Origin of the sequence: Pantoea sp. F_5, from assembly GCF_008631595.1 — a bacterium.
Lineage (GTDB): Bacteria > Pseudomonadota > Gammaproteobacteria > Enterobacterales > Enterobacteriaceae > Pantoea > Pantoea gossypiicola.
Genome location: NZ_VWUO01000026.1, coordinates 1 through 41538, shown reverse-complemented (window position 1 = coordinate 41538; position 41538 = coordinate 1). Strand labels below are relative to the sequence as shown.

The 41538-nt window shown below is 51.0% G+C and carries 36 protein-coding genes; 16 read left to right on the top strand and 20 right to left on the bottom strand.

The features are described 5' to 3' along the window. Positions 1-159: 159 nt before the first annotated feature. Positions 160-666: a molybdopterin-guanine dinucleotide biosynthesis protein MobB gene (gene mobB / locus F3I44_RS22160; protein WP_150013861.1), complete on the bottom strand. Its 507-nt coding sequence runs from the start codon at positions 664-666 to the stop codon at positions 160-162. Positions 667-676: 10 nt separating this feature from the next. After that, positions 677-1234 carry a molybdenum cofactor guanylyltransferase MobA gene (gene mobA / locus F3I44_RS22155; protein ID WP_150013863.1) on the bottom strand — a complete coding sequence of 186 codons (558 nt, stop codon included), beginning with the start codon at positions 1232-1234 and terminating at the stop codon, positions 677-679. A 47-nt stretch (positions 1235-1281) separates the two neighbouring features. On the opposite strand from mobA, the gene F3I44_RS22150 reads away from it, so the two are divergent. The 4 genes from F3I44_RS22150 to polA all read left to right on the top strand — a co-directional run bounded on the left by F3I44_RS22150 (position 1282) and on the right by polA (position 6409). Then, a complete protein-coding gene (locus F3I44_RS22150; protein ID WP_150013865.1) occupies positions 1282-1557 on the top strand; it encodes a YihD family protein in 276 nt (91 codons plus the stop codon). Between the two features lie 45 nt (positions 1558-1602). Then, positions 1603-2589, top strand: a complete 987-nt coding sequence (locus F3I44_RS22145) for a serine/threonine protein kinase (RefSeq protein ID WP_150014052.1) — start codon at positions 1603-1605, stop codon at positions 2587-2589. 26 nt (positions 2590-2615) lie between these two features. Then, entirely contained in the window at positions 2616-3245 is a 630-nt protein-coding gene (gene dsbA / locus F3I44_RS22140) for a thiol:disulfide interchange protein DsbA (RefSeq protein WP_150013867.1), read from the top strand. 377 nt (positions 3246-3622) lie between these two features. Further along, a complete protein-coding gene (gene polA / locus F3I44_RS22130) occupies positions 3623-6409 on the top strand; it encodes a DNA polymerase I (protein ID WP_150013869.1) in 2787 nt (928 codons plus the stop codon). A gap of 417 nt (positions 6410-6826) precedes the next feature. Here the strand turns inward: polA and yihA are convergent, their stop codons facing one another. Then, the gene (gene yihA / locus F3I44_RS22125) at positions 6827-7462 is read right to left on the bottom strand and encodes a ribosome biogenesis GTP-binding protein YihA/YsxC (protein ID WP_013359537.1); all 636 of its coding nucleotides are present in this window, start codon (positions 7460-7462) and stop codon (positions 6827-6829) included. A 550-nt stretch (positions 7463-8012) separates the two neighbouring features. Here yihA and yihI point away from each other — a divergent pair. Next, positions 8013-8537, top strand: a complete 525-nt coding sequence (gene yihI, locus F3I44_RS22120) for a Der GTPase-activating protein YihI (protein ID WP_150013871.1) — start codon at positions 8013-8015, stop codon at positions 8535-8537. Between the two features lie 233 nt (positions 8538-8770). Next, entirely contained in the window at positions 8771-10144 is a 1374-nt protein-coding gene (hemN, locus tag F3I44_RS22115) for an oxygen-independent coproporphyrinogen III oxidase (protein WP_150013873.1), read from the top strand. 41 nt (positions 10145-10185) lie between these two features. On the opposite strand, the gene glnG is transcribed toward hemN, so the two are convergent. The 3 genes from glnG to glnA form a co-directional block, all read right to left on the bottom strand. Continuing rightward, on the bottom strand, positions 10186-11595 hold the full coding sequence (glnG, locus tag F3I44_RS22110; protein ID WP_010258440.1) for a nitrogen regulation protein NR(I): 1410 nt from the start codon (positions 11593-11595) through the stop codon (positions 10186-10188). Positions 11596-11602: 7 nt separating this feature from the next. After that, positions 11603-12652 (bottom strand): nitrogen regulation protein NR(II), encoded by a 1050-nt coding sequence (gene glnL, locus F3I44_RS22105; RefSeq protein ID WP_013359534.1) that lies wholly within the window; start codon positions 12650-12652, stop codon positions 11603-11605. 138 nt (positions 12653-12790) lie between these two features. Then, positions 12791-14200 (bottom strand): glutamate--ammonia ligase, encoded by a 1410-nt coding sequence (gene glnA / locus F3I44_RS22100; protein WP_013359533.1) that lies wholly within the window; start codon positions 14198-14200, stop codon positions 12791-12793. A gap of 437 nt (positions 14201-14637) precedes the next feature. Here glnA and typA point away from each other — a divergent pair, with 437 nt between their 5' ends. The 5 genes from typA to fabY all read left to right on the top strand — a co-directional run bounded on the left by typA (position 14638) and on the right by fabY (position 19568). Further along, positions 14638-16461 carry a ribosome-dependent GTPase TypA gene (gene typA, locus F3I44_RS22095; RefSeq protein ID WP_150013875.1) on the top strand — a complete coding sequence of 608 codons (1824 nt, stop codon included), beginning with the start codon at positions 14638-14640 and terminating at the stop codon, positions 16459-16461. A 199-nt stretch (positions 16462-16660) separates the two neighbouring features. Further along, positions 16661-17257 (top strand): glucose-1-phosphatase, encoded by a 597-nt coding sequence (gene yihX, locus F3I44_RS22090; RefSeq protein WP_013359531.1) that lies wholly within the window; start codon positions 16661-16663, stop codon positions 17255-17257. Positions 17258-17260: 3 nt separating this feature from the next. Further along, on the top strand, positions 17261-18130 hold the full coding sequence (locus F3I44_RS22085) for a virulence factor BrkB family protein (protein WP_033734547.1): 870 nt from the start codon (positions 17261-17263) through the stop codon (positions 18128-18130). After that, positions 18127-18564, top strand: coding sequence for a D-aminoacyl-tRNA deacylase (gene dtd / locus F3I44_RS22080; protein ID WP_150013877.1), 438 nt, complete (start codon positions 18127-18129; stop codon positions 18562-18564). The genes F3I44_RS22085 and dtd overlap by 4 nt, the downstream gene beginning before the upstream one ends. 56 nt (positions 18565-18620) lie before the next feature. Beyond that, entirely contained in the window at positions 18621-19568 is a 948-nt protein-coding gene (fabY, locus tag F3I44_RS22075) for a fatty acid biosynthesis protein FabY (RefSeq protein WP_150013879.1), read from the top strand. A gap of 32 nt (positions 19569-19600) precedes the next feature. On the opposite strand, the gene F3I44_RS22070 is transcribed toward fabY, so the two are convergent. From F3I44_RS22070 to gmk, 7 genes are all read right to left on the bottom strand, one after another. Then, positions 19601-21280, bottom strand: a complete 1680-nt coding sequence (locus F3I44_RS22070) for an AsmA family protein (RefSeq protein WP_150013881.1) — start codon at positions 21278-21280, stop codon at positions 19601-19603. 118 nt (positions 21281-21398) lie between these two features. Beyond that, the gene (locus tag F3I44_RS22065; RefSeq protein ID WP_150013883.1) at positions 21399-22772 is read right to left on the bottom strand and encodes an NCS2 family protein; all 1374 of its coding nucleotides are present in this window, start codon (positions 22770-22772) and stop codon (positions 21399-21401) included. Positions 22773-22878: 106 nt separating this feature from the next. Then, positions 22879-24957: an ATP-dependent DNA helicase RecG gene (gene recG, locus F3I44_RS22060; RefSeq protein WP_150013885.1), complete on the bottom strand. Its 2079-nt coding sequence runs from the start codon at positions 24955-24957 to the stop codon at positions 22879-22881. Next, positions 24954-25652: a tRNA (guanosine(18)-2'-O)-methyltransferase TrmH gene (trmH, locus tag F3I44_RS22055; RefSeq protein WP_150013887.1), complete on the bottom strand. Its 699-nt coding sequence runs from the start codon at positions 25650-25652 to the stop codon at positions 24954-24956. Before trmH ends, recG begins: the two co-directional genes overlap by 4 nt. Positions 25653-25654: 2 nt before the next feature. After that, the gene (spoT, locus tag F3I44_RS22050) at positions 25655-27760 is read right to left on the bottom strand and encodes a bifunctional GTP diphosphokinase/guanosine-3',5'-bis pyrophosphate 3'-pyrophosphohydrolase (RefSeq protein ID WP_150013889.1); all 2106 of its coding nucleotides are present in this window, start codon (positions 27758-27760) and stop codon (positions 25655-25657) included. A 20-nt stretch (positions 27761-27780) separates the two neighbouring features. Next, the gene (gene rpoZ / locus F3I44_RS22045; protein ID WP_003851346.1) at positions 27781-28056 is read right to left on the bottom strand and encodes a DNA-directed RNA polymerase subunit omega; all 276 of its coding nucleotides are present in this window, start codon (positions 28054-28056) and stop codon (positions 27781-27783) included. Between the two features lie 54 nt (positions 28057-28110). After that, positions 28111-28734: a guanylate kinase gene (gene gmk, locus F3I44_RS22040; protein ID WP_150013892.1), complete on the bottom strand. Its 624-nt coding sequence runs from the start codon at positions 28732-28734 to the stop codon at positions 28111-28113. Between the two features lie 239 nt (positions 28735-28973). Here gmk and ligB point away from each other — a divergent pair, with 239 nt between their 5' ends. Beyond that, a complete protein-coding gene (ligB, locus tag F3I44_RS22035) occupies positions 28974-30725 on the top strand; it encodes an NAD-dependent DNA ligase LigB (RefSeq protein WP_150019643.1) in 1752 nt (583 codons plus the stop codon). On the opposite strand, the gene F3I44_RS22030 is transcribed toward ligB, so the two are convergent. From F3I44_RS22030 to lpxP, 6 genes are all read right to left on the bottom strand, one after another. After that, positions 30663-31280: a trimeric intracellular cation channel family protein gene (locus F3I44_RS22030; protein WP_013359520.1), complete on the bottom strand. Its 618-nt coding sequence runs from the start codon at positions 31278-31280 to the stop codon at positions 30663-30665. The genes ligB and F3I44_RS22030 overlap by 63 nt on opposite strands. 417 nt (positions 31281-31697) lie before the next feature. Continuing rightward, complete coding sequence (locus tag F3I44_RS22025; protein ID WP_150013898.1) at positions 31698-32342, bottom strand: oligosaccharide flippase family protein; 645 nt, start codon at positions 32340-32342, stop codon at positions 31698-31700. Between the two features lie 161 nt (positions 32343-32503). Beyond that, positions 32504-32692 (bottom strand): hypothetical protein, encoded by a 189-nt coding sequence (locus F3I44_RS22020; RefSeq protein ID WP_223811732.1) that lies wholly within the window; start codon positions 32690-32692, stop codon positions 32504-32506. Positions 32693-33126: 434 nt separating this feature from the next. Further along, the gene (locus F3I44_RS22015) at positions 33127-33522 is read right to left on the bottom strand and encodes a polyketide cyclase (protein ID WP_150013901.1); all 396 of its coding nucleotides are present in this window, start codon (positions 33520-33522) and stop codon (positions 33127-33129) included. A 135-nt stretch (positions 33523-33657) separates the two neighbouring features. After that, positions 33658-34800: an alanine racemase gene (locus F3I44_RS22010; RefSeq protein ID WP_150013904.1), complete on the bottom strand. Its 1143-nt coding sequence runs from the start codon at positions 34798-34800 to the stop codon at positions 33658-33660. Positions 34801-35005: 205 nt separating this feature from the next. Beyond that, positions 35006-35929, bottom strand: a complete 924-nt coding sequence (lpxP, locus tag F3I44_RS22005) for a kdo(2)-lipid IV(A) palmitoleoyltransferase (protein ID WP_150013907.1) — start codon at positions 35927-35929, stop codon at positions 35006-35008. 894 nt (positions 35930-36823) lie between these two features. On the opposite strand from lpxP, the gene F3I44_RS22000 reads away from it, so the two are divergent. The 4 genes from F3I44_RS22000 (at position 36824) to F3I44_RS21985 (ending at position 40614) form a co-directional block, all read left to right on the top strand. After that, a complete protein-coding gene (locus tag F3I44_RS22000; RefSeq protein WP_150019642.1) occupies positions 36824-38359 on the top strand; it encodes a recombinase family protein in 1536 nt (511 codons plus the stop codon). Further along, positions 38360-39238, top strand: a complete 879-nt coding sequence (locus F3I44_RS21995; protein ID WP_150019641.1) for a ParB/RepB/Spo0J family partition protein — start codon at positions 38360-38362, stop codon at positions 39236-39238. 1 nt (position 39239) lies between these two features. After that, positions 39240-40112, top strand: coding sequence for a plasmid partitioning protein RepB C-terminal domain-containing protein (locus F3I44_RS21990; RefSeq protein WP_150019640.1), 873 nt, complete (start codon positions 39240-39242; stop codon positions 40110-40112). Positions 40113-40212: 100 nt separating this feature from the next. Continuing rightward, positions 40213-40614: an H-NS family nucleoid-associated regulatory protein gene (locus F3I44_RS21985; protein WP_150019639.1), complete on the top strand. Its 402-nt coding sequence runs from the start codon at positions 40213-40215 to the stop codon at positions 40612-40614. Between the two features lie 50 nt (positions 40615-40664). On the opposite strand, the gene F3I44_RS21980 is transcribed toward F3I44_RS21985, so the two are convergent. Continuing rightward, entirely contained in the window at positions 40665-41327 is a 663-nt protein-coding gene (locus F3I44_RS21980; RefSeq protein ID WP_150019638.1) for a hypothetical protein, read from the bottom strand. Positions 41328-41538 lie beyond the last annotated feature (211 nt).

The window sequence follows — 41538 nt, the reverse complement described above, 5'->3', positions numbered from 1 at the left end:
GAACTCAGAAGTGAAACGCCGTAGCGCCGATGGTAGTGTGGGGCCTCCCCATGCGAGAGTAGGGAACTGCCAGGCATCATATAAGTGAAGAAGCCCCGCACGAAAGTGCGGGGCTTTTTTACGTCTGCAGATCGTGAAAAACACGAAAACCTCTTTGCTTCAGCGCTTTTGCAGCCAGTCACCAATAAAATCTGCAACGTTGTCCGGACTATTTATATCCAGCACCGGCACATTTAGCGCTAATTTTTGGTCGCTGGCGACAGCGATCACTTGTTCATCAAGCAGTTCCTCGATCCCACCCTTGATCCCGGCACGCCAGAGAACAATTTTAGGCACCGATTCCTCTTTAAAGCCCTCAACCAGCACTATCTCCAGCACAGAGTGATCCATGCGGCTGAGCAGATAAGGCAGATCAATCGACTGCTTTTCCGGCGTCTCACACATCAAGGCCCATCGCTCTCTGTTAGCTACAATCACCTGACTGGCTCCTGCTTTTCTGAGCAGATAACTATCTTTGCCTGGCGTATCTACGTCCATCTCATGATGCGTGTGCTTAATGAGTCCGGCGCGAATCCCTTTATTAAGAAGAATCGGTATCACCTGCTGTAATAGTGTCGTTTTGCCGGTTCCACTCCAGCCGACAATCGCGAGTAAGGGTAATGACATATCAACCTCTCTAATTCAGGTCATCAGGTGTATTGATATTGCGGAAAGCAGATTCATCATCATCCAGTTGCACAGCATGGCCGCCGTGGTCGCGCAGGAAGTGCATCAGACGTCGTTCACCGGCGTGAAGATAGTCATGAAGAGGTGCTGCCATCTCCCGATGAATCAGCGCCAGCGTCGGATGGTCGCGTGATTGTGAGCGGACCCAGACTGCAGGGGCGTCTCCACGTTGTTCAGCCAGTTTTTCAACGAAGTTAAGAGGCACTGCAGGCGTATCACAGGAGCAAAAAGCGGCCCATTCACTATCGATGGCGACTAATGCACTGTAGATACCGGCCAGCGGACCCGGGTAGCCATCAAAAACATCCTGCACAACCCGACACCCGCTTAACTGATAGCGATCAATATTACGATTGGCATTAATCATGACAATGTCGACTTGTGGCCTGAGCCGTTCAAGAACATGCTGATAAAGCGGCCTGCCATCCAGTTGCACTAATCCTTTGTCCTGACCACCCATACGGCGGCCCTGACCTCCGGCCAGAATGATGCCGGTCAATATTGTCATGGCTGTGCCCTCGCTGATGACGCACTGTGAATAACGGAGAGACCTCAATGAAATGCCATCGTTTAAACGAGTTGATCGAACTGCTGCAACCCGCCTGGCAAAAAGAGCCTGACCTGAATCTGGTCACATTTTTGCAGAAACTGGCGCAGGAATCTGGTTTCAGTGGCCCGTTAAGTGAATTAACTGACGATGTATTAATTTACCATCTTAAAATGCGTGATTCCGCCAGCGATGATGCGATCCCAGGCCTGAAAAAAGATTATGAAGTTGATTTCAAAACCGCACTGCTCCGCGCACGGGGTATCATTAAACAGGACGAGTAGTGTTATCCTTGGCTGCTATTTGCAAGGGCAAACACAGGTAACATGATGAGCGACGCTGCTTTTAACTTCCAGACATTGAATCCCGATGTATTGCTTGATGCGCTCTGGGATACAGGAATTCGCGTCGAATCAGGTCTGACAGCCCTGAACAGCTATGAGAACCGGGTTTACCAATTCAGCGATGATGAAAAACGTCGCTATGTCGCGAAGTTTTATCGCCCACAGCGCTGGCGTGCTGAACAGATTGCTGAAGAGCATCAGTATGCGCTGGATCTGCTGGCTGATGAGGTGCCCATCGCCGCGCCACTGCGGTTAAAGGGTGAGACACTGCACAGCCACGCTGGCTTTTTCTTTGCCGTATTTCCCAGTCTCGGCGGACGGCAATATGAGACAGACAACGAAGATCAGATGGAATGGGTAGGCCGCTTTTTGGGTCGCATTCATCAGACCGGGCGCAAAGCGCTGTTCAGCCATCGTCCTGCCATCGGTCTTGATGAGTACCTGCATGAACCCCGGCAGGCGCTGGAGCACTCACAATTAGTGCCTGCCTCGCTTAAGGCCGGGCTGCTACAGGCGATCGATAAGCTGGGTAACACGCTGCAGCAACAGTGGCATACTACGTGGCAGCCGCTACGATTACATGGCGACTGCCATCCGGGGAATATCCTGTGGCGCGATGGACCGCTATTTGTCGATCTGGATGATGCGCGTAATGGCCCGGCAGTACAGGATCTGTGGATGCTCATCAGCGGCGATCGGCAGGAACAGCGTATACAGTGGGATATCCTGCTGGAGGCTTACAGTGAATTCAGTGATTTTGATATTAATGAATTGTCACTGATTGAACCTTTACGCGCTATGCGCATGGTTTATTATCTGGCCTGGGTTGTCCGACGCTGGCAGGATCCCGCTTTTCCGCGCGCTTTCCCCTGGATGACAGATGACGATTTCTGGCGCAGGCAAATTTCACTCTTTACCGAGCAGGAGAAGCTGTTGCAGGAACCTCCTCTGCAGCTGACACCGCAATATTAACGACGTAGTCAGGAGAAGTTTTCACGATGAAAAAAATTTGGTTTGCACTGATGGGTTTAGTGCTGGCATTCAGCGCGTCTGCTGCCCAGTTCACTGAAGGTAAACAGTATGTGAGTCTGCCAAAACCTGTGGCCAGTGAACCTCAGGTGATGGAGTTCTTCTCCTTCTTCTGCCCGCACTGCTATCAGTTTGAACGTATTTATCATGTTAATGACGCGGTAAAAAAGAATCTGCCTGCTGACACAAAGCTGGTGAAATACCACGTCGATTTCCTTGGTGGTGATCTGGGACCGGTTGTGACTCAGGCCTGGGCTGTCGCCATGGCGCTGGGCGTTGAAGATAAGGTGACAGCACCGATCTTTGATGGCATTCAGAAAACCCAGACCATTACCGATCCTGCCAGTCTGAAAGAGACTTTTGTCAAAGCGGCCGGTATCTCCGCTGCTGACTACGATGCTGCCTGGAACAGTTTTGCCGTAAAAGCGCTGGTTGCACAACAGCAGAAAGCGGCTGCGGATGTTGATCTGCGTGGCGTGCCAGCCATGTTCGTTAATGGCAAATATATGGTAAACAACGGCGGCCTCAATACCAGCTCTATGGACAATTTCGTTGCTGATTACGCGAACGTGGTTAAATTCCTCGTAAGCCAGAAGTAATCTGCTTTACCACCCCATCTGACGCCAGCGCTGCTGGCGTTTTTTTATGCCATTAAACAGAGACGTAAATTTTGTCCATCTCCAGGGCATAAATTTAATATCCACACAAGGGATCACGTAATTAAAAATGGCGATCGGGTCACGGAAATTAAATAAGCTAATGAAAATTATGCATTTTATTAATAGTTAAATCATTTAAGATCCTGAATAACAGCGCGTTATAATTTTTACGCACAAAGTTATCCACAGAACGATCGTTGCGATCTTTCCTCCAGAACCGTTAAAAACGCGACATATCCTGCGCCTTAGTTCACCATTTCCGCCAGCTTGTGGCATCCTTATAGACCAACCCATAGCAACGAAGACAACAAAGACTTATGGCGCAAATAGCAGAAAATCCCCTCATTCTGGTCGATGGCTCATCCTATCTTTATCGCGCGTATCACGCGTTTCCGCCGCTGACCAATAGTGCAGGTGAACCCACTGGCGCCATGTATGGCGTGCTCAACATGCTGAAAAGCCTGCTGGCGCAATATAATCCGAGTCACGTTGCAGTGGTATTCGATGCCAAAGGCAAAACCTTCAGGGACGAGCTGTTCGAGCATTATAAATCTCACCGTCCACCGATGCCCGACGAACTGCGGGCGCAAATCGAGCCGCTGCATGAGATGGTGCGGGCAATGGGTCTGCCGTTACTGGCTGTGAGCGGCGTAGAGGCCGACGATGTTATCGGTACGCTGGCACTTGAAGCCGAGAAAAAGGGTCTCTCGGTGTTAATCAGCACAGGCGACAAAGATATGGCGCAGCTGGTCACGCCAGCCATCACGCTGATTAACACCATGAGCAATACTATTCTGGGACCGGAAGAGGTTGAGCAGAAATATGGTGTGCCGCCAGCTTTGATCATCGATTTTCTGGCCATGATGGGCGACAGCTCAGATAACATCCCTGGCGTACCGGGTGTCGGTGAGAAAACCGCACAGGCTCTGCTGCAGGGTCTGGGCAGCATGCAGACCATCTATGACAATCTGGACAAGGTAGCCGATCTCGGCTTTCGTGGTGCCAAAACCATGGCGACCAAGCTTGAGCAGAATCGTGACGTAGCCTTTCTCTCTTACCAGCTGGCGACCATTAAGACCGACGTTGAGCTGGCGCTGCCCTGTGAAGAGCTTACGGTCACTGAACCCGATGTCGAAGCATTGCAGGCCCTGTTCAGCCGGTACGAATTCAAACGCTGGCTGAGTGACCTGCAGGATGGGAAATGGCTGCAGGGCAAGAAGAGCAATACTCAGGCACAGAAAGCGCTCTCCGATGAGCCGGTTCCTGTGCCTGAAACCAGCAGCGTATTACCGACCGAGAATTATGTCACCATTCTGGATCAGGATCTTTTCGACAGCTGGCTGGAGAAGCTGAAAAACAGCGAGGTTTTTGCCTTTGATCTGGAGACCGACGCGCTGGATACCCTGAGCGCTAACATCGTAGGCATCAGCTTCGCAATTGCGCCCGGTGAAGCCGCCTATCTTCCGGTTGCCCACGACTATCTCGATGCGCCTGATCAACTGGATCGCGCGGCCGTTCTGGCACAGCTCAAGCCCCTGCTGGAAGATGACAGCGCCTGGAAAGTGGGCCAGAACCTGAAATACGATCGTGGCGTACTGAAAAACTACGATATTGAACTGGCCGGTATCAAATTCGACACCATGCTTGAGTCCTATATTCTTAACAGCGTGGTGGGTAAACATGACATGGATAGCCTGGCTGCTCGCTGGCTTAACCACAAAACGGTCACCTTTCAGGAGATCGCCGGTAAAGGCAAAAATCAGCTGACGTTCAATCAAATCGCATTGGAGCAGGCATCCCATTATGCTGCCGAAGATGCTGATGTGACTCTGCAGTTGCATCTGAAGATGTGGCCAGAGCTGGAGAAAGAAGCGGGCCCGAGAAAAGTCTTCGAGCAGATTGAGATGCCGTTACTGACGGTAATTTCCAGGATTGAGCGCAATGGCGTGTTAATCGATCAGGCTATTCTGGCGCAACACTCGAAAGAGCTGACTGCCCGACTGGCTGAGCTTGAATTAAAAGCGCATGAGCTGGCGGGGGAACCCTTCAACCTTTCATCCACCAAACAGCTTCAGGTGATCCTGTTTGAAAAGCAGGGTATCAAACCCACTAAAAAAACACCGGGCGGCGCACCGTCAACCAGCGAAGAGGTGTTAGCAGAGCTGGCGCTCGACTATCCGCTGCCCAAAGTGATTCTGGAGCATCGCGGCTTATCCAAACTTAAGTCGACCTATACGGATAAATTACCGCTGATGATCAACCCACTGAGCGGGCGTGTGCACACCTCTTATCATCAGGCCGTTACCGCAACCGGTCGCTTATCCTCTGCCGACCCGAATCTGCAAAACATTCCTGTGCGTAATGACGAAGGACGCCGAATCCGTCAGGCCTTTGTGGCGGCCAAAGGCTACCGCATTGTGGCGGCAGACTATTCACAAATCGAACTGCGTATCATGGCGCATCTCTCTCAGGACAAAGGATTGCTGGACGCTTTTGCCCAGGGCGAAGATATTCACCGTGCTACGGCATCCGAAGTATTTGGTGTGGCGCTGGATAAGGTCAGCGGCGAACAACGCCGTAGTGCGAAAGCGATCAACTTCGGTCTGATCTATGGCATGAGCGCATTTGGTCTGTCGCGTCAGCTGAACATTGGCGCAGGCGAAGCGAAAAAGTATATGGATCTCTACTTTGAACGCTATCCGGGCGTAATGCGCTACATGGAGAACACTCGTCAGCTGGCGGCAAGTAAAGGCTATGTCGAAACAATTGAAGGCCGTCGACTGTGGTTGCCGGATATTAAATCCAGCAACGCCATTCGCCGGAAAGCTGCAGAACGCGCCGCGATCAATGCGCCAATGCAGGGAACGGCAGCAGATATTATCAAGCGGGCAATGATTGACGTGGATAAGTGGCTGGAACAGCAAAACGACAATGCCGTCCGAATGATCATGCAGGTTCACGATGAACTGGTGTTCGAAGTAAAAGCGGAGACCGTTGAAGCAGCCAGCCAGAAAATCCGTGCGCTGATGGAGGGTAGCGTGCAGCTCGATGTGCCTTTACTGGTTGAAGTCGGGGTAGGTGACAACTGGGATGAAGCCCACTGATTCACGGCTTCAGGTCGGTTCCACAGAACGGAATCGGCCCTTAATCAGGTATAAGTAAATCGTTTAATTATCGGGTTTAACCCGGCCAGCGCTGGTACTGAGATTACGCGCTTTTCTAACTGCTTATCGGCTAAACACTTTTTTCGTTATTTAACTACACCGCAACGCTATTTTTGTGATGTATATGGTAAAAAAAGCCCTGTTTGATGTAAGTAAGCAACAAAAAAGCCTTTGTCACGCACAGAAAATCAGGTAAAGTTCGTCGCGTAGGGTACAGAGGTAAGATGTTCTATCTTTCAGACCTTTTACTTCACGTAATCGGATTTGGCTGAATTTAGCCGCCCCAGTCATTCTGTGACTGGGGCGTTTTTTATTGGGCTTTTTGCACCGCCAGCTTCAGTGGTACAGCGTTGCCCCTTACTCTTCCCCGTCCTGATCCTCAACCGCCGGTTCAAGCGTATTAAACCAACTGTCCAGCTTCTGACGAACCTTATCCACGCCGATTTTCTTCAGCGAGGAGAAGAGTTCTACCTGCACATCACCCACAAATTCGAGTGCGGCTTCACGTACGACATTGAGCTGCGCTTTGCGAGCACCTGAGGCCAGTTTGTCTGCTTTAGTCAGAAGCAACAGCACCGGAATACCGCTTTCCACTGACCACTGAATCATCTGTCGGTCAAGGTCTTTCAGCGGGTGACGGATATCCATCAATACGACCAGTCCTTTCAGTGCCTGACGTTTTTGCAGGTATTCCCCTAACGCACGTTGCCACTTTAGCTTCATCTCTTCCGGTACTTCGGCATAACCGTAACCGGGCAGGTCGACCAGACGCTTACCCTCTTTCACTTCGAAAAGGTTGATCAGCTGCGTACGTCCCGGCGTTTTACTGGTACGTGCCAGACCCTTCTGATTGGTTAACGTATTCAGCGCACTCGATTTTCCCGCGTTCGAACGGCCAGCAAAAGCCACTTCAATTCCGGTATCGGCAGGCAGATGACGGATATCCGGCGCGCTCATGACAAAGTGGGTAACGTGATAATTCAATTCAGACAAGGTAACACTCCAGAAAACACATTAAGGCAATGGCGGCGATTATACGCGTTATGGCGCGAAAGTGCTCAATCACATCTCGATAACAACGTGTGTAAGTGATTGGCCATTAAGGTTGCGGGTTATCTCGTTTTTTACTTTAATTATTAAAAATAAAAAATATTAAAATTCAGTTAGTTGTATTTAATCGTTCTTTTTTTGAACTAACTATTTTTGACACCGACTTGAGGCTTTTACCAGTTGGTCTACATTATTGTGCAGTGAATGGCAGCACACATCAGGATGATGCGCTCAGGGATGTCAGGAAGACAACGAGCGGTGGAATGGAAACGGTCAGGGATACGGCCAGACAGGGATAAGGAAAAGCTCAGGAGTTGAGCAGGCGCGGGATTGACCGGGATGTTACGAGCCGAAAAGGACTTAAAACATGATTCCTTCTTATGAAGGTATGAAATAAGGCGACAGCTTAAGCTGTCGCCTTTTTTCTTTGTCTGGTTTCTGCTAGATTTCGCCGCAATTCTATACTGAATAAAAAAAGCCGGGACCGAATACTATGAAGCAACCTGCACGAGCTGCGAACGGCAAACCTGCCGCCAAAGCCAAACGCAAATCGCGTGACGATATCAACCATGAATCACGCGATCGTAAACGTGATAAAAAGCATCGCGGACACGCATCTGGCAGCCGTGCTAATCCGGCTGCGTCCGAAAGCAACGGCGGACGTCAGGAGAGCAACGTAAAAGATCCGCGTATCGGAAGTAAAAAACCGGTGGCCCTGATTGCTGAGGGGAAAACCGCAGCCGTTAAGCCAAAGAAAAGCGTGGCAAAATCAGCAGCTGAGAAGAAAGTGCGTCTGACGCCTGAAGAAGAGCTGGCGAAGCTGGAAAATGACGAGCGTCTGGACGCGCTGCTGGATCGTCTGGAAAATGGCGAAACGCTGTCGGCTGAAGATCAGGGCTGGCTGGATGCCTCGCTGGATCGTATCGACGAACTGATGGAGCAGTTAGGCATTGTGATGGATGACGCCGACGATGAGCAGGCTGAAGAAGATATGTACCGTCTGCTGAAGGGCAACTAAGCAGATTTGATCGGCATGCGGTTTCCGCATGCCGTACTTATCAGGTAAACAACAATGTTTTGGCCTGGATCAATTTTCGCGCTGCTGGCGACATGTTATCTGCTGTGGTTATTGTTTAAACTACGACGCCTGTCGCGGCTGAAGCAACGTTTACGTCGGGTCTCAACCCGCTCACCTTTCATCTCCTCTTCTTCGCGACCTTCTCTCAGACGACGTCACCGGAAGGAGTGAGCATGCCATCGCAGCAGATTGAGTGGGATCAGGCGTTAATTGAAAAGTATAATTATGCCGGCCCGCGTTACACCTCTTATCCCACCGCTCTGGAGTTCAGCGAGCACTACGCGGAAAGCGATTTTCAGCGAGCCGTGGTGCGTTACCCTCATCGTCCGCTGTCACTCTACGTCCATATTCCTTTCTGCCATCGTCTCTGCTACTTCTGCGGCTGTAATAAGATTGTGACCCGTCAACGCCACAAAGCGGACCGTTATCTGGATGTGCTTGAGCAGGAGATTATTCAGCGTGCGCCGCTGTTTCGTCAGCGTCAGGTCACGCAGCTTCACTGGGGCGGCGGCACGCCAACCTTTCTCGACAATGCGCAGATTTCACGGCTGGTGGGTTTACTGAAGCAGCACTTCAGCGTGGCTGATGATGCTGAAATGTCGATCGAGGTTGATCCCCGTGAAATTGCGCTGGATATGATCGATCATTTGCGATCGCTGGGATTCAATCGTCTCAGTATGGGGGTGCAGGATTTCAATAAATCGGTGCAGGAACGGGTTAACCGGGTACAGGACGAAGAGGTGATATTCGGCCTGATGGCGCGTGCCCGTGACCAGGGCTTCAGTTCTGTCAGCATCGACCTGATCTATGGCTTGCCCCTGCAGACACCCGCCAGCTTTGCCTGGACGCTGGAACGGGTACTGGCACTCAATCCCGATCGCCTTAGTGTGTTTAATTATGCGCATCTGCCGGCCATGTTCGCGGCACAGCGTAAAATTAAAGAGGATGAACTGCCATCCGCTCAGCAAAAGCTGGATATTTTACAGCAGACCATCGCGACGCTGACTCAGCACGACTACCAGTTTATCGGGATGGATCACTTTGCAAAGCCGCAGGATGAACTGGCCATCGCACAGCGGAAAGGTCAGCTGCATCGCAATTTCCAGGGATACACGACGCAGGGCGACAGCGATTTACTGGGGCTTGGCGTCTCAGCCATCAGTATGACGGGCGACAGCTATGCGCAGAACCAGAAAGACCTCAACACCTGGTACAAGAGTGTGGAACAGCAGGGGAATGGCCTGTGGCGCGGCATTGCCTTAACGGACGATGATTGCCTGCGTCGTGACGTGATTAAGACGCTGATCTGTAACTTCTCGCTGGATTTTGCCGCGACAGAAGCGCAATGGGGAATCTGCTTCAGCGACTATTTTGCTGAAGATCTGGCGTTGCTGAAACCGTTAATTGCCGATGGGCTGGTGGTACAAACGGCTGGCGGGCTGGAGGTGACGGGGATTGGCCGGTTACTGATCCGCAATATCTGCATGTGTTTTGATCGTTATCTTCGTCAGAAAGCGCGTCAGCAGCAGTTCTCACGCGTTATCTAGAGAAACGGGCTGGCAGACCACACCAGCCCGTACTGAACCGCTTATTCCATGCCAAGCTCTTTCAGCTTGCGCGTCAGCGTGTTTCGTCCCCAGCCCAGCAGACGTGCTGCTTCCTGCTTGTGGCCTTGCGTATGACGCAGCGCAGTGGTGAGCAGCGTACGCTCCATCTCTGGCTGGGCTTCTGACAGCAGATTCTGATGACCGGAACGCAGGGCGCGGTCGGCCCACTGTGCCAGCAGGGTTGCCCAGCTGTCAGGCAGCGACTGCACCGGATTTTCCGGGGTACTGGATTCAAAAAGTTCCCCGGGCAGATCCTGAATCAGTACTTCCTGGCCCGCCGCCATCACGGTCAGCCAGCGACAGGTGTTCTCCAGCTGACGGACGTTACCGGACCAGTGAAGCCGGGTTAAGGCTGTCTCGGTTTCCGGATGCAGAATCTTCGCTTCTACCCCCAGCTCACGGGCCGCCACCTGCAGGAAATAACGTGCCAGACGCGGGATGTCCTCACGACGCTCACGCAGCGGTGGCAGATGCACGCGAATCACATTCAGGCGGTGGAAAAGGTCCTCACGAAACTTGCCTTCCTGCACGCGTAATTCCAGATTCTGGTGGGTCGCCGCGATAATACGCACATCCACTTTGACCGGTGCATAGCCACCAACGCGATAGAATTGACCATCGGCCAGCACGCGCAGCAGACGGGTCTGCACATCCAGCGGCATATCACCGATTTCATCCAGAAACAGCGTGCCGCCATCCGCCTGCTCAAAACGGCCCTGACGGATCTGGTTTGCGCCGGTAAAAGCACCTTTCTCGTGACCGAACAATTCGGACTCAATCAAATCTTTGGGAATCGCCGCCATGTTCAGCGCGATAAAAGGCGCTTTGGTGCGCGGGCTGTGCCGGTGCAGCGCATGGGCGACCAGCTCTTTACCGGTGCCCGACTCACCATTGATCAGGACGCTGATCGAGGAGCGTGACAGCCGCCCGATGATGCGGAACACATCCTGCATCGCGGGCGCTTCCCCGATAATATCGGTGGTCGGTCCGCTGACCGGCTGATTACGCGGCTGCTGCTGCTCCTGATAGTGACTAATGGCTCGTTCGACCAGCGCAACCGCCTCATCGATATCGAACGGCTTGGGCAGGTAATCAAACGCCCCCTGCTGATAGGCGCTGACGGCTGCGTCCAGATCCGAATGTGCCGTCATTATGATGACCGGAAGCATCGGATGACGCTGTTTAATCTGTTTCAGCAGCGCCAGGCCATCCATACCGGGCATGCGAATATCTGACAGTAAAACGTCCGGGGTCTTGGTTGAGAGGGCATCCAGCACCTCGCTTGCGCTGTCAAACGTCGCGCAGCTTAAACCGGCTCCAGTGAGCGCGCGTTCAAGCACCCAGCGGATGGAGCTATCGTCATCGACGATCCAGACTATCCCTCGTTGCATAGAAACCTCACTGGCGAATAGGCAGGTAAACCGAAAATTCGGTGTGTCCCGGCCAACTGTTAAATTCTATTTTTCCTGAATGTTGATCAATCAGGCTACGGGCGATGGAGAGGCCTAAACCGGTTCCGCCTTCACGTCCGCTGACCATCGGATAGAAGAGCGTATCCTGCAGCTGGGCCGGAATACCGGGGCCATCATCTTCAATATCAATACGTGCCACCAGGCGATAACGTGTGCCGTGCAGCGTCAACTGGAAAGCGGTGCGGGTGCGGATAACAATGGTGCCGCCATCATCGCCCAGCGCCTGAAGTGCGTTGCGAACCACGTTAAGCAGTACCTGTTCGATCTGGTCGGGGTCATGCGGCAGTTCCGGCAGGCTGGGGTCGTAATCCCGAACCAGCGAAACATTCTCCGGCAGCTCCATTGACACCAGATTGACCACGCGTTCGGCCACCTGATGAATGCTCTGCGTGATGTGCATGCCTGGCTGTTGCGGTCCTAACAGACGATCCACCAGATTTCGTAACCGGTCGGCCTGTTCAATAATCACTTTGGTGTATTCATTCAGTGACGGATCGGGCAGGGCGCGGGATAGAAGCTGTGCCGCGCCGCGTAATCCGCCCAGCGGATTTTTAATCTCATGGGCCAGACCGCGAACCAGGTCACGAGCGGCCACCTGCTGCGCGTGCTGTAACTGCTCCTGACTGAGGCGACGCTGATTATCCATCGGTGCCATTTCCATCAGAATCAAGCCATCGGGTAACCGCTGGGCGGTCAGCGACATAATATGTGCGCGACCATCGACTACCAGCGTGACTTCACTGTCAGTAAATCCCTGGCCAGCCTCAAGACTCTCGCGCATCACCTCAATATTCAGCGAAAAGTAGCCGGTTAATTCCGGTAATGGTGTGCCGAACAATTTGCGTGAGCTTTGCGCCAGTAATTGCTGCGCCGCCGGGTTGGCGTAATGGATAACCAGATCGTTATCCACCAACAAAATACTGTTGATTAACGCGTTGAGAATCTGCCCCGCATCGGGCAGAGAGCCAGTTGCCATACAACGTTCCTCTGCACCAGTCAGGTGCATTTTAGTCTTTAAGCCGAAAAGAGGGCGAATGAACGGTGAATTCGCGGAGAAAAAAGCCCATCCGAAGATGGGCTAAAAGTTTCCACGGCAACAAAAACGTCTGACCAGTTAAACGCTGTAGTAAAGCTCGAACTCAACCGGGTGTGGCGTCATGCGAACGCGATCCATCTCTGCTTTACGCAGTTCGATGTAAGCATCGATCGATTCGTCTGTGAATACACCGCCACGGGTCAGGAACTCGCGGTCTTCATTCAGTGCATTCAGTGCTTCTTCCAGCGAGCCTGCAACTTTTGGAATCTCAGCTTCTTCTTCCGGTGGCAGGTCATACAGGTTCTTATCCATCGCGTCGCCAGGATGAATTTTGTTGATGATGCCATCCAGGCCAGCCATCAGCAGCGCGGTGAACGCCAGGTATGGGTTAGCGGCTGGATCCGGGAAGCGCGCTTCAATACGACGGGCTTTCGGGCTGGCAACAACCGGAATACGGATTGAGGCAGAACGGTTACGGGCAGAGTAAGCCAGCATAACCGGTGCTTCGTAACCCGGGACCAGACGCTTGTAAGAGTTGGTTGTCGGGTTCGCCAGGGCGTTGATCGCTTTCGCGTGCTTGATGATACCGCCGATGTAGAACAGCGCCATTTCAGACAGGCCGCCGTACTTATCACCGGCAAACAGGTTCTGGCCACCTTTAGAGAGTGACATGTGGCAGTGCATGCCTGAACCGTTGTCGCCAAACATTGGCTTCGGCATAAAGGTCGCCGTTTTGCCGTAAGCGTGCGCAACGTTGTGAACGACATATTTGTAGATCTGAATTTCGTCTGCTTTTTTGGTCATGGTATTGAAGCGGGTTGCCACTTCGTTCTGACCTGCGGTCGCCACTTCGTGGTGATGCGCTTCAACAACCAGGCCCATCTGCTCCATGGTCAGACACATGGCAGAGCGGATGTCCTGTGATGAGTCAACCGGTGGAACCGGGAAGTAACCGCCTTTCAGACCTGGACGGTGACCTTTGTTACCGCCTTCGTACTCTTTACCGGTGTTCCATGCCGCTTCGATATCATCGATAGCCACATGTGAGCCGGATGTTGATGAACCGAAACGGATGTCATCGAACAGGAAGAATTCGGGTTCTGGTCCAAACAGCACGGTGTCCGCGATGCCGGAAGAGCGCAGGTAATCTTCAGCGCGCTTGGCGATAGAGCGTGGATCGCGATCGTAGCCCTGCATAGTGCCTGGCTCAAGAATGTCACAACGGATGATCAGCGTAGAATCTTCGAAGAAAGGATCCATGACTGCCGTGGTAGCGTCAGGCATCAGCACCATGTCTGATTCGTTAATGCCTTTCCAGCCGCCAATAGACGAACCATCGAACATTTTGCCTTCTTCGAAGAAGTCAGCGTTAACCTGGTGAGCAGGGATCGTAACGTGCTGTTCTTTACCTTTGGTATCGGTAAAACGCAGGTCAACAAACTTAACTTCATGCTCGTTCATCATCGAGAGAACGTGTTCAGCGGACATACTCAACTCTCCTGGAAATGGTCTTTCATTATCTACATGGCGAGGAAACGTCGTTTCCGGAATGCGTTTGGGAAAACCACTCCCTGACTCATCTTTTCCGGCACGCTCTTCAACCGACATCTGACTGGCGTTTACGCTTGTATTAGATAAAGCGAATTCTGTGCCAACTTTTTTGATGTTGCTTAAATCGCCTTGTGATGCACCTTTTTGTCATAAAGCGCCTGCACCACGATGGTCTTAATGCACCATTAAGGTGCTTAACGGTGTTTTATTGGCACTATTTTGGTGCATGGGACCAACTTAGTGCATTTTCTGCACCGGGAACAGGGCAAATTTGCGCCGATGCAATAAACTTTCAGTGAAAAGTGTGATCCTGTTCAGTCTTCCGCTTAATCCGTGTACAATACCGCGCTATTTCTAATGCCTGAGGCAAAGCTGTGATCGAAAATTTGCGTAACATCGCCATAATCGCGCACGTTGACCATGGAAAGACCACCCTGGTTGACAAACTGCTGCAACAATCCGGTACTTTTGATGCCCGTACCGAAGCAACAGAGCGCGTGATGGACTCCAATGATTTGGAGAAAGAGCGTGGGATTACCATCCTCGCAAAAAACACCGCCATTAAGTGGAATGACTACCGTATCAACATCGTTGATACCCCAGGACACGCCGACTTCGGTGGTGAAGTTGAGCGCGTCATGTCCATGGTGGACTCGGTGCTGCTGGTTGTAGATGCGATGGATGGCCCTATGCCGCAAACCCGCTTCGTGACCAAAAAAGCGTTCGCGCATGGTCTGAAGCCGATTGTGGTTATCAACAAAGTAGACCGCCCGGGTGCGCGTCCGGATTGGGTTGTGGATCAGGTATTTGACCTGTTCGTAAACCTGGATGCCACTGACGAGCAGCTCGACTTCCCTATCATTTTCGCCTCTGCGCTGAATGGTATTGCAGGTCTTGAGCACACCGATATGGCTGACGATATGACCCCGCTGTACCAGGCTATCGTTGATCACGTTTCACCTCCGCAGGTTGAAGTTGAAGCGCCACTGCAGATGCAAATCTCTCAGCTGGACTACAACAACTACCTGGGCGTGATCGGCATCGGCCGCATCAAGCGTGGTAAAGTGAAGCCTAACCAGCAGGTCACTATCATCGATAGCGAAGGCAAAACCCGTAACGCTAAAGTCGGTAAAGTCCTGACTCATCTGGGTCTTGAGCGTATCGACAGCGATCTGGCAGAAGCGGGCGATATCATTGCTATCACCGGTCTGGGCGAGCTGAACATCTCCGACACTATCTGTGACACGCAGAATGTGGAAGCGCTGCCAGCCCTGAGCGTTGATGAGCCAACCGTAACCATGTTCTTTAACGTCAACACCTCACCGTTCTGCGGTAAAGAAGGTAAGTACGTGACTTCACGTCAGATCCTTGAGCGTCTGAACAAAGAACTGGTTCACAACGTGGCACTGCGTGTTGAAGAAACTGAAGATTCTGACGCCTTCCGCGTATCGGGTCGTGGTGAACTTCACCTGTCAGTTCTGATCGAAAACATGCGTCGTGAAGGTTTCGAACTGGCGGTATCCCGTCCGAAAGTTATCTTCCGCGAATTCGAAGGCCGTAAACAGGAGCCATTCGAGAACGTTACGCTGGATATCGAAGAGACGCATCAGGGTTCCGTTATGCAAGCCATGGGTGAGCGTAAGGGCGATCTGAAAAACATGGATCCGGATGGTAAAGGGCGCGTACGTCTCGACTACGTGATCCCAAGCCGTGGTCTGATCGGCTTCCGTAACGAATTCATGACCATGACGTCCGGTACCGGTCTGCTCTACTCCACCTTCAGCCACTACGACGATATCCGTCCAGGCGAAGTGGGCCAGCGTCAGAACGGCGTACTGATCTCTAACGGTCAGGGTAAAGCCGTCGCGTTCGCCCTGTTCGGTCTGCAGGATCGCGGTAAGCTGTTCCTGGGTCACGGTGCAGAAGTCTATGAAGGCCAGATCATTGGTATTCACAGCCGTTCTAACGACCTGACTGTAAACTGTCTGACCGGTAAGAAGCTGACCAACATGCGTGCTTCCGGTACTGATGAAGCAACGACACTTGTTCCACCGCAGAAAATGACGCTGGAACAGGCGATCGAGTTCATCGATGATGACGAACTGGTTGAAGTAACACCGCTGTCAGTGCGTATCCGTAAACGTCACCTGACTGAAAACGACCGTAAACGTGCTTCACGTGGTCCTAAAGACGCATAAGTGCGCCTTTAACTGATAAAAAGCCCCGCATGCGGGGCTTTTTTTTGCCTGAAATTCCGGCTTCTCCAGTCGGGCCAGTAAATATCTGGGTGCGTTCTCTCCACCTTCTGGCGTTTACGCTTTTCTCTCCACGCGTGCCTGTTCAGCCTGCACTTTTGCCGCTAGAGTGAATACTCCAGGGAACAGAAGGAGACACACCATGCTGTATATCTTTGATTTGGGCAATGTGATTATTGATATCGACTTTAACCGCGTGCTGGGTGTCTGGAGTGACCTTAGCCGTGTGCCACTGGCCTCGCTACAAAGCCATTTCCAGATGGATGAAGCGTTTGAACAACACGAACGTGGAGAACTCAGCGATGAAGACTTCGCGCTGGCGCTGTGTGAAAAGCTGGAAATCGCGCTGAGTTATGAACAGTTTACTGCTGGCTGGCAGGCGGTCTTCGTAGATGTGCGTCCTGAAACCCTGGCGCTGATGAACCGGCTGCGACTTGAAGGTCATCGGGTGGTGATTCTCTCTAACACCAATAAGCTGCATTGTGAATTCTGGCCAACGCAGTATCCCGACGTACAGCAGGCGGCTGACAAACTCTATCTCTCGCAGGAGCTGGGTATGCGTAAACCGGAAGCCCGGATTTATCAGCATGTGCTGGACGCGGAGGGTGTGACTGCCGATCAGGCGGTGTTTTTCGACGATAACCCGGAGAATATTGAGGCGGCGCGCGCCCTGGGCATTGAAAGTGTACTGGTTACTGACAGTAAAACGGTACCTGACTGGTTTGCAGGTCAACCGTAACTCATGATGTCACGTAAATTTCGTCCCGGGCTGCATGCGTTCTGGTTGTGGCTCAAATTGTTGTGGAAACGCATTGATGAGGATGGCATGACGACGCAGGCCGGTAATCTGGCTTATGTCTCATTGCTGGCGCTGGTGCCGCTGATTGCGGTGGTGTTTGCCCTGTTTGCGGCGTTCCCGGTCTTCTCTGATATCAGCGTGCAGTTGAAACAGTTTGTCTTTAACAACCTGATGCCGGCTGCAGGCAACACGCTGCAACGCTATCTTGAGCAGTTTGTGGCTAACGTAAACCGGATGACGGCGGTTGGGGCCGTCGGCCTGATCGTGACAGCCTTACTGCTGATGCATTCGGTTGATACCGCATTAAATACCATCTGGCGCAGCAATAAGAAGCGGCCAATGGTTTACTCCTTTGCGGTCTACTGGATGATCCTGACGCTCGGCCCGCTGCTGGCGGGTGCCAGCCTGGCGATAAGCTCCTATCTGTTGTCACTGCGCTGGATTAACGCGACCGGCGTTACCAGCCTGGTCGATCAGATGCTGCGCATTTTCCCGCTTCTGCTGTCGTGGCTCGCCTTCTGGTTGCTCTACAGCATTGTGCCTACCCAGCGGGTACCGCCGCGCGATGCGCTGATTGGCGCGCTGGTGGCGGGTGCGCTGTTTGAGCTGGGTAAAAAGGGCTTTGCGCTCTATGTTACTATGTTCCCCTCTTATCAGCTGATCTACGGCGTACTGGCCGTGATCCCCATTCTGTTTCTCTGGGTCTACTGGACCTGGTGTATTGTGTTGTTAGGCGCTGAAATTACCGTCGCGTTAGCCGACTATCGGCAGTTAAAACAGCAGCACAAAGAAGAACAACGCGAGGAAACATGATTGCATTGATTCAACGCGTGCAGCGCGCCAGCGTCAGCGTCGATCAGAACGTAATCGGCGAAATCGGTGCCGGTTTACTGGTTTTGCTGGGCGTGGAAAAGGGTGATGACAATGCGCGTGCGGAACGTCTCGCAGAACGCGTACTGGGCTATCGCATCTTTAGTGATGAACAGGGCAAAATGAACCTGAGTGTCCGCCAGGCGGGCGGAAGCGTGCTGGTGGTATCGCAGTTTACGCTGGCCGCAGATACGCAAAAAGGGATGCGCCCCTCCTTTTCAGGTGGCGCGGAGCCTGCCGAGGCCGAACGCCTGTATGAATACTTCAGCGACTGCTGTCGTCAGCAGGGCATGATCACGGCAAATGGCCGTTTTGCTGCGGATATGCAGGTCTCGCTGGTGAATGATGGTCCTGTAACCTTCTGGTTACAGGTGTGAGATCGCAAGCGGAGCGGCAGGGGACAGGCCACCTGGCCGAGCGGGAGAAACATTACATGTATCATCTTCGCGTGCCACAGACGGCGGAAGAGCTGGATATCTATTATCAGTTCCGCTGGGAGATGTTGCGTAAACCGCTGCGTCAGCCGCAGGGGTCGGAACGTGACGCCTGGGATGCCCTGGCGCATCATCAGATGGTGGTTGATGAGCAGGGAAATCCGGTCGCCATTGGCCGTCTCTACATCAATGCTGATAATGAGGCCGCTATCCGCTTCATGGCTGTTCATCCATCTGTACAGGGCAAAGGGCTAGGTACGCTGATGGCCATGACCCTGGAGTCGGTAGCGCGTCAGGAAGGCGCGAAGCGGGTAACCTGTAGTGCCCGCGAAGATGCGGTCGCTTTCTTCGCCAAGCTCGGCTACATCAATCAGGGTGAGATTACCGCGCCGCAGACGACGCCGGTACGCCACTTTCTGATGATCAAGCCGGTCGTTACGCTCGATGATATCCTGCATCGCGCCGACTGGTGCGGTCAGCTACAACAGGCCTGGTATGATCATATTCCGCTCAGCGAGAAGATGGGTGTGCGTATCCTGCAGTTTACCGGGCAGAAATTTATCACCACCATGCCTGAAGCGGGTAATCAGAATCCACATCACACCCTGTTTGCTGGCAGCCTTTTCTCGCTGGCCACGCTGACCGGCTGGGGATTGATCTGGTTGCTGCTGCGCGAGCGCCATCTCGGCGGCACCATTATTCTGGCAGATGCGCACATTCGCTATAGCCACCCGATCAGCGGACGGCCTGGCGCGATTGCCGACCTCGGCTCACTAAGTGGCGACCTTGACCGTCTGGCTCGCGGGCGTAAAGCTCGCGTGCAGCTTGAAGTGGAGCTGTTTGGCGATGATGAATGTGGCGCGGTGTTTGAGGGCGTTTACATCGTTCTGCCCGCCGATCCGGATGGGCCGCTGGAAGAGGGGGGTTCCGGCGCACGTATCAACTAATCATAAGGGCCGCATCTGCGGCCCTTAAGTTATCAACGTACCTCTCCAGCCTGCATAGTCTGCTGCACCTGCTGACTGTCCGTTGTCACCGACAGCGTGGCATTGACCGTCGGCCGTAATGGCTGGCCTGCGGCTAAAGCGCCGCTCAGTTGCAGCTGCATATTACTGTCACCGGTTAACGGCAAGGCGGGCCATCCCCAGTTCTGCAACACATTCACCGGCACTGCACGACCCGTCAGTTGCAGCGTCAGCGGGCGCGCTGGCTGCTGGCCGACGGTAGCCGTCCCTTCCAGCAGGCCCTTGTTACTGAACGCACTCAGCTCAGTCACCTGAATCTGTTGTGGGTCGGCACTCAGCGCAATCGACGGGTGACGCAGATCGGTGCGGTTAAAGGTCGACTCTGCCGCGTTCAGGCTGAGCTTACCCGACCAGATCCCCCACTGATGCTGCTGCGCCAGCAGCAGGTTCTCGCCGGATCCATCCAGTGAAGTCAGCTGGAAGGGAAACGCCGGATTGATGTCGATAATCAGGTTACGATTAGAGGTGAAACGCGTCACCGCTACGCTATCCAGCCACGCGGGCAGTGCCGCCTGCCAGCGGTCGCGCCAGTCCTGCGGCAGGGTATATTCCAGGCCGGCAACAGCCAGATTTTTCAGCGTCAGGCGTTTATCGCTGCGTGACCAGTCACCGTCAGCCCGAATGACCCCATTCGCCCAGCGTGAACTGAACTGCGTCAGCGCCAGGCCCTGCGGCGAGAAATCCAGGTTAACGATAGGATCATTAAGCTCGAATCCACCGTTGATAAAATTACTGGCATTCAGCGCCAGCGAACCATCATTACTCTGCCAGTCATCGCCCTGCCAGTTAACGTTTCTCAGCGTCAGATCAAGATCTGTCACCGCCCAGTCAGGTCCCTGCAGGCGGGCATCGGTCATGTCGAAGCGCGTAATGGCAATCGAGGGAACCACCTGCAGGCTATGCAGGAAATCTTTCAGGCTGCTGGCGGTCTGCAGACGAATGTCATTCAGTCGCAACTGATTAATTTTCCAGTTGCCCTGGGCATCACGCTCACCGTTGCCGGTCATGGAGCCACGCGCCAGGTCGGCACCAATATTATCAAAGCGCATCCGGCCTTGGGAAACACTGCCCTGAATCAGGACGTTTTCAGCGGGCACCTTATTCAGCGTCATGCTGCCTGCACTCATCTGGAAGCGGGCATCGCGACCCAGCATATCGAGGGCTGTGGGTTTCCACGGCAGAATGCCACCATTAACCTGCTGAGCAAACAGCGGTAACGCGCTGTCAGGGCTGTCGATACGCATGTTATTGAGCTGCAGCCGGTCGGCCTGAATGGGTAGCGCACTGCCTGGCGTCAGATTGGCCAGATTCACTTCCCCGTCGCGCAATTCAAGGCTGCTGAAATGCAGTGGATCGCTGAACTGAATCAGAGCCAGACCGAGATCGACCCGTTTCGCTACCAGAACCGCAGGCTGCCCATCATGACCAAAGCTGAAGTCATCCAGAATGATATGAGAGGGAGAAGAGAAATTGTGTTCAATTTTACTCAGGGAGAGATGCCATTCAGTTTTGTCGCTCACCCAACGGCTAAACCAGCCTGCACCCCACTGGGTCTGCAGCAACACATAGATCACCACAAGGATGAAAAGCAGCAGCAAAAGTAAGGTGAGGAAAAACTTTCCAATAAATTTCATCGCATCCTTCCCGAGTTAAATCCGGTGAGAGGTTGTTATGCCTGAATTACCGTTACAGCTCAACAGCCTGGATGTAAATCCGAATAATTAGCAGGCAGGCCGAAGCCTGCCTGTGGACTTACTTCTCTTGCGGAAAAATCAGGTTGAGCACGATGGCGGTAATGCCACCTGCCGCAATGCCGGAAGAGAGCAGGGTTTTCAGCCACTCGGGCGCAAACTGCAGGATCAGCGGTTGCTGAGAAACACCCAGCCCCACCGCCAGCGACAGCGCGATGATCATGATGGCGCGACGGTTAAGCGGCTCGCGTGACACGATGCGAACGCCCGAGGCGGCGATGGTGCCGAACATCACAATGGTTGCGCCGCCGAGCACCGGCTCAGGAATGAGCTGAACCAGACCGCTGACCGCCGGGAACAGCCCCAGCACAATCAGCATCAGCGCGACAACAAAGCCCACGTAGCGGCTGGCCACGCCGGTTAACTGAATGACGCCATTGTTCTGACCGAAGCAGGAGTTAGGGAAGGTATTAAACAGCGCGGAGACAAAGGAGTTAAGACCATTCGCCAGCACGCCACCTTTCAGGCGTTTCATATAGAGTGGACCGCTCACCGGCTGCTCTGAAACATCCGAGGTGGCGGTAATATCGCCGATGGTCTCCAGAGAGGTGACCATAAATACCAGCATCAGCGGGATAAGCAGATTCCAGTCAAAGCCCAGTCCGTAGTAGAGCGGAGTTGGCACCATGATTAACGGCTGATCGGCAGGAATACCTGTCGCAGGCAGCATGCCCATCGCCCAGGCCAGCAGATAGCCCACCGCCATGGCAATCACCAGGGAGGCGACGCGCAGGTAGGGATTCTTCTGTCGGTTCAGCAGCACGATCACCAGCAGCACGGCACCGGCCAGCATCAGATTTTTCGGCGCGCCAAAGGTATGGTCGCTCATCGCACTGAAACCGCCGCCAATGGAGGTCAGGCCGACCTGAATCAGCGACAGGCCAATAATCATCACCACGATACCGGAAACCAGCGGGGTAATGATCCGGCGCGCCAGATGCAATACGCGCGACAGCACCATTTCGGTACAGGAGGCTACCATCAGCGTGCCAAACAGTGCCGCCATCATGGTGGGCACATCAGCACCGCCATTTTTCAGCGCCATCCCGCCCATAATCAGAGGCGTTACGAAGTTAAAGCTGGTGCCCTGAATCGACAACAGGCCCGAACCTACAGGTCCCCAGGTTTTGATTTGCAGCAGTGATGCCACGCCCGATGCAAACAGCGACATACTGATCACGTGCCGGGTATCTTCTGCAGGCAGGCCCAGCGCCTGACAAATCAGAATCGCAGGCGTAATAACCGCGACAAACATTGCCAGCAGGTGCTGACCGGCGGCAAACAGCGTTTGCGGCAGGGGGGGACGATCTTCAAGACGATAAATCAGTTCACTTTTCGTGGCGGAAGGCTGGTCTGGCTGAGGAGTGGTGGACATCTTCTGTTCTTCCCAAAAAATAGTGTGGCGATTGTAATCATCCGCAGGCTAAAAGCAATCGTTTGCCCGGTGAGGATAAAAAAGGCCGTACCAGAATGGAACGCACTCAGACGTTGGTATAGCGGGTGTTCTCTGGCAGCCAGCGTTCAATCAGGGCGCTGGCCTGCTCGGGATAGTGCTGGTGGATGTGGCGCGCCACGCGCTGAACTTCCGGCACCATCGCGGCATCACGTAGCAGGTCGGCTACTTTGAATTCAGCGTTGCCGGTCTGACGCGTGCCCAGCAGTTCACCCGGACCGCGAATCTCAAGATCGAACTGAGCAATGACAAAGCCATCATTGCTGTCGCGCAGCACCTGAAGACGCTTCTGCGCCGTCTTGCTCAGCGGCGCTTTATAGAGCAGCACACAGTGCGATGCTACAGCACCACGACCTACACGGCCACGCAGCTGATGCAGCTGCGCCAGCCCTAACCGCTCCGGGTTTTCGATAATCATCAGGCTGGCATTCGGCACGTCAACGCCGACCTCTATGACTGTCGTCGCCACCAGCAGCTGCAGCTCATTCGCTTTAAAGGCCTGCATCACCGCCTGCTTTTCCGCGGGCTTCATCCGGCCATGTACCAGTCCGATGTTCAAGTCGGGAAGCGCCATTTTCAGGGATTCCCAGCTGGCTTCTGCCGCTTGCGCTTCCAGCAATTCGGACTCTTCAATCAGGGTGCAGACCCAGTAGGCCTGACGTCCCTCGCGGCAGGCATGCTCAACCCGCGCTACAATCTCATCGCGTCGCGTATCGGGGATGGCGACGGTGGTCACCGGTGTACGTCCCGGTGGCAGCTCATCGATAGTTGAGGTATCCAGATCGGCATAAGCCGTCATCGCCAGGGTGCGCGGAATGGGTGTGGCGGTCATGATCAGCTGATGCGGATGGAAACCCTGTTCCTCGCCTTTTTCCCACAAAGCCAGTCGCTGGTGGACGCCGAACCGGTGCTGCTCATCAATAATGACCAGCGCCAGACCCTTGAACTGCACCTGCTCCTGAAACAGCGCGTGTGTGCCGACTACCATCGCCACCTGGCCGCTGGCTATTGCTTCCTGCTGTGCCTGGCGGGCTTTGCCTTTCTGTTTTCCGGCCAGCCAGCCCACTTCTATGCCCAGCGGCGCAAACCACTGACGGAAGTTACTGGCGTGCTGTTCCGCCAGCAGTTCGGTCGGTGCCATTAGCGCAACCTGTTTGCCATGGGCGATAACATTCAGCGCAGAGAGCGCGGCTACCAGCGTTTTACCCGAGCCGACGTCGCCCTGCACCAGCCGCATCATTGGGAAATCGTTGGCCAGATCTTTCTCTATCTCCGCCACCACGCGTTTCTGCGCATTGGTCGGTGAGAAGGGCAGCGCGGCCAGCAGCTGATCGCTAAGGTTGTGTCGCGGCGGCATCGGTAACGCGTAATAGCGCTGAGCACCGGCGCGTACCGCCAGCATGCTGAGGTTATGCGCCAGCAGCTCTTCCAGAATTAACCTGCGTTGCGCCGGATGACGGCCACTCTCCAGCTCACTGAGCCGGAGATCGGGCGGCGGACGATGCAGTGTGCGCAGTGCATCAGGCAGGCTGATCAAGCCGCCGCTCAGTTCCTTCGGCAGCAGCTCGGCAATCGGGCAGCTCTCCAGCAGCGTCAGCGCCTGATCGGTAAGATTACGCAGCGTGGCCTGTCGGATGCCTTCAGTGGTGGGATAAACCGGTGTTAAGGTCTCTTCCAGCGCTACATTGCTCTGTTCGCCCTGGATGCGGTATTCGGGATGAATGATCTCAGCGCCGCGCTGACCGCGCTTAATCTCGCCATAAGCGGTGACGCGCCGGCCCGGCGACAGGTTGTTCTTCATCCCGGCATTGAAGTTGAAGAAGCGCATGGTCAGGACACCACTGCCATCGCTGATCTGGCACACCATCATCCGGCGGCGACCAAAGGTGATGTCTGTGTGCAGCACTTCGCCTTCTACGGTGGCCCAGATACCGGGCAGCAGATCGTCAATGGCATAAAGCTGGGTACGATCTTCGTAGCGTAGCGGGAGATGAAGCAGGAGATCCTGAATGGTGTGCAGGTCAATTTTGGCCAGTTTTGCCGCCTGGCTGGCACCGACGCCGGTCAGGGTACTGAGCGGGATGGCATCCAGCAGACGGCCTTTCATCTTTTTTTACCGGTCGATTGCATGGTTGCCCACCAGCTGGGATCGGCGTCGACTTCGCCCTGGGCATTGATGCGCGGATAGGGTAAACCTTTCTGCTTCGCGACCCGCGCCAGCACCGGGAATCCGCCTTCAAACAGCAGGCGTTGCTGCTCATCATCATCCAGCAGGCTGTAATCGCGCAGGTAAAAACCGGCATTCTGCCGCTGCCGCTGCGCTTCATAGAGGATCAGCGCACAGGCAACCGAAACATTCAGTGACTGCACCATTCCTGCCATGGGAATTACGATCTTCCGGTCAGCCAGCGCCAGTGCTTCTTCAGTGATGCCGGTTTTTTCCTGTCCCATCAGGATGCAGGTGGGAAGGGTATAATCGATCTCACGGAAATCCACGGCATCGTCAGAAAGATGAGTCGCCAGAACCTGCATCTTCTGCTGTTTAAGCCGTTTTACGGCATCGCCGATGGTGGGATGGGTGACCACTTTCACCCAGCTGTTGCTTCCGGCAGACGCGGAAGCCTGGGTGCGCATCCGCTGGCTGGGCCAGACAGCATGTACTTCGTGGATGCCCACAGCGTCGGCCGTGCGGATAACCGCCGACACATTGTGCGGCTTATGCACCTGCTCCATACAGACCGTCAGGTCGTGCTGGCGCAGTGCCAGCATCGCCTGAATCCGGGCAAAACGTTGATCGTTCATGCCTAATTACGGTTACGGTGAACTTTGATCACATCCGGCATCACGCGAATTTTACGCATGATATTCGCCAGATGGACACGGTCGCGTGCGGTGAGGCGGATAAAGGCGCTGTAGACGCGGCCATCACGCTCTTCGGTATTGAGGCTCTGAATATTGGAACCGGCCGTATTGATTGCTGCCGTCAGGTTTGCCAGTGCGCCCTGATGGTTAAACATGTCGACTTTGATTTCCGCCACGAACTCCTGCTCGGTGACTTTATCCCACTCGACCGGCATGAATTTTTCCGGCTCTTTCTGGTAGCCGCGAATATTTCGACAGGATTCATGATGCACCACCAGTCCTTTTCCAGGGCTGACATGAGCAACAATCGGGTCACCGGGAATCGGTCGGCAGCATTTGGCGAACGTAATCAACACGCCATCAGCGCCTTTGATCGGCAGCTTACCGCGTTTGCTGTTATTGATCGTCTTGCTGTCCGCCTGCAGCAGGTTCTTCGCCACGACCACGCTCATCGCATTGCCCAGACCAATTTCCGCCAGCAGATCGTCAAGCGAGGTCAGCTTCATACGGTCCAGTTCCTGACGGATATTCTCAGCCGGGATCTCAGCCAGTTTACGGCTGCCGCCCAGCGCATGGCTGAGCAGGCGGCGACCCAGATTAACCGAGTCTTCACGCTTGAGGTTTTTCAGCAGCTGGCGAATTTTGGCGCGGGCTTTGGAGCTGACGACAAAGTTGAGCCAGGCGGCGTTGGGACGGGCGCCTGGCGCGGTGATGATCTCAATCGTCTGTCCGCTGGTCAGGGATTGCGACAGCGGATAAGGCTGGCGGTCAACGCGTGCGCCGACGCAGGCATGGCCGATGTCGGTGTGAACCGCATAGGCGAAGTCCACTGGCGTCGCGCCGGTTGGCAGCTCAACAATGCGGCCTTCAGGCGTAAAGACGTAGATCTCATCCGGGAAGAGATCGGACTTCACGCTTTCGATAAATTCAAACGAACTGCCCGCACTCTGCTGCAGCTCCAGCAGGCTTTGCAGCCAGCGCTGAGCGCGAATCTGTGCGGTGGTGCCACTTTCGCCCGCCTGTTTATAAGCCCAGTGCGCAGCGACCCCCATTTCCGCCATCTGATCCATATCTTCGGTGCGAATCTGCACTTCAACCGGCACGCCGTGCGGACCGATCATGGAGGTATGGAGCGATTGATAGCCGTTAGCCTTGGGGATGGCGATGTAATCTTTCACGCGGCCCGGACGCGGCTTATACAAGCTGTGCATTTGGCCCAGAACGCGATAGCAGGTATCCAGATCTTTCACGATGACGCGAAAGGCATAGATATCCATGATCGAGTGAAAACGCTGCTCTTTCAGCGTCATTTTGCGGTAGATAGAGTAAAGATGCTTTTCGCGACCGCTGACGCGGCAGGGAATGCCCGCTTCCTGCAAACGGCCATCAATCTCAGAAAGAATCTTCTGGATCATCTCTTTACGATTACCGCGCGCGGCTTTCACCACCTCTTTAATTACCCGATACCGGTTCGGGTAAAGAGCCTCAAACCCGAGCTCTTCCAGCTCCGTTTTAAGATGATGAATACCCAGTCGATGCGCCAGCGGACTGTAAATCTCTAACGTTTCCAGCGCGATGCGGCGACGTTTGTCCGGGCGTAACGACCCCAGGGTGCGCATATTGTGGGTGCGGTCAGCCAGCTTGATGAGAATGACGCGGATATCCTGCACCATCGCCATAATCATCTTGCGGAAGTTCTCTGCCTGCGCTTCTTTCTTGTCGCGGAATTTCAGCTTATCCAGCTTGGAAACGCCTTCGACCAGCTCCGCCACGCTTTTACCAAACAGCTGTTCCATGTCCTGGTAAGTGGCAGGCGTATCTTCGATCACGTCATGCAGCAGCGCGGCCATGAGGGTTTCATGGTCGAGCTTCATTTCCGCCAGAATACAGGCCACGGCAACAGGATGGGTGATATAAGGCTCACCGCTGGAGCGTGTCTGTCCCTCGTGGGCATCACGTGCGACAAGGTAGGCTTGCTGGAGGCGCTTGATCTGCTCCTCTGGCAAGTATTTTTCAATCAGTTGATTGAGACTTTCAAACAGATACAAGGGCGACCTGCAGGTGGCTGTTAACGACGACCTTCAGCGATAGCGGTAACGGCCTGTAATTCAGCGGCTTCCTGCTCTTGCTGTTCCTGACGATCACGCACATCTAAAATCTGATTGGTGACCAGACCTTCTTCGATTTCGCGCAGAGCGATAACGGTAGGCTTATCGTTCTCTTCCGGAACCAGCGGATCTTTGCCGCCAACCTGCATCTGACGTGCACGACGTGCAGCGACCAACACCAGGTCAAAACGATTACCAACTTTTTCTACTGCGTCCTGAACGGTTACGCGTGCCATAGGTGTGCTACTCCACAGATGAAGAAATGACTGCGCATCATACTGAAACTGTATTCAGACTGCCAACAGTTTGCTGATTAAAGCATCGTGACGCGCCTTCTGGCGCGCCATACGCAGACGTTCGGCGCGAATAATGGTTTTCAGATCGGACAGCGCCAGATCGAAATCATCATTCACAATTAAATAGTCATACTCGGCGTAGTGGCTCATTTCCGCTACTGCCTGAGCCATGCGACGCGTGATGACCTCTTCGCTGTCCTGACCACGACCGCGCAGACGGCGATCGAGCTCTTCTTTCGACGGCGGCAATACAAAGATGCTGCGTGCGCCCGGCATTTTAGCGCGGATTTGCTGCGCACCCTGCCAGTCGATGTCGAGAAACACGTCAACACCGGTTGCCAGCACCTGCTCAATAGCATGGCGCGACGTACCGTAATAGTTGTCGAAAACTTTAGCGTGTTCGAGGAAGGCATCTTCCGCGATCATCCGCTCAAATTCATGTTTCTCAACGAAAAAATAGTGTTCGCCATGGGCTTCACCCGGACGCATGCCGCGCGTCGTGTGCGAAACAGAGACCTGCGTATCATACAACGGCTGGGTCTTTAACAGTGCCTGAATCAGGCTGGATTTCCCTGCACCGCTGGGGGCAGAAACAATATAGAGCGTGCCTTGAGCCATGGTTTTCTTGAATTGATTAAAAGCGGAGTCGATTTCCTGCACAGTATACACAGCTTCCCGCTGCCACGCAGCGTTTGCGCAGCGGCAACAGCCAACTTTTGCGCATCTTCGCGCAACTGTCTGTCAGGCCTCTGCAATTAATACCTTATTGCCACGGCATCCCTTCCGCTATCAAACATCATCTCTGGCTGACACCAAAGCGTTGATATTGAATACCGCAAAACGTCAGGAGAGAGAGTATGAAAGGATTCGGCTGGCCGCTGTTTGCGGCTATTTTGTGGATCGTCACATGGCCTGCGCACAGCGCTGTTTGTCCGGTCTGGACACCGATCCGGGCGACGGAAGAGGTCCGCCGCCTGCAGCAGCAACTGCAACACTGGGATGACGCTTACTATCGTCAGGGGCTGAGTCCAGTGGCGGATGCGGATTATGACGCTCTTCAGCAGCGACTGATTCAGTGGCAGCACTGCTTTAGCCCTTATCAGCCGGCTTACGAACCGCAACTGCCGGGTAATGGCAAGTCATTGCATCCGGTCGCCCATACTGGCGTAAAAAAGATGCGTGACAAGCTGGCGCTGGCTTACTGGATGCAGGGGCGTAGCGATCTCTGGGTGCAGCCCAAAGTTGATGGCATCGCCGTTTCACTGGTGTATCGCCACGGCAGGCTGGTCTCCCTGTTAAGTCGCGGCGACGGATTACTGGGTGAAGAGTGGCTGACTAAAGCCGCCTGGATCCCGGCGATTCCGCTGCATATCGACACCCATCTCGACGACGTTGTGCTGCAGGGTGAGTTATTTCTGTCGATGACCGGTCATCAACAGGCCGTTGATGGCGGTAAAAATGCACGCGCACAGGTAGCCGGGGCCATGATGAGTAAACAGCGCGTTCCCCTGCTGGACTCGCTCGATGTTTTTATCTGGGCCTGGCCAGATGGTCCCGACAAAATGGCAGAACGCCTTGAGCAACTCCGCCGCTGGGGACTGGGCGTTGCCGCAAAATGGAGTCACCGCGTCAAAGATGAAGAGGAGGTCGCCGCCTGGCGGGATCGCTGGTTCCATGCTGCGCTGCCCTTTGTCACTGATGGCGTGGTGGTGCATCAGAGCCTTCGTCCTGCGGGCAAAAACTGGCTGCCGGGAGAGGGAACCTGGGCTGTTGCCTGGAAGTATCAGCCTCCGGAAGTCAGCGCTGAAGTGCTCTCAGTCGATTTTCCTGTTGGCCGTACCGGGAAAATAGCTGCCGTCCTTAATCTGCAGCCGGTGCAGCTGGATGACAAGACCGTCAGACGGGTCAATGTCGGATCTCTGCGTCGCTGGCAGGAAAGCGATATCGTGGCGGGCGATGTGATCACGCTGAGTCTGGCGGGTCAGGGGATACCCCGGCTGGAGCGGGTTATCTGGCGCGTAGCAGAGCGTGACTATCCTCAGCCTCCCGACGCGTCGCATTACACGCCGTTAAGTTGTTACACCTTCAGTGCGGAGTGCCAGAAGCAGTTACTGGCAAAATTACGCTGGCTCAGTCAGAAAACGGTGCTGAATATTGCGGGCGTTGAGCGCAGCACCTGGCTGCGCTTACTGGAAACCGGCCGTATGACGCATCTGTTCGGCTGGCTGACGTTAACACCGGAACAGATCGCCGTCGCAACGGGCTTCTCTTCGGAACAGGCGGGTCAGCTCTGGCATCGTTTTAATCTCACCCGTCAGCAGCCGTTTCGTCGCTGGGTGGATGCCTTAGGTATTTCACTGCCGCGGAAGGCCCTGAAGTCACTGCCCGATCAGCAGTGGGAGAGTTTAATGCAGCGGGATGTTGCGGGCTGGCAGGCGTTACCGGGCGTTGGCCCTGCGCTGGCAAAGCGGCTGGTGGCGCAGTTGCATGATGCCCGTGTGCAAGGGCTGATCACGTTCCTGCAGCAGCAGAACATTCCTGCATCATCAGTGCTCGGGATGGGGATAGTTGAAAATCGGCAAACCAAGGCGGAAGCGCAGCGCCAGTAAACGGGCAAAGAAGCCGAATAGCAGGGTAATGATAATCACCGCTTCATGCGCCAGCGTAGTTTTCAGCAGCAGGATATAGATCCAGCCTGAGGCGAAAGCGATACCGGCGTAGAGTTCCTTCTGAAAAACCAGCGGAATACGATTACAGAACATGTCACGCAATACGCCACCAAAGACGCCGGTAATCACCGCACTTATCGCGGCAATAATCATGGCGTGGCCGGAATCGAGCGCAACCTGTGCACCAATAATAGAGAAGACCACCAGTCCCAGCGCATCCAGTACCAGGAACACTTTGCGCAGGTGCGTCATCAGTGGTGCCAGGAAAGTGGTGATGACCGCTGCTGCTGCCACAATCATGATGTATTCGGGATTTTTCACCCAGCCCAGCGGATAGTGACCCAGCAGGATGTCGCGCACGGAGCCGCCACCGATGGCAGTCACTGACGCAATAATAATGACACCGAACAGATCCATTTTGCGGCGGCCCGCCGCCAGCGCGCCTGTCATCGCTTCAGCAGTAATACCAATAATATAGAGAACGGTCAGTAACATAGCAGGCTCCAGTAAGGCGACGGCATAGATCAGGAGACGGCGACTGAGATTTCTGGCGATCGGCGTCCGGGATTAGCGCAGTTTATACCAGCCAGCCCCGGCGTCAGCATAGAAAGACTTTTCTGGAGAGGGCCTGCGCAGACATCTGAGGGGAAAGAATGTACAGCAGATTTGTACGTTACAGCCCGGATGTTTAATCGCTCTGGACTATGGGGGTTAACCGACTGTGACTGCCAGGCTATCGCTGGACGTAAATCAGTTTATAAAGAAGATAAAAAAGCTGGATGCAGCGGGTAAAGTAAGGAATTGATGAAGGAAGTAAAACGACAGACTTAATAAAAAGAAAAGGCGTGCTGATTAACAGCACGCCAACGCATCGTTTCGGATGCTCAGAGCCCACCATACAGACTTATTTTATTATTTGTTTCTTGCACGAATTTTAGAAAAGGCTTTCAGGCTAAAATGGTATTCTGGCTGGAACCATGAACGACCATAGTAGCAGTAAATCAGCATGCGAATGGATGCCATCGCCAGGTAACCCCAGATCGCACACAGTACTGAAGGTGTCAGCCAGACGGTAAATAAAGTGACGGCAAGACCGGCTAATACTGATGAGGTTTCAGCAAAGGCGATACGGGTATATTGTTTTTCGCGCTGTAATATTGCACGGTAATGCTGACCCTGTGGGATGATAATAAACACCACTGAGACCATCTGCAGCATTAACGCCAGTTCAGGCTGACCAAACAGGCTGTTCAGCAGGTGGCTGCCCGTCAATAACAGACCAAACACCGTGACACCCATCAACATATTACCCCAGTAGATCGTGGAGAGGTCGTTGATAGAGAGCATACAGCGGCGGATCAGCTTATTTGAGAAGCCGCGATCGGCCAGCGTATCGATAGCCAGTAAGGCTATCACGGCGATCGCCAGCAGGTTCAGTTCATTCGCCTGCAGGATTTGCGCCAGCAACGAGAGCTGCAGTACGCCGATGCCAATAATTTTTATTGAAGAGAGCAGAGACCACTTTGCACTATTAAGACTGCTTTCACGTATTGCCATAATATACTCGTTAGAGTTCATTGACTCTGTGACAATTAAATCGTTGAGTAACGGCAATGAGAGATTGCTGTTACACCGTTAGTTAGTGCAATTTTTCTGGCCGGAGTCCTGAAATACCTTTCCAGGCTTGCCATGTTATTATTGATTCAATCAAATGATGCTCAGATAAAAAAGAGATATCCCTGGTAAATTCTCTGTTTCGTGTCATGGCAGGAATCCCCTGCAGCTAAAAAGAATTCCGCCAGATCACGAATAAATCCTGTTGTAGTTTTATATTCTCCTGCCAGCATCCTTGCGGCAATCTCAACGCATTCTTTTCCTGATAACAAAGGATACGCAGAGCGGTCCATGACTTTTTTCCTGCTTTATCATTATAGGTATTGCTGTGTGTGGAATGATTTATACATTGTTTTATTTAATTTAACACCATAAGAAAAGTCTGATTACGCGCCAGCAGAAATAAATGGTTTCAATTCATGCATGATAAATATTAAATATCCAGCACGTCAGTAATAAACAATTGTTGATGATTAATGTATGCGTTTTAGCGAAAGTGTTTATACAGCAGATGAAGATGCCTGAAATCAGCGGGGATTGCCTGTCTGTCAGACAATGTTGCCAGGAATTTTCCTGGCAACAATGCTTAAGCAGGGTTGGTGGTAAATGTGTAAAAGGGGCATGCAATCAGATAAAGGCTTTATGCTTTATCTTTGAAAGTTTTTCTGTTTTTTTTCATAAACAGCCAGTGATAAGTACAGAGAAAAAATCGAGCTAAGTCATTGATTTATTGTGTCAGAAGCTGGTTAAGCTTCTCAAGATCGTTGCTAACCCATTCAATATCCTGCTTAAATCTCTCATCTGAAGTAAATGGCTGGCGGTAAACCGTCACCATCACCTCGGCACCCTGCTCGTTAGCGATCACGCGCATTGGCACGTAGATTTCTTTTCCTGAGCCACTGTCAATCCAGTGATCCATTACGCCAAACGGATTATGTGGCGAGAACCGTAGCTTTACATTTCCCTGAGGACCTCTGGCACGCCAGCGATTGCCATCAGGTTCTAATGCACTATTCGTCAGCCCGGACGCCCACTTTGGAAAAAATTCCGGCTTCCAGATAGTTTCATAAAGATCTAACCAGTGACGCGGAATCGTCAGGCTCAGCGTGCGCGAGGAGAGCATACAACCTCCGGGAATAAGCTAAAAAAGCATTAAAGCATGGGGTCCGGCTCGTTAATACGTTGTAACAGCAGAAGTGTGGTGTTGGCAGGGTTTCGTACAAACGGCAGACAACGGATAAGGCTGTCTGCCGCTGACTCAGATAAAATTGCCGCGTGCAGAAACTGCGTGCTCTTCGCTATGCCCCCTGGCGCGACGCAGAACAAAGCCATCCGACTGTGCCATCACTGCGCAACTGTGATTCGGGAAGATACGCAGCAGCGTGCCGACTTCAGGACGGCAATCCTGATAAAGCAGAAAACCATGCTCCTCAGATAACTTTGTCACCTCATACGTGTGGCCCGCTTCGTCGGCTGCAACACCAAAGCCGCTGGCATTGGTGCCGTGTGGCCCTTTATCTGAACTCAACATTTTCGATCCGGCATCCACAATCGCGAAATGATCGTTTACCGCTACCACTCGGGTAATGACGCTCATTGCCAGCTGTTCGACGTGACTTAGCCCGAGGCGACAGGCGGTAAGGTCCAGCAGTGCATAGTTGCCGGGCCGGATTTCACTGATGCAGGGCGCAACGTCGGCTGCCAGAGCCGTAGGCGTTGAACCCACAGAGAGCGGACAGTCAGTAAATCCTGCCGCCTGCAGTTTTGTCTGAAGCTGCTGCATCAATACCGTTTCCTGCCTGGCAATATCAACAATAGCCGCGGCATTACCGGCACCATAAGCGTGGCCGGCATGCGACACTAATCCGGCAAAGCGTACGCCTCTGTCCCGCAGCGCCTGAGCAATCAGCACCGCTTCATCACTATCAGGATTAACACCAATGCGGTGTAATCCAACATCCACTTTAATCGCCACCGCCAGCTCGCAGTCTGGTTGTTGCTGCCACGCATCCGCAATCGCTGCCACACCCTGCAGCCTGTCCGCGATCAGGGTAAGTTTTGCCTGATGAAGCACGGCGTGACGCAGCAATTCAGCCACGCTTTGCGGTTGCACAACCGGATAGGCTAAAAGCAGATCACGAACGCCACCCTGAATAAAGCTGATACCTTCGCTGGGTTTAGAGACCGTGATGCCCTGAGCACCATATTCAAGCTGACGCTGAGCAATCCAGACGCTTTTATGTGTTTTGATATGCGGACGCAATGCGACGCCTGCCGCACTGGCTTTGCGCTGCATATGCTGCAGATTCTGCTCCAGGCGCTCTGCATCCACTTCAATATAGGGCGTAAGGCGGTCATCAATCAGCGGCCTCTGCCACTGTTGGGCATTGTTGGTATCCAAAAAAATCCTCGGGCCATTGACGGAATAAGAGGGTTCATATTCTCTCAATTCTTTCGCTGAGGCCAGATTGCCGGATGCAAACCCGAGTGCTGAAAAACAGAAACAATGATAAAGAGCAAGAAAGCACCTCACCAGGTGAAGAGGGCGATAGGTTTAGAAAGATGAAAAAAATAAAGCAGGCGCGGTGCCTGCTTTATCTGCTTACTCAGACGTAGAGTGATTGTTCACCCGGCGGACGGGTTTTGAATCGGCGATGCAGCCAGAGGTATTGTTCCGGTGCGCGCAGAATCTGATTCTCGATCACTTTATTCATATAAGCTGCTGCTGCAGCCTCGTCCGTATGCGGATAATTTTCCAGCAATGGCTCAATGATCAGATGATAGCCATCATTATCTGCATTACGGATCAGCATAATCGGCACCATCGCCGGCTTCGCCAGACGCGACAGCACAAAAGTGCCGTTGGTGGTGGCCGCTTTTTCTACCGCAAACAGCGGCGCAAAGGTACTGCCTTTCGGGCCGTAATCCTGATCCGGCGCAAACCAGACAGATTCACCCTGTTTCAGAGCGTTAACCATGCCGCGCAGATCGCGGCGGTCAATCATCGCTTTGTTCGAGCGCATCCGGCCTTTGGTCTGCACATATTCCATTGCCTGATTGTTGTGCGGGCGATACATCGCCATCATCGGCTGACAGAGACCGCTGATGCGGCCGCCCAGCTCCAGTGACATGAAATGCACGCCAATCAGCATCACACCGCGCTTTTCATTCTGCGCAGCGTGGAGATTATCCATACCTGACACTTTAAACAGACGTTTTACCGCACGGTCAGACCAGAACCAGGCAATACCGGTTTCAGCCAGCGCCATGCCTAACGACGCAAAATTACCGGCGATCATATGTTCTGTTTTTTCTTCACTGATGCCAGGAAAGCAGAGCTCAATGTTACGGCGGGTGATTCGCTCACGGCGCTGCAGGAAATGGCGGGAAATTTTGCCCGCACCAGCACCGAGACGCATAAGGAGAGGATAGGGAAGCTGGACGATGAGCCACAGCACACTAAGACCAAACCAGGTAAACCAATAACGCGGATGCAGCAGCGAGCTGCTAAATTTTCCGGTGTTTTTCATTAAAACCTTCATGAGATAAATGGATGCATCGCATAAAGAACACTTCCATAAAGTCTCCAGGCGCTACAGCTGTACTGATTTCGACCAGCACTTTATCAAAAAGTGCCTTCAAAGAAAGAGAATCTGCGGAATCTACAGGATTGACCTGTTTCAGGGAGCCAGCGTTTCGGGTGCCAAAAAAGTGTTCGCAACAGAAAAAATATTTTAAATTCAGGGTATTAAAAAGACAGACCTGAAAAGCGAAGTGTGACTGACAGGCGTTCAGGAAGAGTCCGGAAATGAATATTTATTAATCTTTACGTAATGTTGAGGCCAGCCACGTCCATTAAAGGCCGTATGAGCTAGTGTAGCTTGCCTGAAAAATGAACAAAGCGCCATCGCTGGCGCTTCATTACTGACCTGCCGGGCTGGTGTTACTCGATATTCTGAATCTGAATATTGATTGATAAGGTAAAAACATTAAAAACATATAGTTAGGAGGAATAATATAAAATAAAGATGGTTTATCTCCCCACTTTACTCCCCATAGGTATCATCACTAAAAACACTTCGCCTCAAACAGAAAGACGACAGTATGAGCAGATTTGTAATTTTTTTAGGCTTAGCTTTGTGTCACTGATATGTCGGCTCAAGGGATAGAAAACACCTCACCGGGTCCCAAGGATACCTTACTTGAAGAACGGAGATCCTGTAGCAGCACTTTGCACAACCTACATCACACATCTCTTTCAAACAAAAGCTCAAACAGGTTTTACGAAGCACCTCCTACCATCATGTAAGACAGCAAGCCCATTGAATTGGAACACTGCTTAGTGAAGGAAAAGGTTGCATAAATTCAAGAATTGATCAATTTTTAATCAATTGAAATTTGTGTAATCTCGAAAGGTTTTACCAATGAACAACGAAATCATTGAGAATCAGGGGATTAGGAGGGCTGCTCAATATCTTAGGATGTCTACCCTCAATCAAGAGTTTTCCCTGGATAACCAAGCTCACTTCATTAAGCAATATGCCCAAAAACATAATTATGAAATTGTTCACACCTACGATGATGCGGGAAAGAGTGGAGTAACAGCTTCTGGTAGGCATGATTTCAATAGACTGATAGATGATGTGCTGTTCAAAGAAATAAATATTGAAGCAGTTCTTGTTTATGATGTTAGCCGTTTTGGTCGTTTTGAAGATCCTTTAGAGGGTATTTATTATAAATATCTTGTTGAAAAACAGGGTGTAAAGGTAATTTTTTGTGCTGATGATATACCTGATAACTTTATGGAAAGCCCATTCTTCTTATTAATGCTTATGTATTCAGCAGGATCATACAGTAAGAATCTCTCGCAAAAAGTATTGGCAGGTCATATAAACCTCGTAAATAGAGGTTACTATCAAGGTGGTGTTCCAGGATATGGACTGATAAGAAACTTAGTTGACAATAATAATCAATTTAAAATGCCCCTTCATAAGGGGGAAAGAAAAAGTTTAACAACTGACCGAGTTGTGCTTTCTCCGGGGAAAAAGGAAGAAATACAATTAATAAAAAAGATTTTCGACATGTTCATTTTTAAAGGTTTGAATGAATATCTCATTGCAGTACATCTTAACCGAGAGGGATCAAGATATAGTGACGGTAGCCCTTGGAACAGAGGTCGCATTCATGCCATATTAATTAATATTAGATATACCGGGAAGTACATCTATAACAGAACATCTTCGAAGTTACAAAGTAAAAAAGTCAAGAATCCTGAGAGCCAGTGGGTAAATAACGAATCTTTTTTTAAGCCAATAATCTCGCTCGAAAAATTTAAGCTGGCTCAAGAGATAATACATTCACGGTCAAAACAGATGAGCGACGATGAAATATTAATATACTTAAAAAAGAAATTACAAGAAAACGGTAAAATATCTGGTTTTATTATTGATCAGGATAGCACTGGACCTTCAAGCAGTGTTGTGGCGAATAGATTTGGTGGTTTAATCAATGCATACAAACTAATAGGGTATACACCCGAAATAGATTACAGCTTTTTAAACATCAACGAAAGGCTAAGGGAAAAGCATAAAAATTTGTTAGAAGAAATAGAAGGAAAGTTTACAACAAAGAATTTATCTATTGCAGAAAATAAGACAGTTTCCATAAATAGATCATTCACATTTTCGGTGGTTTTATCAAGATGTAGGAAAAGAGGAAAAGAAAAATACCAATGGGTCGTCAGGTTAGACAGGAGTCTAAACACTGATCTTAATATTGTGGTGAGAATGAACACTTTAAATAGTGAGCCTGTTGATTACTTTATTTTGCCATCCTTAGAAAAATTCGAGGATGATCTTAAATTTAAGGAAGATAACAATATGTTATTCGAGCTATACAGATTCGATAACCTTGATATTTTCTTAGATATGTTAAACCCATCTTTAATGGAGGCTTCTTAAATGCACGAAGGAAAGATACAAATGATAAAGGCCTCGTCTATAAAAGTGGTTTTGCCGAGATCACGTAATAAATTCAAACATGCAGAAATCACAGAAAGTATTGACACAAGTGGCATAAGGAAACCAGTAACAGTAAGAAGAATAAAAGATAATAAATATGATTATGCTCTGATTTGTGGACAAGGAAGGCTGGAGTCAATCTCAAATTTGAAGGAAGAATTGATACCTGCATTTGTTTTGGAAGTGGATGAAAATACTGCTCATATCATGAGTCTTGCTGAGAATATGGCTCGTGTTTTACCAAGAGCGGGTCAGCAATATCTGAGAATAAAGGAAATGAAAGATCAGGGGTTGAGCAATAAACAAATCGCTGAGAGCACGGGATTATCATTAAAATGGATTACTTGTCTGACAATGCTCATTGAGAAAGGTGAAAATAAACTATTAGCTGCTGTAGAAAGTGGGAAAATGCCAATATCACTCGCAGTTGAAATTGCAAGGGTAGATTACAAAGAGGGACAGGAACTTTTTATCAAAGCTTTTGATGAAGGTAAAATAAAACATAAAGATGTCGGTAAGCTTAGAGAAATATTAGACTCAAGAAATGAAGGTTTAAAAGGAGTGATTAATGTTTCATATAAAAAGGATAAAAATAAGAAAAGACTAACTACAGATGAGCTGAAGAAACTATATCAAGAAAACATCAAAGAACATAAAGCATTAATTAATAAAGCAAACTATTTGGAAGTGAATTTGTTGTTAGTCAACCAAATTTTCTGTGAGTTGCTACAAGATGATGAATTTAAAAATATCATTTTCGATGAAAGCTTAAATAACATAGTAAGTGTGGTGGTTAAAAATTCCACTAAGGAAGCCTGATATGATCAAATGTTGCTTTAATGAAGAAACAGTGAGTTTAAACATATCGGATTTATTACCGACAAAGAAGATGCCACTTAACTATGATAGAAGTGAAAAATTCATACAGATAAAATGTACTCTAAAAGCAATAGGTCTTATAGAGCCAATTCTTATATATATAGATGGAGACCAAAATGAAATAAAAATATTGGATGGACATTTGAGGGTTGAGGCACTCAAAGAGTTGGGAGAAGTTAAAGTCGAATGCCTTGTATCAACAGTTTATGATACATACACTCCCAACACAAAAGTAAACCAAGTGACAATAATCCAGATCCAAAAAATGTTGAAGGATGCTATTAAAGCTGGAGTTCCGATTGAATTACTCAGTTCATCTTTAAATGTTTCTGTTGAATCTTTAAAGGGTAAAATATCAATTCTGAACGGGATTAGTCCCAAAGTCATAGAAATATTAAATGACAAAAATGTGCCTAAAGCTACTTTTCAGGCATTAAAGAAAATGGTGCCTTTACGACAACTTGAATGTGCTAATTTAATGATAAAGTTCGACAACTTCTCGAAAAACTTTTCTCATTCACTTTTGCAAAGCTCACCTAAAGAAACACTGGTTGAAACTTTAAGTAAAACCCCAGCAAGTAAAGAAGGTCATAAAAAAATAATAGAAAGGCTTGAGAAAGAAATGGCGCATGTTCATGTTGATGCTGATAAATTAAAGGAGACTTATGGTTCAAACAGTTTAAAGCTGACTATCATTATTTCTCATATAAAAACTTTGTTGGAAAACCAAATTCTGTTTAGATGGATGCATAAAAACAAGCCAGATCTGTTAAATGAATTGATTAAAATATCTGAAATTAACAGTTTGAGCTAAATTGAAATCATGTAAGAAGAGGGTTTCTTGATGAGGATGTCTTTCGTGTTTAAACTACAAGACTAAGAGCGTTCTAACTCCCATCAAGGAAAGATATGTCATGAGTGAAAGTTTCAAAAGTCTAAACAACTACCGCACACTAAGAGCACAAGCTCGTGAAACCCCATTAGAGCTTCTTGAAGAGATGCTTGCGAAGCTTTCGACGGTTGTAGAAGAACATCGTGAAGAGCAAGTTTCTGTTCGTAAGGGACAAGAAGAAAAACAAGCCAAGCTTGAGGCGATAAAAGCAAAGCTTATAGAAGATGGCATCGATCCTGAAGAGTTGATAAATGGTCTGTCCAAGATATCTCAGGTCAGGAAAACTCAGCGAGCACGACCAGCAAAATACAAATATATAGATCAGAATGGCAAAGAACAAACCTGGACGGGGCAAGGAAGAACTCCAAAAGTTATCTCAGATTATATTGCCAATGGAAAGCAACTAAAAGATTTTGAGGTTTAAAAGAATTTAAAACCAGCCTAAAGAATAGCTATCAATAGGCTGGCTATAACTTAGTTGAGCAGTTTTGCTAACCAATTTCTTTTATATCTTGAACTGATTTCATTTTCTAAGACAGCATTGTAACTATTATACAAACCGTAGTAACTATTATTCACTTTGTTTTCGATATCAGCCTTAAAAGCGAAGAAAGATAGTAATGGTTTGAAAACTGTATTGATAGCATCCTCAGTCTTTTTAGATGAAGAATACCGTTCATCAGTTAGATCGCCCGCGATAAAAAACTCATTGATAATTTCAGAAACGTTGACACCGGAAAGAACATTTTTTACTTCTTCATTTTTTTGTTGAGATTCCGCATCGAGTTTTTTAAGAGATTCGCTCAACTTATTGTTGAATTTATGAAATTGATCTACAGTTCCAGTTACCAAAGCTATATTAATGAAATCTTGATACATTTCTTGTCTACAAGTAAGAAGTTCTTTATAGTGGCTTTCAGAATTATCATTATATTCAGAAGTTTTTTTGAGCAAGGCGACCAAATATGACTTATATTCTTCTGTCAGCCTTGGACCTGAACCATCTTTGTGAGCGTTATATCTGCTAATCAATTCATTATAAAGACTAATTTTTTGAACATAATCATTAGAAAGTGATTTAGAAATACTACTACACTGTCTTTCCTTATTTATTAAAGGTGAATAATAATCCTTCATAATATCTGCTCTAAAATTTAGATCACTTTTATAAGATTCAAGTATGACTCCAAAAATTAAAGTCCCTAATACTAAAGGAATAAGTGACCTGCCCCCAGTATTAGATACAACCTTCAGTTAGTAACGTCGGTTTGTTTACCCTCACATTTTCCATTCCGCCACCGTGCTGCAAACTCTGACGGCGTCTGATAATTCAGCGATGAATGCGGTC

Excerpts from the sequence above, each read along its gene's own strand:
- F3I44_RS22020 (WP_223811732.1), bottom strand. The coding sequence starts at position 32,692 with ATGGACCGCTCTGCGTATCCTTTGTTATCAGGAAAAGAATGCGTTGAG.
- F3I44_RS22030 (WP_013359520.1), bottom strand. The coding sequence starts at position 31,280 with ATGTTACTGACCGTTCTCTATATTATTGGTATTACTGCTGAAGCGATG.
- F3I44_RS21980 (WP_150019638.1), bottom strand. The coding sequence starts at position 41,327 with ATGAAGGATTATTATTCACCTTTAATAAATAAGGAAAGACAGTGTAGT.
- dsbA (WP_150013867.1), top strand. The coding sequence starts at position 2,616 with ATGAAAAAAATTTGGTTTGCACTGATGGGTTTAGTGCTGGCATTCAGC.
- lpxP (WP_150013907.1), bottom strand. The coding sequence starts at position 35,929 with ATGAAAAACACCGGAAAATTTAGCAGCTCGCTGCTGCATCCGCGTTAT.
- F3I44_RS22145 (WP_150014052.1), top strand. The coding sequence starts at position 1,603 with ATGAGCGACGCTGCTTTTAACTTCCAGACATTGAATCCCGATGTATTG.
- F3I44_RS22150 (WP_150013865.1), top strand. The coding sequence starts at position 1,282 with ATGAAATGCCATCGTTTAAACGAGTTGATCGAACTGCTGCAACCCGCC.
- mobB (WP_150013861.1), bottom strand. The coding sequence starts at position 666 with ATGTCATTACCCTTACTCGCGATTGTCGGCTGGAGTGGAACCGGCAAA.
- hemN (WP_150013873.1), top strand. The coding sequence starts at position 8,771 with ATGCCATCGCAGCAGATTGAGTGGGATCAGGCGTTAATTGAAAAGTAT.
- F3I44_RS21985 (WP_150019639.1), top strand. The coding sequence starts at position 40,213 with ATGAGTGAAAGTTTCAAAAGTCTAAACAACTACCGCACACTAAGAGCA.
- F3I44_RS22025 (WP_150013898.1), bottom strand. The coding sequence starts at position 32,342 with ATGGCAATACGTGAAAGCAGTCTTAATAGTGCAAAGTGGTCTCTGCTC.
- F3I44_RS22070 (WP_150013881.1), bottom strand. The coding sequence starts at position 21,280 with ATGAAATTTATTGGAAAGTTTTTCCTCACCTTACTTTTGCTGCTGCTT.
- polA (WP_150013869.1), top strand. The coding sequence starts at position 3,623 with ATGGCGCAAATAGCAGAAAATCCCCTCATTCTGGTCGATGGCTCATCC.
- glnA (WP_013359533.1), bottom strand. The coding sequence starts at position 14,200 with ATGTCCGCTGAACACGTTCTCTCGATGATGAACGAGCATGAAGTTAAG.
- dtd (WP_150013877.1), top strand. The coding sequence starts at position 18,127 with ATGATTGCATTGATTCAACGCGTGCAGCGCGCCAGCGTCAGCGTCGAT.
- gmk (WP_150013892.1), bottom strand. The coding sequence starts at position 28,734 with ATGGCTCAAGGCACGCTCTATATTGTTTCTGCCCCCAGCGGTGCAGGG.
- F3I44_RS21990 (WP_150019640.1), top strand. The coding sequence starts at position 39,240 with ATGATCAAATGTTGCTTTAATGAAGAAACAGTGAGTTTAAACATATCG.
- glnG (WP_010258440.1), bottom strand. The coding sequence starts at position 11,595 with ATGCAACGAGGGATAGTCTGGATCGTCGATGACGATAGCTCCATCCGC.
- F3I44_RS22085 (WP_033734547.1), top strand. The coding sequence starts at position 17,261 with ATGATGTCACGTAAATTTCGTCCCGGGCTGCATGCGTTCTGGTTGTGG.
- F3I44_RS22065 (WP_150013883.1), bottom strand. The coding sequence starts at position 22,772 with ATGTCCACCACTCCTCAGCCAGACCAGCCTTCCGCCACGAAAAGTGAA.
- mobA (WP_150013863.1), bottom strand. The coding sequence starts at position 1,234 with ATGACAATATTGACCGGCATCATTCTGGCCGGAGGTCAGGGCCGCCGT.
- yihI (WP_150013871.1), top strand. The coding sequence starts at position 8,013 with ATGAAGCAACCTGCACGAGCTGCGAACGGCAAACCTGCCGCCAAAGCC.
- F3I44_RS22000 (WP_150019642.1), top strand. The coding sequence starts at position 36,824 with ATGAACAACGAAATCATTGAGAATCAGGGGATTAGGAGGGCTGCTCAA.
- rpoZ (WP_003851346.1), bottom strand. The coding sequence starts at position 28,056 with ATGGCACGCGTAACCGTTCAGGACGCAGTAGAAAAAGTTGGTAATCGT.
- glnL (WP_013359534.1), bottom strand. The coding sequence starts at position 12,652 with ATGGCAACTGGCTCTCTGCCCGATGCGGGGCAGATTCTCAACGCGTTA.
- fabY (WP_150013879.1), top strand. The coding sequence starts at position 18,621 with ATGTATCATCTTCGCGTGCCACAGACGGCGGAAGAGCTGGATATCTAT.
- yihX (WP_013359531.1), top strand. The coding sequence starts at position 16,661 with ATGCTGTATATCTTTGATTTGGGCAATGTGATTATTGATATCGACTTT.
- F3I44_RS21995 (WP_150019641.1), top strand. The coding sequence starts at position 38,360 with ATGCACGAAGGAAAGATACAAATGATAAAGGCCTCGTCTATAAAAGTG.
- F3I44_RS22015 (WP_150013901.1), bottom strand. The coding sequence starts at position 33,522 with ATGCTCTCCTCGCGCACGCTGAGCCTGACGATTCCGCGTCACTGGTTA.
- recG (WP_150013885.1), bottom strand. The coding sequence starts at position 24,957 with ATGAAAGGCCGTCTGCTGGATGCCATCCCGCTCAGTACCCTGACCGGC.
- ligB (WP_150019643.1), top strand. The coding sequence starts at position 28,974 with ATGAAAGGATTCGGCTGGCCGCTGTTTGCGGCTATTTTGTGGATCGTC.
- trmH (WP_150013887.1), bottom strand. The coding sequence starts at position 25,652 with ATGAACGATCAACGTTTTGCCCGGATTCAGGCGATGCTGGCACTGCGC.